This is a genomic window from Rhodococcus sp. 05-2256-B1 (assembly GCF_002258465.1).
Taxonomy (GTDB): Bacteria; Actinomycetota; Actinomycetes; order Mycobacteriales; family Mycobacteriaceae; genus Rhodococcoides; species Rhodococcoides fascians.
This window is the reverse complement of record NZ_NOZA01000013.1, coordinates 115,343-173,013: the sequence shown is the minus strand read 5'-3', so window position 1 is coordinate 173,013 and position 57,671 is coordinate 115,343. Positions and strand designations below refer to the sequence as shown.

Annotated in this window: 42 protein-coding genes and 3 pseudogenes (2 of these 45 running past the window's edge); 16 read left to right on the top strand and 29 right to left on the bottom strand. The window is 61.7% G+C overall.

Annotation, left to right across the window (positions count from 1 at the left end; translation table 11 throughout):
- Window positions 1-907, bottom strand: a pseudogene (locus CH285_RS05750) (vWA domain-containing protein); it reaches 264 nt to the left of the window's first position.
- Entirely contained in the window at window positions 904-2,004 is a 1,101-nt protein-coding gene (locus CH285_RS05745) for an ATP-binding protein (protein WP_015586215.1), read from the bottom strand. The pseudogene CH285_RS05750 and the gene CH285_RS05745 overlap by 4 nt, the downstream one beginning before the upstream one ends.
- On the opposite strand from CH285_RS05745, the gene CH285_RS28630 reads away from it, so the two are divergent.
- Window positions 1,893-2,678: a WhiB family transcriptional regulator gene (locus CH285_RS28630; protein WP_230591640.1), complete on the top strand. Its 786-nt coding sequence runs from the start codon at window positions 1,893-1,895 to the stop codon at window positions 2,676-2,678. The two genes, CH285_RS05745 and CH285_RS28630, sit on opposite strands and share 112 nt — an antisense overlap.
- A gap of 302 nt (window positions 2,679-2,980) precedes the next feature.
- Here CH285_RS28630 and CH285_RS05730 read toward each other — a convergent pair whose 3' ends face one another.
- The 4 genes and pseudogenes from CH285_RS05730 to CH285_RS28265 form a co-directional block, all read right to left on the bottom strand.
- Window positions 2,981-3,697: a hypothetical protein gene (locus CH285_RS05730; RefSeq protein ID WP_015586212.1), complete on the bottom strand. Its 717-nt coding sequence runs from the start codon at window positions 3,695-3,697 to the stop codon at window positions 2,981-2,983.
- Window positions 3,697-4,557 carry an RAMP superfamily CRISPR-associated protein gene (locus CH285_RS05725; protein ID WP_015586211.1) on the bottom strand — a complete coding sequence of 287 codons (861 nt, stop codon included), beginning with the start codon at window positions 4,555-4,557 and terminating at the stop codon, window positions 3,697-3,699. Before CH285_RS05725 ends, CH285_RS05730 begins: the two co-directional genes overlap by 1 nt.
- Entirely contained in the window at window positions 4,554-5,003 is a 450-nt protein-coding gene (locus CH285_RS05720; RefSeq protein WP_015586210.1) for a hypothetical protein, read from the bottom strand. Before CH285_RS05720 ends, CH285_RS05725 begins: the two co-directional genes overlap by 4 nt.
- A gap of 750 nt (window positions 5,004-5,753) precedes the next feature.
- Window positions 5,754-6,746 (bottom strand): annotated as a pseudogene (locus tag CH285_RS28265) (MinD/ParA family ATP-binding protein); the annotation flags it as partial.
- A gap of 827 nt (window positions 6,747-7,573) precedes the next feature.
- Between CH285_RS28265 and CH285_RS05705 the strand changes: the two are divergent.
- The gene (locus CH285_RS05705) at window positions 7,574-8,440 is read left to right on the top strand and encodes a phosphoadenosine phosphosulfate reductase domain-containing protein (protein ID WP_015586207.1); all 867 of its coding nucleotides are present in this window, start codon (window positions 7,574-7,576) and stop codon (window positions 8,438-8,440) included.
- A gap of 136 nt (window positions 8,441-8,576) precedes the next feature.
- Here the strand turns inward: CH285_RS05705 and CH285_RS05700 are convergent, their stop codons facing one another.
- The 4 genes from CH285_RS05700 to CH285_RS05685 all read right to left on the bottom strand — a co-directional run bounded on the left by CH285_RS05700 (window position 8,577) and on the right by CH285_RS05685 (window position 11,760).
- Window positions 8,577-9,584 (bottom strand): DUF6615 family protein, encoded by a 1,008-nt coding sequence (locus CH285_RS05700; protein ID WP_139278550.1) that lies wholly within the window; start codon window positions 9,582-9,584, stop codon window positions 8,577-8,579.
- 52 nt (window positions 9,585-9,636) lie between these two features.
- Window positions 9,637-10,206, bottom strand: coding sequence for a MerR family transcriptional regulator (locus CH285_RS05695; protein ID WP_015586205.1), 570 nt, complete (start codon window positions 10,204-10,206; stop codon window positions 9,637-9,639).
- Window positions 10,207-10,312: 106 nt separating this feature from the next.
- The gene (locus CH285_RS05690; protein ID WP_032375875.1) at window positions 10,313-10,510 is read right to left on the bottom strand and encodes a hypothetical protein; all 198 of its coding nucleotides are present in this window, start codon (window positions 10,508-10,510) and stop codon (window positions 10,313-10,315) included.
- A 374-nt stretch (window positions 10,511-10,884) separates the two neighbouring features.
- On the bottom strand, window positions 10,885-11,760 hold the full coding sequence (locus CH285_RS05685) for a LysR family transcriptional regulator (RefSeq protein ID WP_015586203.1): 876 nt from the start codon (window positions 11,758-11,760) through the stop codon (window positions 10,885-10,887).
- Between the two features lie 74 nt (window positions 11,761-11,834).
- Here CH285_RS05685 and CH285_RS05680 point away from each other — a divergent pair, with 74 nt between their 5' ends.
- The 12 genes and pseudogenes from CH285_RS05680 to CH285_RS05630 all read left to right on the top strand — a co-directional run bounded on the left by CH285_RS05680 (window position 11,835) and on the right by CH285_RS05630 (window position 25,791).
- Entirely contained in the window at window positions 11,835-12,827 is a 993-nt protein-coding gene (locus CH285_RS05680; protein WP_230591638.1) for a DMT family transporter, read from the top strand.
- The gene (locus CH285_RS05675; protein WP_015586201.1) at window positions 12,778-13,614 is read left to right on the top strand and encodes a hypothetical protein; all 837 of its coding nucleotides are present in this window, start codon (window positions 12,778-12,780) and stop codon (window positions 13,612-13,614) included. The genes CH285_RS05680 and CH285_RS05675 overlap by 50 nt, the downstream gene beginning before the upstream one ends.
- Before the next feature lie 22 nt (window positions 13,615-13,636).
- Window positions 13,637-13,948 carry an antibiotic biosynthesis monooxygenase gene (locus CH285_RS05670; RefSeq protein WP_015586200.1) on the top strand — a complete coding sequence of 104 codons (312 nt, stop codon included), beginning with the start codon at window positions 13,637-13,639 and terminating at the stop codon, window positions 13,946-13,948.
- Window positions 13,945-15,423, top strand: a complete 1,479-nt coding sequence (locus tag CH285_RS05665; protein WP_015586199.1) for a pyridoxal phosphate-dependent decarboxylase family protein — start codon at window positions 13,945-13,947, stop codon at window positions 15,421-15,423. The genes CH285_RS05670 and CH285_RS05665 overlap by 4 nt, the downstream gene beginning before the upstream one ends.
- Window positions 15,420-16,427, top strand: coding sequence for a cupin domain-containing protein (locus tag CH285_RS05660; RefSeq protein ID WP_015586198.1), 1,008 nt, complete (start codon window positions 15,420-15,422; stop codon window positions 16,425-16,427). The genes CH285_RS05665 and CH285_RS05660 overlap by 4 nt, the downstream gene beginning before the upstream one ends.
- Entirely contained in the window at window positions 16,424-17,158 is a 735-nt protein-coding gene (locus CH285_RS05655; RefSeq protein ID WP_015586197.1) for a type 1 glutamine amidotransferase domain-containing protein, read from the top strand. The genes CH285_RS05660 and CH285_RS05655 overlap by 4 nt, the downstream gene beginning before the upstream one ends.
- A 752-nt stretch (window positions 17,159-17,910) precedes the next feature.
- A complete protein-coding gene (locus CH285_RS05650) occupies window positions 17,911-19,815 on the top strand; it encodes a hypothetical protein (RefSeq protein WP_015586196.1) in 1,905 nt (634 codons plus the stop codon).
- 130 nt (window positions 19,816-19,945) lie between these two features.
- A pseudogene (locus CH285_RS28625) lies at window positions 19,946-20,377 on the top strand (site-specific integrase); the annotation flags it as partial.
- Window positions 20,378-20,710: 333 nt separating this feature from the next.
- Complete coding sequence (locus tag CH285_RS28260; RefSeq protein WP_230591637.1) at window positions 20,711-21,427, top strand: hypothetical protein; 717 nt, start codon at window positions 20,711-20,713, stop codon at window positions 21,425-21,427.
- Window positions 21,420-23,339: a hypothetical protein gene (locus CH285_RS05640; protein ID WP_015586194.1), complete on the top strand. Its 1,920-nt coding sequence runs from the start codon at window positions 21,420-21,422 to the stop codon at window positions 23,337-23,339. The genes CH285_RS28260 and CH285_RS05640 overlap by 8 nt, the downstream gene beginning before the upstream one ends.
- Window positions 23,336-25,417, top strand: coding sequence for a hypothetical protein (locus CH285_RS05635; protein ID WP_015586193.1), 2,082 nt, complete (start codon window positions 23,336-23,338; stop codon window positions 25,415-25,417). Before CH285_RS05640 ends, CH285_RS05635 begins: the two co-directional genes overlap by 4 nt.
- A complete protein-coding gene (locus tag CH285_RS05630) occupies window positions 25,414-25,791 on the top strand; it encodes a hypothetical protein (RefSeq protein WP_015586192.1) in 378 nt (125 codons plus the stop codon). Before CH285_RS05635 ends, CH285_RS05630 begins: the two co-directional genes overlap by 4 nt.
- A 289-nt stretch (window positions 25,792-26,080) precedes the next feature.
- Here the strand turns inward: CH285_RS05630 and CH285_RS05625 are convergent, their stop codons facing one another.
- The 4 genes from CH285_RS05625 to CH285_RS05610 all read right to left on the bottom strand — a co-directional run bounded on the left by CH285_RS05625 (window position 26,081) and on the right by CH285_RS05610 (window position 30,356).
- Window positions 26,081-27,241 carry a glycosyltransferase family 4 protein gene (locus tag CH285_RS05625; protein ID WP_015586190.1) on the bottom strand — a complete coding sequence of 387 codons (1,161 nt, stop codon included), beginning with the start codon at window positions 27,239-27,241 and terminating at the stop codon, window positions 26,081-26,083.
- Entirely contained in the window at window positions 27,238-28,440 is a 1,203-nt protein-coding gene (locus tag CH285_RS05620) for a glycosyltransferase 87 family protein (RefSeq protein WP_015586189.1), read from the bottom strand. The genes CH285_RS05625 and CH285_RS05620 overlap by 4 nt, the downstream gene beginning before the upstream one ends.
- Window positions 28,441-28,512: 72 nt before the next feature.
- On the bottom strand, window positions 28,513-29,181 hold the full coding sequence (locus tag CH285_RS05615) for a response regulator (RefSeq protein WP_015586188.1): 669 nt from the start codon (window positions 29,179-29,181) through the stop codon (window positions 28,513-28,515).
- On the bottom strand, window positions 29,178-30,356 hold the full coding sequence (locus tag CH285_RS05610; protein ID WP_139278552.1) for a sensor histidine kinase: 1,179 nt from the start codon (window positions 30,354-30,356) through the stop codon (window positions 29,178-29,180). The genes CH285_RS05615 and CH285_RS05610 overlap by 4 nt, the downstream gene beginning before the upstream one ends.
- A 389-nt stretch (window positions 30,357-30,745) precedes the next feature.
- Between CH285_RS05610 and CH285_RS05605 the strand changes: the two genes are divergently transcribed.
- Both CH285_RS05605 and CH285_RS05600 read left to right on the top strand, forming a co-directional pair.
- The gene (locus CH285_RS05605; RefSeq protein WP_032407140.1) at window positions 30,746-31,723 is read left to right on the top strand and encodes a hypothetical protein; all 978 of its coding nucleotides are present in this window, start codon (window positions 30,746-30,748) and stop codon (window positions 31,721-31,723) included.
- 549 nt (window positions 31,724-32,272) lie between these two features.
- The gene (locus CH285_RS05600; protein WP_141215047.1) at window positions 32,273-33,112 is read left to right on the top strand and encodes a hypothetical protein; all 840 of its coding nucleotides are present in this window, start codon (window positions 32,273-32,275) and stop codon (window positions 33,110-33,112) included.
- Between the two features lie 77 nt (window positions 33,113-33,189).
- Here CH285_RS05600 and CH285_RS05595 read toward each other — a convergent pair whose 3' ends face one another.
- From CH285_RS05595 to CH285_RS05520, 15 genes are all read right to left on the bottom strand, one after another.
- Entirely contained in the window at window positions 33,190-33,450 is a 261-nt protein-coding gene (locus CH285_RS05595; RefSeq protein WP_032375870.1) for a hypothetical protein, read from the bottom strand.
- A 94-nt stretch (window positions 33,451-33,544) separates the two neighbouring features.
- Window positions 33,545-34,135 (bottom strand): hypothetical protein, encoded by a 591-nt coding sequence (locus CH285_RS05590; RefSeq protein WP_141215467.1) that lies wholly within the window; start codon window positions 34,133-34,135, stop codon window positions 33,545-33,547.
- A gap of 101 nt (window positions 34,136-34,236) precedes the next feature.
- Entirely contained in the window at window positions 34,237-34,836 is a 600-nt protein-coding gene (locus CH285_RS05585) for a hypothetical protein (RefSeq protein WP_141215048.1), read from the bottom strand.
- A 467-nt stretch (window positions 34,837-35,303) separates the two neighbouring features.
- A complete protein-coding gene (locus CH285_RS05575; protein WP_015586180.1) occupies window positions 35,304-36,140 on the bottom strand; it encodes a hypothetical protein in 837 nt (278 codons plus the stop codon).
- A 390-nt stretch (window positions 36,141-36,530) separates the two neighbouring features.
- Window positions 36,531-36,683 carry a hypothetical protein gene (locus CH285_RS27810; RefSeq protein ID WP_155289037.1) on the bottom strand — a complete coding sequence of 51 codons (153 nt, stop codon included), beginning with the start codon at window positions 36,681-36,683 and terminating at the stop codon, window positions 36,531-36,533.
- A complete protein-coding gene (locus CH285_RS05565; RefSeq protein ID WP_032384406.1) occupies window positions 36,680-37,879 on the bottom strand; it encodes a hypothetical protein in 1,200 nt (399 codons plus the stop codon). Before CH285_RS05565 ends, CH285_RS27810 begins: the two co-directional genes overlap by 4 nt.
- Window positions 37,880-38,087: 208 nt before the next feature.
- Complete coding sequence (gene mce / locus CH285_RS05560; RefSeq protein ID WP_015586177.1) at window positions 38,088-38,522, bottom strand: methylmalonyl-CoA epimerase; 435 nt, start codon at window positions 38,520-38,522, stop codon at window positions 38,088-38,090.
- 312 nt (window positions 38,523-38,834) lie between these two features.
- A complete protein-coding gene (meaB, locus tag CH285_RS05555) occupies window positions 38,835-39,590 on the bottom strand; it encodes a methylmalonyl Co-A mutase-associated GTPase MeaB (RefSeq protein WP_015586176.1) in 756 nt (251 codons plus the stop codon).
- Entirely contained in the window at window positions 39,587-40,042 is a 456-nt protein-coding gene (locus CH285_RS05550; protein ID WP_015586175.1) for a cobalamin B12-binding domain-containing protein, read from the bottom strand. Before CH285_RS05550 ends, meaB begins: the two co-directional genes overlap by 4 nt.
- Window positions 40,039-41,361, bottom strand: coding sequence for a crotonyl-CoA carboxylase/reductase (gene ccrA / locus CH285_RS05545; RefSeq protein WP_015586174.1), 1,323 nt, complete (start codon window positions 41,359-41,361; stop codon window positions 40,039-40,041). The genes CH285_RS05550 and ccrA overlap by 4 nt, the downstream gene beginning before the upstream one ends.
- Entirely contained in the window at window positions 41,345-43,189 is a 1,845-nt protein-coding gene (locus CH285_RS05540; protein ID WP_015586173.1) for a condensation domain-containing protein, read from the bottom strand. Before CH285_RS05540 ends, ccrA begins: the two co-directional genes overlap by 17 nt.
- Window positions 43,186-44,769 carry an AMP-binding protein gene (locus CH285_RS05535; protein ID WP_015586172.1) on the bottom strand — a complete coding sequence of 528 codons (1,584 nt, stop codon included), beginning with the start codon at window positions 44,767-44,769 and terminating at the stop codon, window positions 43,186-43,188. The genes CH285_RS05540 and CH285_RS05535 overlap by 4 nt, the downstream gene beginning before the upstream one ends.
- Window positions 44,766-45,026 (bottom strand): phosphopantetheine-binding protein, encoded by a 261-nt coding sequence (locus CH285_RS05530; RefSeq protein ID WP_032382025.1) that lies wholly within the window; start codon window positions 45,024-45,026, stop codon window positions 44,766-44,768. Before CH285_RS05530 ends, CH285_RS05535 begins: the two co-directional genes overlap by 4 nt.
- Before the next feature lie 98 nt (window positions 45,027-45,124).
- On the bottom strand, window positions 45,125-46,588 hold the full coding sequence (locus CH285_RS05525) for a methylmalonyl-CoA mutase family protein (RefSeq protein ID WP_032364855.1): 1,464 nt from the start codon (window positions 46,586-46,588) through the stop codon (window positions 45,125-45,127).
- Window positions 46,557-57,671: the 3' portion of a non-ribosomal peptide synthetase gene (locus CH285_RS05520; protein ID WP_254923896.1), read on the bottom strand. Its footprint extends 498 nt past the window's final position; the window shows 11,115 of its 11,613 coding nt (coding positions 499-11,613); its start codon lies off the right edge, out of view — the gene reads right to left on this strand; its stop codon occupies window positions 46,557-46,559. The genes CH285_RS05525 and CH285_RS05520 overlap by 32 nt, the downstream gene beginning before the upstream one ends.

Genomic DNA, 57,671 nt, shown 5'->3' with positions numbered 1-57,671 from the left:
CGTAGTGGATTTGGCGTCACACGCCAGAATCCGAACCCGGTCGCGTGCTATGCCACCAGCTTTGAGAACTCCCGCCACTTCGCCCATCGCGGCATCGAGGTCTGCGGCGGGAGGGACGGGAGTACGAATAGTTCGTCCTACCCGCCTGCTCTGCCAACGCACGCCGAATTACGGCCCGTAGCAGACGATCCCACGCTACCGTGGGCGGGGCGAGAACATCAGCTGCCCACCGGACCAGTCCCGCCGGGGCACTACCTCGACCGGTACCAGCTGCTTCGCGAACTGCCTGCGCGATAGATCGGCGCACCAGGTCCGCTTCCGCATTGTCCAGTCCCTCCGTGATCACTTCTCCCGAGCCGATGAGTTCACCGGGGACCGCAGGGCACCCCGATCCTGATCCGCATCCCGGATCGCCCTCAGCGCCAACGAGTTCGGTGACAGTCTGATGCGCAATCGGGTCACGCAGGTAGTCGTAGTACTGCTCGGCTGTGTCTCCGGAAAGGCAGCCGAATGATTGAGGGGTGATCACCCCTTCGGGCAGGCTGACTCCCGCAGCCAACAGGTCGTCGTTGATTTCGGCGTCGGCCGCGAAGTTCCACACCAGATGATCGATGGGCTTCGCCAGAGCGGCGGCACGGTCGGCGTGTGCCCGTAACAAATGCCCGACCTCGTGCAGCAGCACTGCACCGACCATCGGCACCGGCCACGCGCAAGGCCCGACCAACAGATCCGGATCCAGGTACAGCCGCCACCGAGCGTCGACCGCAAACGTACCCAGGCCCGGTGCCGCCACGGGTTGCGCTGCGAACAGAGCGCGCATGAAGTACGGCATCTGCTCAGCCGACACCAGCCGCGCGAGTCGGAACGCTCGCATTTCAACCGGCTCGAGCTCACGCACGCCGCTCATGCCGCAGCCTCGACCAAACCCGCTGCCACCAGCATCGGCGCAAACCGGCGCGCGCTCGCAGGAACAGCGGCCTTCGCCGGTCGCGCTTTCGCCAGAGTGCGTGCCGCAGCCCCGGCCACGTCGGGTGCTCCTGCCTCGGCGGCGGCAATCAGCGGACCCCAGGCGTTGCGCCACGCTTCGACGGTGCCCCGCGAGGCCGCCCACGCCGTCACGCCGGACAGCACGGCCCACACCAGATCAGGACGCGAGCGCCAATCGAACGCCGTCTCGGGGTTTTCGATCACGGCAACGGGGTCTGGGAGGTCGGCCTTGCGACGCCATTCGAGGAATTCGACACCCGCGCCTTCCCCGATCAAGCCGAATACCACCGCGTTGGTCGCCGCATTGTCGTCGTCGCAAAGATGTGGCAACACCCGCGCAAGCATCGACCAGGTGCGCCGAGACGGCCATGCTCCACCTGTCTGCACTCCGACCTTCGGAAACGCATCGAGCGCCTCGGGCGCACGCTGGATGTACCCGATGATGGAACTGCGCACCAACGCCTCCCGCTGCTCGTCGCTGGTCACCGCACGCGAAGAGGCCGTGCTTGCCCAACCCGTGGCCATACCGTCGAGCCATTCATCGACAGACGGCGTGAACTCGATGTGGCAGAAGCGGTTTGCTAAGGGAGCCTCCAACTCGTACCCCCCTGCAGCGCAATCGGGCGGATTCGCACCTGCGATGACCCGAGTCCCCTTCGGCAGTTGCAGATCACCCACCTTCAAATCCAGTGCGACTGCCAGCATCGCCGCCTGAACGGCCGGTGGACTCGTGGTCAGCTCGTCCAGAAAGAGGTAGCCCCCACCCTCTGCATGTAGCCGTCGCGCCCAATCCGGGGCCTCCAATCTCACGCCACTCTCACGGACTACCGGTAGGCCTGCGAAGTCGGCGGGCTCCCGCAAGGACCCCAAGACCGTTTCGCACAACACCCCCTCGGATGCAGCAAGTGCTCGAACCAGGCTCGACTTCCCCATACCCGGACCCGAGATCAACAACGACGGGACACCAGCCCTCCCGCACGCATCCACAACAGTTACCGCAGTCGCCAAATCCGGCATCGCAAAACTCCTCGAAAGATGGGCAAGATGGTCAGTCTCACCAACAACAGGACGCCTCAATCTTACTGCGTCAGAACGCTTTTCACCCAGTCACACCAACCGTCAACGTCCCCGGCGCACTCAGTGCCGGGGACATTGACGGTCCGGGCTCAAAGAGCACCGGACCGCCACGTGTGCTGCGTGAAGTGTCCGGGTCCCTCGATATCGTCGAACCCACTCGAAAAAGGCCGGGTCGCCCGAAAGAAAGGACCCAACACGTGACACCGCTCGAAACAGCCATCGCCGCGCCACTGCCCCCGCCCGCGGCGGCGGACATTTCGTCATGGCGCTCGGACGCATTGTGCGCACAGACAGACCCCGAGGAGTTCTTCCCGCCCCCGGGTGGAGCAACCAGCAGAGCAAAGCGGGTCTGCGCAGAATGCCCCGCCAGAGCCGCTTGCCTCGCCCATGCACTGACGTACAACGAACAACACGGAATTTGGGGCGGAAAGACACCACGAGAGCGCCAAGAGCTTCAGCACACCACAGCCATAGAGAGCCGGCCTACCCGGCATCAACAACAGGCGCTCACGATAGCCACGCTTTCGGCCCAGAACGTCCCAGCCGAGTCCAGTGCAAGCCAGCTCGGAATCACGACCCGGCAGGTGTACCGAATACGCTCCCGCACAGCGTGAATCAACGCGCGATTCGCCGGTCAGACCTGCCTGGTGATGCCTACCCCGTTACAGTCGGCGCGATCAACCGCGGTTGATCGTCGAAGCGTCTCGACTTGCGTCGCTCCTCGCTGAAGGCTTCTCGCCGCAGGTGATGTCTTGGCCGGCGAGAAGGTCCGCAAGAACGACCGCGCGCGCCGCATGGGCCAAGATTTCGGCAGGTAGCGGTGGACCATCGAGGGTTCGGATTCGCATGGTTGTCAGTATGGCGTTCGGCTCCGACAAGTTGCTGTCCCGCAACGTTTCCGGTGCGTGTTCACGGGTCACTGGGGTGTCCATGGCATGCATAGCTCGCGCATTCTCGACCGGTGCATGTGCGGTGGCCGTATCGCGCCTCGGCCCAAACCGCCTGTTTCGACTGTTGGTTTGCCCTGCAGACAGATGCGTGGGCTCAGGCGGCCGAGGTGGCCGTTCGGATGGAGGTGGCCGGCCGACCAGTCATCGATGTCGACGGGCTGCACTTCCCATCTCAGCACCTGCCCCTCGCCCTGGCTGCGCTTCTTCCCGATCGCATCGATCGACGCCAGGGTTGCGCTCACCCGGTCGATGTCGCCGACACCTCTCCAGAGCACAGTCCGCGTGGAGGTCAGTAGGAGCGGCATTTGGCGTGCGCGATATCGGCCCTGCCGGTCGGAGATGACCGATGGTCGGTACCTCGCGAGTTGCTCGAGCGCACGGTGGTCGGGTCGTCCGCTCCAGTGATGGATTTCCGGGGCGTCGGCCAGGTCTTCGGGATAGGCGTATGTCGCGCACCAATGCCAGTCGTCGCCTCCCCCCAGAGTGCACCGAGCGAGTGGTAGATCCAGATCGGCGGGCACCTCGTCGGGGCCGGCGGCTTCGAGGTACTGTCCGCGGTCCCGAGCAGCGGCTTTTTCGTCTTCCCACATCTCGGATGCGAGCAAGCCATCGAGGCTCGTCGCCCACGGAGCTGCATGCGCAAGTCCGACCGCCAGGTGTGCTTTTACCTCGAACGGCCTCATCACGTCAACGCCTCCATGACTTCCAGCGCCTCGTCACGGCGCTCTCGAAGATGGGTTCGCCAGTCGAGCTCTTTCGGCTCGTCGCCGGCGAGAAGGGTCCGCTCGAATCTGGTGCGGACGAGGCCGTGTCCGATAGCTGTACGCCCGCCGATGGTTCCGGACTCGACGAACCTGCCAACGACGTCGGAGAAGAAGGCCACGTCCAGATCGGTTGCGCGATCGAGACGCAAAAAGGACTCGAATCGTGTACCGGCAGGCAGCGTTTCGATCTCATAACGCATCAGAGAGCTACCGTCGACGGTGGCTGCGTCGGTTCGGCCGACTGCGGGGAAGTCATGATCGGTGGAATCGTCGAACCGGCTGTACCGTTCGAGCGCCATGGTGTCGAATTGGCTCAAGACAGCACGGTCCGGTGCGGGACGGCTCATGAGGTGGTCGGTTTCGAGGACGTGCGGGATCACTTTGCCCACGCGGAGACAGCCGTCGATCATTCGACCGCCGCCGCTCCCGCCGAACACGCTGACCTGTGGGTTCAATGTACGGAGCCGGTGTAGCCGTTCGCCGGACAGCGGCTCTCCGGTGACCTTGGTCAGGCTGCCCCCGTTCCGAAGTGTGTGTGCTGCAGACAAGCTGAGAAGCCCTTCGTATGCGAGGACGTCCCGTAATAGCTCCTCCCCGATCCGCCGGAGCGCCCCTCGGAAGGAGTTCCCGGACACAATCGGAACCAAGGCTGCGGAACCGTTGGGCTGCTGTATTTTTTCGCGCCGGAACAAGGTCGTTGTGGTGGCGCTGTGTTCACCGCGGTGCGAGATTGCCGAGACCGCTGTGATGTCGAGCTGCCAGCGCATGGTCGAGGTCACTTCTGCCTCCTGGGCGATGTAGCAGTCGCTGCGGTGGACCGGCGCGCTTGAACAGCTTCGGCCACGATCCGTGTTCGGAGTACGAGGGCGGTGGTGTTTTCCCGTAAGAGGGTCAGGACCGGTATCGATTCCTCGCGTAGAAGGACCGATAGTTCGAGGCGTTGTTCTTTCGTCGACGGCGCTGACTCGAGATCGGTTGCCACGGTGCTCCACCATCGATCGAGGTCGGCTCCGCCGGTGTATGTCGCGACCCGGACTCGGTCTGGCAGGTGGTGGTCCCAGTACAGCTCTCTCCGGCGTCCCACCCACCCGGTGTCCCAGTTGATTCCGTAGTGCAGCAGCAACAACAGTCGTTCAGCTATTGCTGCCGCACCGGTGACGGGCGGCAGAAAGCTCGCTGCGTCCAGCCAGGTTCGGGTCGGTGTCGTAGCTCTGGTCGGGGTCATGCCGTGCCTCTGGTTGACGTTGAAGCCGTCGCTGCGAGGTCGAGGTACACAGGACGCTCTCGCCACGGATCGAGGCTGTCCCAATCCGCGAACACAGACGTCCACGTTCGATGAGGAATGTTCTTGAGCGTGCTGAATGCCGGCGCTGCGCGCGCAAGCGCTGCCAGGGAGAACCCTCGCCGTCGCAATCGCACGACTGCGCTCAGGCGTTCCGCGTCGTGCTCTGTCCATGGAAGCGCGACGTCGTCGACGGCGACCCGACCCCACCGGGCATGAGGAAGAATGTGCTTGCGCCCAGGGCGTAACGGAACCACGACGGCGGACGTCGGAGAGATCGCTTGTCCCAGAACGCGACGTAAGCGGGTCTTCGACAATTTTGTGGCGCACACTGGATCACTGGTGACCAGCAGGAGGTCCGAGCGAAGTGCCGTTGTCGTGTACACCCAGACGCAGACGTGACACATCGTAGGAGCCGCAACGTCTACCCACCCGTCGAACCCGGTGAACGTTCTCGACACAGTCTCACGCACTCGCCGTCCGGAACCTTCTGTCGCGCCACCGCACCGCGCGCACGCGGAGTCACCAGAAACGCCGGCTGGTGGCCACGAAACCGCGCATCCTGTTGCGGCCTTGTAGGCGGTCGTCACAACGTCGAGCGCCGCACTGCCCCTTGATAGTTCGACCATCTCTGCACTCTAACGGCGCGCCCGGACACCACGGACAGGCCAACTTTCACCGGCACGGTCCAACTCACCAAGGACTCGGGCCGGGCGCTGGTGCGTGCCGGCCGACGTTGGCAGGAAAGTCGTCGGCGAGGAGAGCAGCCAGCTCGACGAACGCGCGTTGTGCAGGCTTGCCCAGTAACTCGAGATCGATGGTGTCGCCTTCGGCAAGGTGGTCGTCGTACGGGACGACCTGGACGGCGCGAGTGCGTTCTGCGAAGTAGGACTTGAGTTGCTCGACATCGAGGGCCGTCGAGCCCTTCCGTGATTCGTTGATGACGACAACGGTGCGTTTGACCAGGTCGTCGAAGCCGTGTCGCGACAGCCATTCGAGGGTCGCCCCAGCGCTGCGCGCTCCGTCCTTGGCCGCGGAGGAGACCAGGACCAATGCGTCGGCTTCTTTGAGGACCCCTGCCATGGCCGAGTTCATGAGACCGGTGCCGCAATCGGTCAAGATGATGTTGTAGAACTGTTCGAGGATGCGCAGTGCGGCGGTGTAGTCGTGCTCGTTGAATGCCTCGGAAACGGACGGATCACGCTCGCTTGCAAGAACTTCGAGCCTGCTTCGCGCTTGCGAGGTGTAGCTCCGTACGTCGGAGTAGCTGTGTACTTCTTTGTCCGCGAGCAAGTCCCGCACTGTGCGGTCACTGTCTCGGTGAATGCGGTAGGCGAGCGTCCCGAAATCTGGGTTGGCGTCATAGGCAATGACGCGGTCGCCCCGCAGTGCTGCGAATGTCGATCCAAGCCCTGTTGTCGTGGTTGTTTTTCCGACCCCGCCCTTCATGGACAGGACTGCGATCTTGTAGTTCCCTCGAACCGGTTGCCGTACGCGGCGCAGGAGCTGCTCGTACTCGAGTTCAGCCGGCGACTGTCCGGGATTGGCTGAACCGAACGAGAGTCGGTAGAGCCACCGTCGCCAACCTTTGCTCGGAGGCAGTTGCGCACGGCGGATCAGCTCCAGTTCGTCGATCGACCGCGGAGGGGCAACAGCTGCTGTCGGCCTTGCTGTCGGAATTGCTGTCGGCACTGGTTCTACCAACTGAACGGGCTGCGAGGTGAAGGGGCGATGAGCTGTCACTGCCAGAGAGTCGGAGGCGCTTGTTGGCTCCGGGTGAGACGTCGGTGCTGAACTGTCGACCGACTTGTTGGTGTGCCATTGCTCAACAGCGGGTGCGGAGCCGCCCTGCCCTGGCCAGGCCGAGGGCCGGTCCGGCATTGGTGCCTGACCATCGTTGACGCGCGGCGGCCGTGAGGCCGGCTCCGAGGTGGGTCGATGTGCACCAGAATTGGGCTGGCTCGCCGAGGGGGAGCTGCTGGGTGCGGAGCTGGGCCGGTCTCTCTGCGCGAATTCTGATGCGACTTTGGACCGGGCTTGGGATACGTTTTTCGACACGTTTTCATCAGCGTTGTTGGCTGCGACTTTGGGTGCGTCGTTCGGCACGAATTCGCTGGCTACAGGCTGTTCACGGGCGGGTTCTGGATGGCCTACGCCCGAGTCCTGGACGAGGTCACCGTCCTGCCCATCGTGGCGATCTTCCGACCCCCCTTCCGGCTCGGAATGGTTCGACTGATCGGTCGCATTGTTCGCCGCCGACGGATCGACCACCCACCGGGGCAACGCGCTGCCTGGGTCGGACTCTGTGGGACTCATCGGTCGCCACCTCTTCCTCTTGCTCATTCAACGGACGATATCCGGGCGAACATAACACCGGCACCGGACACCTCGAACACCCCGAAAACTGCTGCCGAGCGGCCCCACGGACCGCCGTTGTGCAACCGGTAATTCCGCCTGTTCGGGTACAGCTTCTGCTTTGTCCAGTCTGAAGTGTCCGTGTCCCGACTATCGTTGTGGCGGTGCGTAGCAACGATTTCGACGGCCTCGATCTCACTCGACTACGGTCCCTTCGATCCTCGCGGCATGACATTTCGACGATCGTCGATCGCGTGGCCGAACACCTCGACGAATTCGATGGGTACGTCGCATTCAGCGGTGGAAAAGATTCCGTCGTTGCTGTCGATCTCGCCCGCCAGGCGGACCCAGATGTCCCGGTAGCCTTTTTCGATTCCGGTCTCGAATACCCCGAGACCTACGCCTACGTCGAGCAGATTGCGACGAAGCTGGGACTGGACCTGCACATCATTCGCGCTGAACCAACGCTGCTGACAGTGATGGCCCGGACCGGGGAATGGGACCACGGCGGTAGCCCGTCGGCTCATGTACCCGCACGAGGCTTCGAGACCTTGATTGCGCAGCCTGCCCGGGCTGCGCACACCAAGTTCGGTGACGGGGAGGTCTGGGGCGTGCGGGCAGACGAATCCAGGAAAGGAACCGGCAGGTGGTCGATGTACTACTCCGCTCTCGCACGTGAGATCAGCGAGCGCTGCCAAGGCGCGAGCTGCTGCAGCAACAAAGCGGAGCAGCGTCGACACCACGGGGGGACGGTTCGCCGCACCGATGGAACTGTGGCCTATGGGCCGGTATGGGACTGGTCCGCGGACGATGTGCTCGCCTATTCGCATCAGCACGACCTTCCGAGCAACCCTGTCTACGCCAAACTGGCCGCGCTGGGCGCACCTGCAGCGAATCTGCGGGTTTCACACATTCTCGACGGAAATTTCCTCGAATCGGGCAGGGTCACTCGTCTGCGTCGAGGTTGGCCGAGCCTGTTCGAGGAGATCGCCGCAGTGCTCCCGCGAATACGCGAGTTCGTGTAGATCGCCATATCGACTGTGCGCGTGTAGCATTCCTGGCACTGAGATTGCACAGGGTGAGTCGGAGGCACACCACACGGTGGCCTCCGACTACTTTTTTTGCATCAGAACCAAACGACCTCTTGTCGGCCGATCGGCGCTAGCTCAGGCGTAGGTTCATGAGGTCTGAACTTTCCGGGTTGAGCTCCAACAACAGGCGATACCCCGGCCCTGTCCGCTCGGTCTCGTCGGGCAGGTTCAGCATTCGACCCACCAGATCGTCTCTGCCGATCTCATGAGCGAATTGTTCGGCGCTCGCGAGGCGCTGAGCGTAACGCGCCTCATCGCGGGGGTCGAGAAATTTCCTCATCGTGTACATGCCGTAGGCGGCCTGCTCGGCTTCGCGAGACGGAATCGGGTAAGTCATTGCTTCGAAGGCATCGTCGGTGAGCGGCGATCTGTTTCCCTCCATGTGGTGCAGGTTCTCGGCCACCTGCCGCACAGTCGGAGCCGCGCCCGAAGGCCCGGAGTGAAGTAGATACGCCCAAGGGGTCGAATGCACGAGATACCGTGGGATATAGCGCTTGTTTCGGCGGGTAGCAGCTGGGATGAGAGCTGGCGGGAAGACTGATGTGGATGGGTTCTCATAAATTTCTTTGACCTTCTGCGCCGCGGAGACTGCGCACCCCCAATCCAACGAGCCCCACATCGGATACGGAACGTGCCCGCCGTGCACCGCCCTGAGGTTGCGTGCGATCGCATCGATGTACTGGCCCTTTACGAGAAATCTATCTTCGGGCCACCCGTTGAAGAAGACATACAACGGAGTTGCACCGTCGAGCCTGCTCTTCAAAATCAGGGTCTCGTACTGCTTGACTTCTTTAACTGAGTGTCCGAGCTGCTCATAGCGGTTGAATTTGTGGCTGGCGCGTTTTGCTTGAATACGAAGCTTGATCCACCGCTCGTCGGCCGAAGAACCGATCCACCACTCCCAATCCGCACCGTTGCCCGCCTCGACCGCCTTGGCGTATTTCGTCACTCTCAGCGCCGGAATACGCTGCTGAAGCTTGATCAAGTTGAGGTCGGTGAGCGTCTCTTCTCCAGGTCCGATGCCGCCTGCAATTCCCGTCTCCATCAGATCCCAGGTATCAGAGGCTGCTTCATTCATCGCGTGGACCATGTAATTGGCACTGAAGTGTGTACTCATCCCGGGGCCGACTTCAGGCGCTCTTGCGGTCGCGTCGCGATCCCAGTTCGTCGATTCGGGTGACCTTGTCGCTTCCCACAGAAACTGCAGGGAGCGCACGGATATCGGCAGCCACGTCCGCGACTGTATGTCCGATCGCGATGCCGAACACGCCCTGACCACCGTGTAGCAAGTCCACTATCTCGTCGTCAGATGTGCACTCGTACACCGAAATACCGTCGCAGAGCAGAGTTACAGACGCCAGCCCCTGGGCGTCACGCGCACGCAGGCACTCGATCGCAATGCGTACATTCTGCAAAGACACTCCGGCCTCGAGGAGACGACGAATCACTTTGACCACCACGATGTCGGAGAAGGCATACATCCTTTGCGATCCCGAACCGGATGCAGGGCGGATCGACGGTGACACAAGCCCTGTACGGGCCCAGTAGTCGAGCTGGCGGTACGTTACCCCAGTCACTTGCTGGACCTGGGGCGATTTGTACCCCAGACACCCGTTCACGGCGTCGGCGGCGGTGCCGTTCGAGGTCTTGAAAAGCCCCGGCACGATGTCCTCGAACGAACCCTGTTCGCTGCAGCTCACAACTCGCACCCACCCTTTAATCGATCGTTCGATGCACGATACCGCTCGACATCGCTCTGCTTTCTCTCCCGGCCAGCGGGCCACCTCTGCACGTCCGCCCCCACCGTTACTCGGCGGACAAACCGAGCAGCCATCCGATGAACGGCGTAAGACGAGGAACACCGAACCTGAAGAGCAGAAACACCGCGAGGAAGACGGCTATCGTGACCCGCTTGGATCGGAACTCCGTGAAGGAACGGATCGCTATAACGGCAGTGACTGCCACTACCAGGGAGCAGAAGTTCAGCACGTCGTCGCCGCTCATCCGAGCAAACCTGCCGATGCAATCGGGCTGAGTGGGGTCATTTCATGGGGCGTGATGCTGTTCATCGCCGCACCGTAACGATTATGGCACCGATGGCGGAGGTCTTGAACGGAACGTAGAATTCCCCGAATAGGGGAATTCTACGAAGCTTGATCCCACGGGCGTGTCGGACAGTGTTCGGCCACCACCGTCGCCCTGCTGACGTTCAGCATTCTCGATCTCCCCGCCTCCGGTGGCCGTGAACCCGGATCTAGCGCATACCTGCGCCCTGACAATCACTGCCATACAACCTGTTTCGCAGATGTCATGTGCCTGCCCGTTACCTTTTGAGCAGTCCTGATAACCGAGCGTTACGGGTGAGATCGGCCGCGGAATCAGCCTGCGAGAATCACGTTCATCGCATTCAGGAGCGCGCCGACTGCCGGGATTCGGGTCGAGCTCGCCGCACGTAGCGAACGTGTCACGGCCGGCTCGGTCGGCAGATACCGCACCCTGGCCGTTCGGACTCGCGCGGTGTCCGGAACCAGCGCGACGGCCAGACCTGCTTCGACGAGGGCCAGTTGGGTCGAGTAGTCGGACACCTCGTAGCGGATCGTCGGTTCGACTCCAGCTTCGCGCAATGCGTGCACGAGCGCGGAGTGCGCATCCGACCCTGATGGGCATACCGTCCAGATCGATTCCGTTTCGCCGGAGAGGGTTGCCATCTCACGGTTGTCCTCGATCGGTACCGCGAGGTGTACATCCTCGGTGTGGAGCGTGTGGACGTCGATACCTGCGGGGACCGTCGCCGGCCGATGGTCCCAGGACTCGAAGACGACGAGATCGAGGGTGCGGTGCTGGAGGCGGTCGAGCAAATCGATTCCTTCTCCGTCGACGACCTCGGGGCGCAGCAGTGGATACGTGCGAGCAAGGTCTGCCAGAGCTGGGACCACCAGCCGACGTAATGCACTTGCGACCGCGCCTACTCTCAGCGCTCCGGCAACGTCGGTGTCGATCGAGGCAAGGTCGTCTTCTGCGGCTTCGGCGAGAGCGGACATGGCGGCCGCACGTGTCGCCAGTGCGCGACCGGCGGGGGTCAGCCGTATCGACCTTCCCTCTCTCTCGACCAGGGTGGTGCCGGCTTCCTTCTCCAACTTGCGGATGTGTTGCGACACTCCGGGTCCGGTGAGGTGTAAAGATTCTGCAGCTCGAGTGACCGAACCTTGTTCGGCTACTGCGGCGAAAACTTTCATCCGATCCCACGACAACATATAAGTGATACTACTGTTTCAGCGGTAGAACTGGCTAGTAGACTTATCGGTTTGTAACTGGTTGCCTTGACCAGGTGACCAGAACCGCGATACCGAGAGCTGACGCCGCCGATCGGGGGGTGGGCGGGAATGCGGCGCTGGTCATCGCCGGTGCCGCGTCGCTGTCACTGTCCGCAACCTTCGTCAAACTCGCCGATGTCACCTCGGGGACGGCGGCATTTCTACGATGTCTGATCGCGCTGGCGGCTCTCGTTCCGATGGCGCTGTGGGAACTTCACCGACGCGGCGCAATGCCGACGAGGTTGTATCCCATGGCCATTGGTGCCGGAGTCTTCCTCGGAGCGGACTACGTGATGTGGACCGCGAGCATCCTCGACGTCGGTGCCTCGATCGCCACCGTCCTTATCAATGTCCAGGTCGTCGTGCTGCCGCTGATCGCGCTCGTCGTCGATCGAACCGCAATCCCCCGACGATTCCTCATGGCGGTGCCTTGCATGCTGCTCGGCGTTGCACTCGCCGGCGGACTCATCGGCGGAACAGGAGCCGACAACGCGCTCCGCGGGTCCATCCTGGGAATCTCCGCCGGTGCCGCGTACGCGGCCTACCTGTTCCTGAACCGCCGCTCCACCCAGCGAAGCCCCAGCCATCTGGTCACCCCGATCTGTGTGGCCACCGCATCGGCAACGGTCACTGCCGGCATTGTCTCGGCAGGCCTCGGAGACCTCGATCTCGACATCTCCGCGGCCGCGTGGGGATGGATGATCGCGCTCGCTTTGCTCGGACAGGTTGCCGCCTGGCTGTTCATCAGTTCGGGATCCCGATCGCTGGCGGCTAATACCGTCGCGGCCCTACTCCTGCTGCAGCCTGTGCTGGCTATCGCGTTCGGATTCGTTGTCCTCAGCGAGCGACCCACCTGGATTCAACTAGCCGGAGCCGCCGTCGTCGTCGGAGCCGTCTGGACCGCAACCCGACACCCCCACCACCCTGACTCCACTTCAAGCCACGGAAGAGGCCTTCATGACCCCATCTCCGACGAGCATCGATCGAGTCGTCCTACCCACCGATAGCACCATCCCTGTCGCCCGCAGCGCCGAATACGACACCTACTTCAGGATCTCCCGCAGCAACGACCCGCACGCGTGGGCGGTCAGCGCACTGACCGTCGTCACCGCCATCACCACAGATCTGCCGCAGTCCACTCTGGACAACGACTCACGACTCCGCCTACTCGACGCCCTGGCCGTAGTCGTCGGCGATGCCTCCGCCGCAGCAGCCGTGTCCGCACGGGAACGAGATCCTTCCCAATTGGCAGCGCCGACGGACCACAGTGCGGACAATCGCACCCCGCAGGCTCCGAACGACTCTGCACGACAAGCGATCACACGCTGGAAGAAGGGCCACCACCTGTTCCACCTGTTCGTCATATCCATGAACAGCCGGCTCGCGGCAGTGCTGGAGTGCCTTGCAAACAAGCAGTGGCCCACTCTCGCCCACCAACTCACCGAACTAGGGACTCTCTACGCCGGGGCGACCGAGAGCATGCGGTACGCGTCCGATTTCTCACCGGAGATCTACCGTGACTTCGTCCGGCCTTCCATGGAACCGCCCTGGCTCGAACCCGGGTTCTCCGCCGTGTTCAACCGGGATCACGACGTGATGCTCACCCGCGCCAAGATCGTCCGTACAACGCTCAAGACGGCTGAACTTCCCGGCGTCGCAGCAGATTCCGCACGACGGCTCTGGAAGAGCCAGGCCGAGAACCGGCGCGCCCACCAACTCATCTGCCAACGATTCGTCCCCGGCGGCGATTCACTGCTGCAAGAGCACTTCGACAGCACCGGTCAGAGCAACTGAAACAGAAAGGCTTCGCCCTCTCATGATCACCGTCATCGAAACCTGGCACCTGACCGCCGAAGCGGCCGAGAACGCCCTCTCGGTCCTGCAAGAAATGGACGAACTCCTCGACGACAACGCACACCACCACCCGGGGTGGGCGGGCCACGCGCGCTTCTTCCAGCACGCATCGGACCCCCAACGCGTAACGATGACCTACCCCTGGGAAAGCGCCGAGCACGCCACGCACCTCCTCGAATCGGAGACGCCACTACTCGAAGATTTCTACCGCCGGTACTGCGAACGCCCCCGCGAGGTCGTCTTCGCCCACGAGCTGCCGGTCGACGTCGAATGACCCCCGACCCAACAAAGCCGACTGGCGACTGGACTCCCGAGCAGCTCAAAGCCTTCGGCACCGACACCCTCGATCGAATATGTCGACACTTCGCCGCGCTCGACGACGTGCCCGTCACGACGCCGGCCGATGCGGCCGATGTCGCCGACGCGATCGACAGCGAGCTGCCGTCCGAGGCAACAGATTTCGCCGACATACTCGACGACACCTGGAACAACGTCGTTCCGCATTTGACGCACTGGAACCATCCACGATTCCACGCCTACTTCAGCAACAGTTCCTCCGGACCGGCCATCCTCGCCGAGATGACCGCTGCGGCATTGAACGTCAACGTCATGTTGTGGAAGAGCGCGCCCTCGGCTGCCGCCGTCGAAGACACCGTCACCAGATGGCTCGCCGAACTGCTCGACTACCCCGCCGCAGACGCACTGCTCGTCGACGGTGCATCACTGGGCACGTTCTACGCGTTGGCCACCGCCCGCCACCGGGCACAGCCCGAGGTTCGACATCACGGAACATCCGGCCAGAAACCCGGCCGGATCTACGCCTCCGACCAGGCCCACTCGTCGGTCGACAAAGCTGCGATCGCTCTCGGCATCGGGCTCGACAATGTCGTACGCCTACCCACCGACGCTAGCGGCCAACTCGATCCTGCTGCTCTGTCGACTCGCATTGGATCGGACGTCGCGGACGGTTACACACCGATCGCTGTTGTCGCCACCGTCGGTACGACCACTTCAGGTGCTCTCGACCCGGTCGAGGCGATTGCGGCCGTGTGCCGCGACCACCGAGTGTGGCTGCACGTCGACGCCGCGTACGGAGGCTTCTGGCGCATAGCCCCGGCCATCGCGCAGGTCCTTCCGTCACTCGCGGCCGCCGATTCTCTCGTCGCCAACCCACACAAAGTGCTCTTCACCCCTATGGAGTGCGGGGCACTGTTCTGCCGTCACCCCGGAGCACTCGAAGCCGCCTTCACACTGGTTCCCGAATACCTGCGTACCGACACCACCGGCGGTATCGACTACATGAATTACACCCTCAACCTTGGGCGACAATTCCGAGCTCTGAAACTGTGGTGGACCCTGCGCGCCTTCGGAATACGAGGCATCCGAACTCGACTCGAACACAGTCTCACCCTGGCGACGAGGCTGCGAGACGCCCTTGCCGCAGACCCGCGGTGGCATCTCGCGAACGATTCGCCGCTCCCCTTGCTCTGCCTCCGGATCTCCTCTGCCGACGGACAGGCGACGCGGAAGATCCTCGAGACCGTCAACAGCACCCACCGGACGCTGCTCTCCCACTCCGAGCTCGACGGCCACTACGTCATCCGAGTGTCCATCGGCAACATCCACACCACTGCCGACCACATCGACCAACTGGTTGCCGAACTTACCGAGGCAGCCGACGCCGTCGTCGGCACACCCCGACCACTCGCTTCAGTGACCGTCACCCAACAGGAGGTACCTGCATCGTGACCACCACCATTTCCACCGAGGCCATGCTGCACGAGAAGGCGGCAGCAATCTCCGCCATCGGGCGGTGGTCCGCGGCCAACGAGAACTTGCCGTGGGCCCCGGCCCCCGACTCCCATGCCGTGCACTGGAGTTATGCCGAGCTTCGACCGCTCGCGATCGCGGCCGCCGACATGGTCAAGGGCGACCGAGCAGCTCTACGGGTACTGACCCTCGCCAATCCGGGCCATGCCCGCGAGGCCGCCGTCGGATATCTCTATTCGGGGCTGCAGATCATCAACCGCGGTGAAGGTATGACCCCGCATCGGCACGCGCCGACGGCCCTGCGCTACATGCACGAGGGTGACGGGGCATGGACGGCCGTCGGTGGAACCAAGATGTATCTCGAGCCTCGCGACGTGGTGATCACCCCCGCCGGCGAATGGCATGAGCACGGCAACGACAGCCCCACCGACTCCCCCGCCATCTGGCAGGATTGCACCAACGACCCCCTCGTCGCCGCCCTCGCCGCGACACAGTTCGAGCTCCACACCGACAACACCCACCTCGAGCCCCACATTTTCGCGCAAGACAGACACCACCGAAACCTGAGCGAGCCGCTGCTCTACAAGTGGGACAACGTACTTCGCGCTCTCGGTGAGCAACAGCGGACCCACGAGGCCGACCCGCACCACGCATACCGACACACCCTGCACGCAGAAGGAACCCACGACCCTGTCACACCGGTCATCGATGCTGCATTCACACTCCTACCTGCAGGGATCCAAACACAACCGATGCGGCGCACCGCTTCCGCCGTCTTGATCGGGGCACAAGGGTTGTCCACCATCCACGTCGACGGAAAGCCGTTCCGGTGCAGCGAAGGAGACAGCCTCGCCGTTCCATCGTGGTCGACTGTCAGCTACGTCAACGACACCGACATTCCAGCCGTGCTGTTCGAGTTCAACGACGCGCCCGCGATGACCGCCCTCGGTCTCTACCGCGAAGAGAAAGACGCACAACGGTGACACCAACGTCGACCATCACGATCCTGCTGTCCGAAGCCCACATTCTGACGCTCAATGACGGCTCCACTCAACCATGCGGCTTCTGGGCCGAAGAGTTCATCACAGCCCATCGAATCTTCACGGCCGCAAACATACGGACGATCATCGCGACACCCGGCGGCGGCGCTGCGCACGTCGAGCCCGACAGCATGCACGCCCCTCACAGCCCAGACCCTGACGGGTACAGAACGTACCTATCCGGTCTGAGCGAAAATTTGCGCGCGCCGGCCGCGCTCGAAACGGTTGACCCCTCTACCGTCGACGGGATCTTTGTGCCCGGCGGCTACGGGCCAGTGGTGGACCTGCACAAGAACTCTCACGTTGGAGAGTTTCTCCGCGCGCTCCGACGGGAGGGGACCCCGATCGCGACGGTCTGCCATGGAACTGCGGCGTTGCTTGCCGACACAGCATCCGGAGCAACGTGGCCGTATGCAGCCCTGACGATGACGAGTTTCTCGGACCAAGAGGAAGCCGATGTAGGACTGCTCGGCACGCTCCCCTTCACCGTCGAGCAGGAAATCCAGCGCCGGGGCGGCACGTACACCGCAGGACACCCGTGGCAGCAGCACATCGAAATCACCGACACGCTCATCACCGGACAGAACCCCGCCTCCACCGAGGCGGTCGCAGAACAGCTGACCCAACGGATCGCAAACTACTCCAGTTCGACTACCCGTTCAGGAACTCGCTAGTTCACCGGCCGGTTGACCTCTCGGCTTTATCCCTGGATGGAACTGCTCGGAACGCTGTAACGTGCGTGGGATTTGGAATTTTAGAGGCCTATTCTGTCTGTCAGGATTGACGTCTTGGCCGAAGTCGCCACGACCAGCATTCTTAACCACTGACCGACCGAAACGAAAACACGACCATGAAAACCGACATTACAGATACAGAAAACCCGCCACCCTAGGTCGAGTGACGGGTCTTTCCATCGATTAAAGCGCCGCAATAATGCAAATCAACATTAATATCGAAGGGATCAATGTAGACGCTGCTACAACCAATCCCGTTGTTGCCTTAATTACTTCTGTCACGGCAACAATGATCGCCGCTAAGGTGTATAATTTATCTATCATGATTCAAATAGATCCTCCATTCAATAGATTTACCGATGCTTTTCCGGCATCCACCAATTATAGCAGGTAATTCACCTTTTCGCTTGAGCAACCCATTCCTCCAAACGATGAGAACGAACTCTGCGAAGAGTAGAAGGCAGATACTTTAAGTAGTCCTATTGTCGCATCAATTCTGCCGCGCCGCTGCCCGGCAGACCTTACGGAATTGACCGCTTCGATACCTGCGATAGCACTTCCCGGATCACCGGCCAAAACGATTCAAGACCTCGCCTCAATCACCCCGGAGGCGTCGTGCATGCTGGGACCACTCTACAGCTGGCTGACTGCATTCGGCGACCTAGCATTGCTCGACCTCGTAGGCTGCACGAATGGACAGAGCAAGCATTCCGTCGCCTGGCGATATGGACCATCTGAGCAGCGCAGAACGCAAAGCGAAGCGCAAAGATGACCGTGGACGGCGAGTCGGCACCAAAGTGCGCGATTACGAGCGCATGTGCGGATCTGGACCCGATCGATTGGCCGAGACTCTGATTGCGCGCCACAACGTCAGGATGAAGAACACGGAGAAGCTGCCGGATGGATTCCGATTCGAAGCAATCCTTTTTCTGGCACCGATAGCAATACTGGATATCGCGCATCGCAAGCTGAACCTCACTTTGGATCGCGCACCGTCAGCCTATTATGGCAAATGGCCTCACGACCTCGGTTGGGGAGTGGACAGCTGCGTCGCGGCCACCCGACTGCTTCTCGCAGGACAAGTGGTGGCCGCTGCCACGATCGCCCGACAACAACTCGAACGATGGACTGCGGTCATGGCACCTGTCGTCGGAGTCGAGCAACATCCGTCTGAAAAAGTGGAGGACTTCATCGCGCGTGCGTGGACCGCATACGCCGAGCGCATGCCAAATCCTGGCGCACCGCCGGAATCATCCAACATCGAGGGCGACGCAGACCCGACTACTGCGCAAGATATCGAGGGCGACGACAGCTCCGCAAGCACAGAGGAGCCAACCGCACCTCATAAGCACGTCGTCCTGGCGAACGGACGTGAAGTATGCCCAGCCGTCGTCTACGGCGTTCTCAGCGAAATAATGCATGCGCGACTCTTCGAGGAAGCCATGTGGTGGGAGTCGGCCGCGCTCCTGAGCAGATTCGATGTACCAAGTGTCGTATACGGCGCGGTGGACTGCATAGCGGACGCGTTGAGCTTGAGCCTTACCCAGATCCAGTACATGACGGCTGCTGGCCTGTATCGGCAGGGCGATCCCGAGGACGCCGTGACGTTGATAGCAAGTATCAACCTTGCCGTACGGCCGTCGGCTGACGTCGCGTGTGAAGAACCACCAGATGATGCCCTCCCTTATTCGGCATCGTTCGTACTGCCGAGATTGCCTACAGTCATGCCATTGTCGCCCGATGAAGGCCTCTTGCCGGTGTTTGTTCGCTACCTAGACGATCAACGATCCACGTACGAGTCGCTGGCCTGGAATCATCGGCCCGCAGGTCGCTTGTATCGGGACGACGAGCTTGCGACTTTAGCCTTCGGCGCTCATCGCCAGGCGAGTGCATCGTTTGCGCTACGAGCCCTCGCCGCCGAGCGAGACGAACTAGGCGACGATTTCAACATTGACTCGGTGGCCTCGCGCGGGACGAACTACATCGTGGTTGCCGAGTTGGCAGCTCTTGCTGCTCTGTGGACACGCAACGGTCCTCTGCTACCAGCAGCATCGACTCCACTGGCTCTGGTGTCGTCGACGTTGCGGTCCGCATACTGGCTGTGGTTGGAAGACGACGACCGGGCGATGGCCTCGCTTCGATGCACGCTCGAACAAATCGCTCGATCAAGAGTCCACCGGACGAAACCGGAGAAAGCGCAGCGCCTTGAAAAATCCGTACACAACAAGCCCCAGCGGTGGATAGAGACCGCCGGGTGGAGTCGACTGTCGGCTTGGAATCGAGTATTGGGCGCATACGCGCACGCCCACAAAAAGCCTAACTGGGAAGGCGCAAGAGAGCTCCTGAAGGACTTGCAGCTCGACGCTCACGAGCCGTACGCCTTGCAACGCGCGCGTGGTGACGCACTGAATGTGGTGACGACTCTGGTGGCGCACGAGTCAATCAGCATTCTGGCTCTATTCTCACAGAAGGTGGCGGCTACCGCCGCTGAACTGCTGGAAAACCACTCAGGCTTGGACATGACACGGGAATGGATGGATGCGTTGATGAGTAACGCACTTGCCCATCGGAAAACACCGATTACAGAACAAGACTGATCGGCCAGCCCGAACACCCCGCTCCGGTAGCTACTCGACGGGCTGGGCGGCGTCGGCGGGGCACCATTGGTGATCGAGGCGTTATGCGGTTCTGAACTTTGTCCGCAGGTATCGGTGATAGCTTGCGGCTGTGCATTCGGGGGGTTCCGGCGTATTGGGCTGGCGACTGTTTTTCACTCGTCAGCAGTTGCCTATACCTCGGTCAGTGAACGACCCGGGGGCTGAATCGGAGGATCTCGACAGATTGCCTCACACCGGCAAAACGCCGGATGGCACTCCGTACCTGATCGATCCGTCCGGACGATACGACGTACGCCTGAACGACTTTTTCACCACGGAGTTGATCAACGCACCGCCGACCACCCAGGCAGCGTATGCGTACGACCTGAAACGGTTCCTGAAATTCCTATGGGACAACCGATCCCAGAGATCATGGACTGATGCAACGCCAGGCGATCGTGATGCGTACAAGCATTGGCGATTGCTCGACCCGGCGGGCGCACGAGTAGAAGCTACGACGTGGGACCGTGAGGTAGCGACGGTGAACCAGTTCTATCGCTGGGCAGTCGTACGCGGGCACGCCGCATGTAACCCGTTCGTGCAGCGCCTATCTCGCAGCCGAGATCCACGGAGACCCCGCGGTCAAACACCGGCAGAGTCATCGCACAGGGGCCGAGTCAATGACGTCGCGTGGCTCCCACCGGCCACGTATCGGCGGTGGCGCGATATAGGTGTCCGAGGTTTCGACATGGCAGGGTTGCCGGATCCGGCGTTCCGCGGACGGTTTGCCTCACGGAACGGGGCTTATTGCGACCTGATGATTCGCACCGGTTTACGGTTGTCCGAGCAGACAAGCTTGAGTGTGTTCGAATTCCCTCACCCAGTAGCGGGCACGTTGAACGTTCGATCGTGGCTTCCGCGGAGTATCGCCAAGGGTGGATCGGCCCGCCACATCTACTTCCCGATGTCGACGTTGACCGAGGTATGGAACTACATCGCGATAGAGCGGGCGGAAGCCATCGAGATGGCCCAGGCGAACGGCGCGTACGAGCAGATTCGGAGTCCGCTGATCGTTGCCAATCGGCTTCGGCCGTTCGTTCGAATCGGCGGCGAACGGGTCGACGCTGCCAAGCTCACCCACGACGAGCGGCGCCGTACTTTCATCGAGTGCCGCGAGGGCTTGGAGCCAATTGCCCTGTGGATCAACGAGGACGGTCTTCCGAGCAAGCCGTCCGCGTGGCAGGAAGTGTTCAAGACAGCAAACCGCCGCTGTGTGCGCCGCGAGGTCCCGATCCGGTGTCATCCGCACATGCTTCGGCATTCGTTTGCCGTGATCACTCTCGAACAACTGTGGCGCGGGCATATCAAGGAGCTGACACCGATGTCGGGACCTCAGCGCGAGACGTACCAACGTGTGTTCGGCGACCCGCTGAACTGGATCCGCATTCGATTGGGGCATCGCTCGATCGAGACGACACAGATCTACCTGCACACCCTCTCGGAATTGGAGATGGAGACGCGCGTGGCGTTGGTCCCCGACGGGTGGGAGCCCACCGTTGTCGAGAAGCGAGTCGACCCCGACTTATCCTGCGCGGACAATTGCGTTGTCTGAGCCGATCAACGGCCAAGTGCGCCGTGCGGGACTGCATCACGTGGCACCGCATCCAGATGGCTACTACCAGCCCGATGTCACCGAGCAATCAGCAGGCGACCCGCCGGTTGTGCGGTTCTACGGCGAGGACAACAGGACAGCGCACTATTCGTTCGCGCGGTTGCCCTGCCCTGAGCTTCACGCCGATCTGGCTGTCGCATGGGCGGCTCGAATCGGGCCGGTGGGTCAGGTGCGCACCCGTTCGGGTGCCGACAACGGGTGGATCACTCTGCAGCGTTTCCTGAGGTTCCTCGGCGATCTCCCACAGCCGCCTGTCTGTTTGGACCGAGTGACGGTGGCGAATCTCGAGCACTATCGCGCACTGCAGCTCAAAAGAACCACTGCGACGCGCGTGACCCAACAGATGGCTGCAGTGAAACTGATACTTCGCCACCTGCCGGTCACCCGATTGCACTGGGAGGTCGCAGAATACGTAGCGCGACCGGGTGACTTCCATGAACCTCACCGACCCGGGGCCGGCGCGGCTCCCGGATACTCGGACCGCGAGTTCATGGCGATCATGGCAGCGGCACGTTCGGACGTCGCTGCCCTTCGCGGGCGGCTGCGGTCGTCGCGGCGATTGCTGTCCGTGTTCGAGCTGCAGCCGCACACGCTTTCAGCGGCAGAACGCGAGCGAGCCGCGCATCTGGCGGAGATGGCGAGCACCGGTGCCGTCACACCACCGCAACGCCCGAGCACTGTCTCCGGATCTGTCACCGACCTGGCCGGATGGCTGACGAAGGCCGGTCAACTATTTCTCACGACCCGCGACGTGCTGCCCCTGCTCGTGCTGGGCGTCGGACTCAGTGGCCGTAACAGCGAAACAATCAAGGAGCTTTCGCCCGAGCACCGCGTTCTGGAGGATCGCGCGGTAGCGGTCAACGTGATCAAGCGCCGGCGAGGAAAGGCTCGTACCTGCGAAACAGTGCACTGGGAGGGCGGCCCGAACGACTCCGGACTGCACACCCCCGGCGGCTTCTTCCTACTGCTCCACGAGTTGACCAGCAGTAGCAGAGCATTCAGCGGTAGCCGACGGGTGTGGTCCATTTGGACACGTGACAACATGCGAGGAACAGCGGACTTCATCCGGACGCGCTCGGCAGCCAACGGTCACATCGACCCTTTCGATCTGCAGGTTGGCCGATGGCTCGAGCATCGCAAGTGGGTTGCGCAGCATGGTCTGACAGCCGACGGCAATGGTCCGGGGGCGGAACCGTTGGTGTTGTCGATGAACCGTCTGAAAACCACGGTGGAAGTGCGTCGAACACGCGCTGTCGGAGGGCATCTCAGGTCTGCGTCGAGAACGAACACGCCGGATGTGTCATTTCTGCACTACCTGCGTAGCGATCCTAGGGTGCGTGACTGGGCCGATGAGGTACTCACCGAAGCACTCCACGAGGCAGAACACAATGCTCATGCCTTCCGTGGGAGAATTCTCGGACCCACTGGGGCGGCTGCATTCGTGTCGGATCCAACTGGCACCGCCGCCGGACTGGGTGTTTCGGTCGATCAGATCCGGCGCGCAGTCGACGGCGAACTGGACACCTTGGTGAGTTCGTGTCTGGACTTCGAGCACAGCCCATTCAGCGGCGGCGGAGTGTGTGGGGTGTCCTTCCTGACCTGCCTGCGCTGCCCGAACGCGTTGGTCACCGAACGCCACCTCCCCCACCTTTTCTCGTTGCTCGACTGGCTTCAACGTGATCTCGACCAACGCGACATCGACGATTGGTGTGGTCGGCACGGCGTCACTTGGCTGATCATCACCCGCCTGATACTTCCCAAATTTACTGATGCGCAACAGGAACAGGCCCGCGCCGCGAAACCTGACGACCTACCCGCCGACCTGCTCGACGGATTGAAGGAACTCGCATGAGCTTGCCAGCACCCCACCCCGGGCCAGCACGGATATCTGCCGAAACGCTGGTGCTCGGGGACCGAACTTTGCGACCGGGCGCGGTACTCGAAGACACGGCACGCTTTTCGGACATGGTGTGGAGGCTGGGACCCGCACAGCGACAACAACACCAGAAGCAGATATCCATCGACTTCACCAATGTTCCTAAGAGTTTTCGCGAGGTCGCGAAACAGGTTACTTACGCATTGCTCCGGGCGGATCGTCCTCGCGGGTGCGAACGCATCAAGGCGATCGACACGGTCGCAAACCTGTCCGGGCAAGTGGGTGCGGTCCTGCGCTGGGTCGACAACCGTGGCCTACGCTCGATCTCCGCGATCACGCGCGACGACCTACGGGCCTTCAAGCAGCATGTGCACGAGCTCCGCCTCACCGACGGAAGCAGAGCGCACCTTCCGCGGGCCTTTCAGCTGCTGTGGCTCTGCCGTGCACACCTCGATGATCCTTTGACCTTCGATCCGGCCGCCGCCCTCGATACACCCCGGTCCGGACACTCCCAGCACGGACACGAGAACGAGACCGCCCGCATACCCGAGCAGGTGCACGCACCGCTACTGGTCTGGGCCATGCGATGGGTCGACGATTTCGCACCCGATGTGCTCCGCGCCGGGGCAGAGTGGCACACGCTGCAAAGACCCCCGGCCGCGCCGGGACAAGATCGCCGAGGGCCGCAGACAGACACACGGGCCAACGTCGCGGCGATCTCCCGGGTAATAGCTCGCTATCGCGGTGAACGACGCGCGCTTCCGGCCTACCAAGGAACGGTGAATTTGAGTCACCTGCGCCGCGAAGCCAATCTCGGCCGCTCGGTCGTCGGCCCGACCCGGCCCGCCGGCGCGGTCATCATCGCTGCCGTCGCCGAGCTCGGGATCGACGACGACACCTACCTGCGGGCACCGATCGACGGACTGTTGGACGGACAACTCTGGCGGGGACGGATCCGATATGCGGAACTCGAAGAACTCACCAGGATGCTGTACATCGCCTGCTACATCGTGATCATCTACCTCTCCGGCATGCGGGACAGCGAGGTCAAACACCTACAGCGAGGATGCGTATCGGTATGGCGGGACGACACCGGAAAGGTCGCAAGGCACCGGATAACCGGAGTGGCGTTCAAAGGTGAACGACAGGCCACCGGGGTCGCCGCCACCTGGGTCGTTACCGCGCCTGCACAACGGGCAGTTGCAGTCCTGGAACGGTTGCAACCCACGACGGAGAAATACCTGTTTGCGCTGCCCCCGACCTCGAGAAGAAGCGGCAGCCCGCGGCCCAACCATGTGAAATCTACCGCTGCCACGAACCGCGACCTGGCCGACTTCGTAAGTTGGATCGACAAATTCAGCAGCAAACTCGGTCACCGCGATCGGATTCCCGAGGTCAATGGCGCGGCATGGAAGCTGAGCAGCCGACAGTTCCGGCGAACCCTGGCCTGGTACATCGCGAGACGCCCCGGCGGGAGCATCGCCGGGGCACTGCAATATCGCCACGTGCGCGTCCAGATGTTCGAGGGCTACGCCGGCACCTCCCAGTCGGGGTTCCGCGACGAAGCCGAAGACGACATCGCCCGCGGCGACAAGCTCGCCGACCTGATCACCAACCCGGATCTGCACCGTCTGACCGGACCCGCCGCCGCCGAGGCAGAACGACGGCTCGCTGAATTCGAGCGTCACGTTCGATTCGACGGCACGGTCATCAACGACCCCAAACGAATGCAACGCCACATGGCACGTCACGACCCCCACATCTACCCAGGCGAATTCGTGACCTGCGTCCACAACCCCGACCGCGCGCTCTGCCGACGAAGCGACGGACGAGACGGACCGTCACTGCCGGACTGCCAACCACTGCGCTGCCGCAACGCAGCACTGACCACCGGCAACCGCGAGCAGATGAAGGAAGCGCTGCAGTCCTACGACCGCGAACTCTCCGACACCGTCCGTCTGGGCCCCTATGTTCGTCACCGCCTCCAACTCAAACGATCCGAAATCGCAGAATTCCTCACCGACGAGCACAACGTTTCACTCACAGCACCGTGAAGAAACCACTCCCCGATGACGCCGCAGTCCAGGCCGCGATGGATGGCGTGCTTACCGAATGCGAAACATCGGGGCGTCGAGCAACCGTCACCTCGGTAGAGGACCGTCTCGGCATTACCCACGCGACGTTCTACCGGAACTATCCCGCCCTCATCACCTGGTTCCAGCAACAAAACAAGAGTCGGGCAGCGACACAGGTCAGCCGAAAAGACAGTGCAGCAGACGATCTCGCTCGACTGCGGCGCGATAACTCCGACCTGAAAAAGCTAGTGGCGATCTACGCGAACGCAATCCGTCAACTCACCCTCGACAACGCAGCGATGACAGCGGAGCTCGATAAGACGTCCGGCGTCACCACACTCAGACCTCGATGAAGCTGGCACCTTCTCCAGCCCAACTCCGATCCGCGTCGGCCGTAGCCGTGACCTCGCTGGTCAGGTTGACATATCGCGTGCCCAAACGCTTCCCGGGCGGATACGCAAGCCAGTGGCCAACGCGAATGGAGCGAAGCCTTGAGCCCAATGCGACAATCTCACCCCACCTCGAAGCTCCGGCGACTCCGGTGTTGCAGCTCTCGTGCCCGGACCGGCTCACACCCGCCCCGAGTTACCGCCACCGCTCTGAGCTGTAGGTCTAGATCGCAGGGTCAGGCGGTTTTGCGAATCACTGTTGTGGCGTACTCGACCGATCCTGGCCGTCTGCCAGGACGTTCGGGAACAGAGCAGTGAGAAGAGTTGAATACGCGGTATTCCAAGTCCATTGCGCCGCAACCCAACTGCGTCCGCGTTCACCCATCGCGCGGGCGCGGACCGGGTTGTCGAGGAGTTCGACGATGGCTTGGGTCAATTGCTCGACGTCTTTGACTACATAGCCAGTTCGGCCTGCCTGCACGGTTTCGGGGGCACCTCCGGAATCACCCGCGATGATCGGCAGTCCCATGGCGGAGGCCTCCAGGTATGCGATACCGAGTCCCTCCTCTTCGAGTCCCAGGCGACGCGTTCGGCACGGCATCGCGAAGATCGTGGCGCCGGCGAGGACTTGCGCAACGAGCTCGTGCGGAAGTCCCCCAACGAAGGTCACCGCGTTCTCCACGCCCTTTGTCCGGGCCAGACGCTGCAGACGTCGACGGTCAGGGCCGTCGCCGACGAGAAGCAACGTGGTGTCGGGATGTCGTTCCAGAACCGCAGGAAGCGCACGAATCAACGAGTCCTGGCCTTTCCGCGGGACGAGACGCGCGGTGCACACGATCACGCCGCTGTTGCCGTCCGGGGATGGATCGGGGCCCGCCACGGAGCCGCGCACGGGGTTGAATTGTTCGACGTCGACGCCCGGGCTCAAACGCACCAACGCTGTATCGGGCGTAACCGCTGGCAGGATTGCGCGGTAGGTATGGCCGGAGATGTACGTCAGCACGTCGACCCAACGGCCAATTGTGTGCAATCCCCACCGCGTCAAAGGAACCTTGGCCCACCATGTTTCATGCCCGTGAGTGGTGGCGACGACCCGCTTCACCCCGCAGGCCCGAAGCGCGGGAGCGATCAGGCCCAGGGGAGCTGCGGCAGCGATCCACGCGGTATCGCAGCCGTGTTCGAGCGCGATTCGACCTGCCCTGCGCATCACCCGTCCCGTCGGAAGCAGGGTTCGGCTGCGGTCCCGTATGACCAAGAATGGAAGCGAAGCGTCGTATGCGGCTGCTCCGCGTTCCGCCGAGGTGTAGACCACGATCGACTCGGACGGAAAGCGGTGAGCCATTTCCGATGCGAACGTTTCGATGCCGCCCTGCCTCGGCGGGAAGTCGTTGGTCACGATCAAGGTCCGGCTCATGCCGCGACCCGCTCGCTTTCACGATTGGGACTCGAGACGGCGGTGTCCGTTCCGGGAACCCTCGCAATCCACGCCATTCCCCAGAACATCAAAGGGTAGGCGAAGTACCCGAACCTGGCCGAAGGGGCAAGAAGGAACAGCACGGTGAGCCCGAGTGCAGCGATCGAGCAGGCCGCCGCGAACGTGCGCGGTGGTTTCACGCACAGTCTGATTCCGATGACGATGGCACCGACGAAAAGTGCGAGCAAAGAAACGATGTGGCCGTACTCGCCCGCTTCCGCCAACGCGCCGCCGATCACCGACGAGCCTGCCGGAGTCGGAACGTCTGCGCGACCGAGTGGGAACAACACCGTGTGCTCCACCAGTGCGCCGCCATCGAGGATCACTGGAGGAACGACTACCGCTCCCGCCAGAGCAACGGACACCGCACTGACCCGCACTGCTGACCATGTACCGGCGCGTTGACGATGTAGTACCAACGCGACGATGGCTACCGGCCATGCGGTCCACTTCAGTGCGCATGCGAACGCCAACACAGCAGCCGCGGCCCATCGGCGGTCTGCCGCCATCAGCGCCAAACCGAGCAGACAAGCACCGATGACCGGCAGATCCACCCCACCTGTGCACAGCGGAATCGCGATGAGAGGGGACGCTGTGAGAAGCCCGAGCTTCCCGAACGACTCCTGATCGATTCGTCCCCGGTCGGATCTCGTCAGCCGAACAACGATGAGCACACAGGCGGCGAAGAACACTCCGAACCAGACTCTGGGGTCCCCGAGCGGACCCTCCAGGACGACGCCAGGCAGCCCGAACAACGCCATCGCCGGAAGGTACGGGTTGTACTGAGTCAGCTCGTGAGGGTCATTGACATATGGACTGCCGGTGTCGAGCAAGTGGCGGGCCGAGTCGATGACTACTGCAACCTCGAGCTGCGCGAGTGCGCCCCCGATCAGCACGATCATCGGAACCAACACAGCGCCCAACACAGCGACACCAGCCGCTCGAGGTCGATTACGTGATCGCAACAGGACCGCACCCGCAGCGAGATAGCCAGTGACAGCGCACACTCCCCACACCCGATGCGTGGTCAATTCGGTGGTCATCACGTACACGGCCGTGTACGCGGCGAGTGCCACGTAGATCCCGACGAGTAGGCGGTCCCGACCGACAATGCTACGAGAATCCCTCTGTAAGAGCATGTTTCGACGCTACAAAGACAGTGGGACTATGTCGTCACGCATCGGAGCCAAACTCGGCATCCCCCGGAGGAGCTAGTCGAGTCGGTGGGAGAGTTCATTTTCGTAGTAGAAAACGACAGCCTGCGTCCGGTCACGAAGGTCGAGCTTGGTGAGAATCCGCCCGACGTGGGTCTTCACTGTCTCCTCCGCCAGCACGAGATCGGACGCGATCTCTCGATTCGACAGACCCGTGGCCAGAGCGTCCAACACGTCGAGCTCTCGGGGAGTCAACGCCGACACTGCGGCGGTGTTCGGGCGACCGCGCCGACGCCGGGCGAACTCCGAGATGAGCCGGGTTGTGACAGTCGGTGCCAGCATCGATTCCCCGGACGCGACTGTGCGGACGCCCCGGACGAAATCCGCTGCGGTGGATTGCTTGAGCAGAAACCCGCTTGCACCGACACTGAGCGCTTCGTACACGTAATCGTCGAGGTCGAACGTCGTGAGCATCAGCACGCGGATCGAGTTCGTCCTCTCGCCCAGTGATGCGAGGATCTGCTCGGTCGCCCGGATTCCATCGAGCACTGGCATTCGGATGTCCATCACGACAACGTCGGGCCGCAGGCTGACAGCAAGATCGACGGCCTCCGCACCGTTCGCGGCCTCACCGACCACGACGATGTCAGGTTCGGCCCTGAGTACGGCTGCGATTCCGTCGCGCACCAATTCCTGGTCGTCCGCCAGCAGAACCCTGATGGTCATCGGCGGCGCTCCACTGCGCTCGGATCATCGCCAATGTTACTGCGTGGTGGGATGTTTCGTCCGCGAACTGGGAAGATTACAGACACCTCGAATCGTCCGTTCTTCGTCATCCCGGCAGTCATGCTTCCGCCGAATGCGGCTGCCCGCTCGGAGATACCGACAAGTCCGTGTCCTCGGCCTCTCGAATCGGCGGACACCTGTTCGGTTTCGTTGCCGACAGTCACCCGAAGCTCGTCGTTCGTGCGGGTCACGCGTATCTCAACCTTCGTGCCGGGTGCGTGACGTGCTGCATTGGCGAGCGATTCCTGGAGGATGCGGTAGACGGTAGTGGACAGCGCTTCCGGCAGCGTGTCGAGCTCCCCGTCCGTATACAACGTGACGTGGGCTCCGGCCGCGCTCCATTGGCTCACAAGGGCGCCGATGTCGGACAGGTTCGGTGCCGGTGAGTGTTCAGTTGCCTCGTCCGGGTCACGAAGGACCTCGATAACCTGGCGCATCTCGGTCAGTGCGGTTGCCGATGCGCGATGTATGTCGTCGAACGTCGCAATCGCCTCGGGTGGGAGGTCGGGGCTCTTGAACCGTGCGGCCTGTGCCTGCACCGCGATCATCGACATGTGGTGCGCCACTACATCGTGCAGTTCCCGTGCGATCCGCGCCCGCTCTTCGATCACCGCCTGACGCCGCTCCTGTCCCATGCGGAGCTGCTGTTCGTCCGCCAGGGCGGTTTCCGCCGACGACAGTCGCATCATGACCACTCCCGCGACGGTGATCGCAGCCAACGTCGCGGCAATGATCAGCAAAGCGAACGGTGGCATCTTCACCGTCAAGACAGTCGGGACCACGACCGCCAGGAAGGACACGAGGGCGACCGCGGCTCCCACGTTCGGCGGATGCACTCGGGCCACTCGATACAGGGCGAGCCCCGCCGCAATGCAACTTGCCGCCGGCCATGGGAAAACCTCTTCCTGAACCAGCCCTGACAGCGTTCCGGCGAACATCCCGAGTGCGATCAACTGCCAGGTCAGCAGAGGTGCCACCCGGATCAGAAGGAGGGGAAGTGTCTGAACAGCGCCGAGGACGTAACTGGCGGCGACCGAGTTGACCATACTCGTCAGTTGACCTATCGCAGTACCGAACAGCACGGCGACAAGCACCGCTCCAGCTGCAAGCGCCATGAATCTCGGCCGACTACCAGGCTCGTCGGTCCGCCCTCTCATTGTGGGCAACGTCGGGCGCAGGGCCGTTTTGATTCCGGCTGTCAGTTCGGCAATCACCGACACGACCCTACTTTGAGAAGATCCGCTTCAAATCGAAGATTGCGCGGCCGCCCACGATGCAGTCGTGGGCGCGCGGCGAAGCTGATCGCAGACAGCTTCTAGATCGACTGTGGACGGTGACACAGGTTGAACGACCTACGGCGAGCCGGACATAGCCCTTGTCGTTGCCCTCAGCCACGTTCGGGTGACATACTCGAATGGTCAGGAGCGACGCCGTGGTGGTGCTACGGGGTTTCCGGCGAATCTTCCACTATTTCGGCTGTCCCTGCTTGGCAACCAGTCTGGCAGTGCCACGTGCACTCCTGGTCGCCCGGCTCGGCCCGGCTCTCAAACGAGAAGGCGGCACCATCATGACCAGCTACAGCGTAATGAAGGCATCACACGACCGGGCAGCGGTAATCGCGACGTGGCCGGGCTTCGACTCAGAAGAACATTCCATCAAGATCACCACCGTCGCCAGCGCCTCGTACGCTCACAGCCTTGCTTTTTACCTCACTCAACTATCGGAATCCGCATGGGACGCAGCTATGTGGCTCGACACCTACCCAGAGATAGCCACGGCCATATCGAAATTGATCGTGCAGCTCCGAACATCCAATAGAATTGGGCCACAAACAGTTTCGACCGACGGCCTGCGCCATGGAGAAACGTGGACGTCCTCGGCACTGGCAGAGCAGCTCGTCGACGACTACTTCATCTCCCTACTCGACGACCTGACCACCACACAACGACTCTCTGTTGCCGATGAACTCGAAACCGACGCTGACGAACGACGCGACCTACTCGACCACACTCGCGACGAATACGAAACCGACAGCAGAGTCAATCAAGCCGGCCTGGTCACCCGCGTTCAAGAATTCGGCTCCATAGGACCTCTACCCGAAGGCGCATCCGGCTACCTACGCACCTGCTACAGCGAAGGACTCGATTTCGGAGACCGATTGAGGGCCGCGAAACAAATCCGACGGATGGAACAACTCGTCGCTGCATGCAACCATCACGGCGGACGCGCACGGGCACATACCGATCCCTGCGAGGCACACTGCGTTGTCGCTGTGCACCCCGGGAAAATCAGCGACGGCGACACACCGTGCTACATCACTCCCGTTCGCTTCGGACCGCACACACATTCCCCGGGCAGACCCAACCCGTACGGCAAGCTGCGCATACGTCGCGGCCACGAGTGGATCGCCGAGGTCGACCCAGATGACACTGCAGGTTTTGTCACCGCCCTTGGTGACTGGGCTGGAACCTTCGCGTCGTAGTGCCTGAGGCCCAAAATCGGCTCTGCGGCCAACTGCCCGAGGGCGGTAAGGGAAGGAGACCTCGTCGACGCCCGCAATCACCTCGCACACGGCGATGAACCCCGCATTTGCAAACGGTCAGAGAACGAATGGTTCGCACTCTACGAATCCACCCTCACGTTGTTGGCATTGGTGGCGATGACGAAGCCGGCGTATTCGAGGCGGTGCAACTTCGTGCACTTCGACGCGGTGCTCTACGACGAGCAGGTGTCGATCGCAGAGAACGCGCGTTGAACCGTCCGTTGGGCAAGGCCCGGCCAGGCTGCCGATCGTGCTGGGGCGGGCTCTAGGGGTGCTGTGTAGCTGTCTGGTGCGCGAGTGCCACGGTGCTTACGGCCTAGCTTCCAGGGCGGCTGGGGTCGTTGTGCGGCCTTGCCCCTGCTGCGCCAGTCTGCCTGTTCGTGGTCAGTTCGGAAGTTCGCAGTCGATGGTTGCACTGCACACCAACCCGGCCAGGCGCGAGGGTGCCTGCAGGCGGCACAGGTGGGCTCACCTCCTTAGGGTGATTGGGTGAAAGCAATGCGTGGAGATCGCCCCTGGAGCCGCATCGCAGGCCTGGTGTGCGGTGCACTCGCCGTCATTTTCGGCACCTTTTCCCTCCACCGGACGGGGTGGACCGTAGATCGGGTCTTCCAGGAGTTCTGGGTAGCCACAGCTCTCATAGGCCTTGTATTGGGCTGTGCCGCGATCGGGTGCCCCATCAGCGATTTCTGGCGTGCCCGTCCACGCAAAAGAGACTGGGCGTGGTCCATGGCCGTAGCGCTCGGCCTGGTCGCCGTCCTTGCTCTGACGAGTACCCACACCAACGTGGATCTGGGCTCGCTGCCGGCATGGGTCTCGGCAGGTGGTGCTCTGTTCACCGCCGCAGGCGTCGTACTCGCCCTCCGGTCGTACCAATCGACGCGGCATTCGGACCTGGAGGACCAGGCGAACCAGGTCCGACTACTGCACATGCTCCCGTGGCCCGACGGCCTCGACGCGAACCGAAAGCAACAGTGGCGCACAGAATTCACCAATCGCAGCAAGGACCCGCTGTACGAGATCGAAATTCACGGCTTCCGCGCCCAGGTCGAAGACGACGCTGACGCGGTGAATATGCGGGCGTTCGCAGAGACAGCCCTGTCGGAGGACACACCGATCAGATCGGGTGGTTGGCGGAGGCAGGCCGTGCTCGAGGCGGGTGAAACGTTCAATATCCGGTGGGAATCAGACGATCCCGCCGAGCAGAACCCGGCTCCCGCATTCGTTAGCATCTGGTACTCGGTAATGGACGCCAACGGCCGCTACTGGAACGTCGTCGACAACAACGAACCCGAGAAAGTGCCCCGCCCGTCCCGTCGCCTCGGATGACACGAGCAAAGGCTCACACCCCCAGCCGCGGAAGCACACTCGACGGTGTCAGCCCTCTGCTTCTCCCCCTGGGCGGCTCAGACACCATCCGAGGTAACCGGAAGAACGTCGAACTCAGCGTCGCGGATCACCGATAGATCGAACGCGTCCGAGCCGTCGACCGGTGCAACGAGAATCGTCTGACCCTCATCTGGGGCTGTGATGATCCGCCCCCACTTCTCAGGCTCGTAGCGGACGAGCCCGAAGCGATAATTCCCGAGGTGACGGCCTCGGGCGGTGACGACACGAGCCGGGTCGATAAGCATGTTCGTAGCCATAATCGCACCGTACCCGAACACGGAAAGCCATAGTGCACAACACCATCAAGCATCAAAGACCTGCCGAACAATGGCAAGTTGCTGGTCGCGTTGTGTTCGCGATGACCCGAGGCTTCTACCGTCGAAATCCCCGCCGAGGGTCACGTGGCTCGTGTCCGTCCATGGCCGTGAACCACGTATCGCATGGAAAGACACGTAGACCGTGTGCCGCTGTCGCCGGGTGATAGAACACCTCGACATCGCGGTCGCCCATCAGAACGTCTGTGACGGCGTCCCAGTCGACGTCCCGCGGATGGGACGCCAGTACGGCAACATCGTCGCCGTACACCTCATCGGCCAGCGCTGCGGCGGCTTGGGCGATGACGATCATGAGCGCGAGCTGTTCGGCGATCGTGTGAGGCCGGGGTAGCCGACCGGCGTCGAGGTCCTGAGCCAAGTCGTCGAAAGATCGGGCCATCTGACGTCGCCACAGAGCGGACTCGGCGAATGTGCATTCGGGAAGTCGGTTCAACAAATACCACCACCGCACCGTGTCGACCGGATCATCACCGCGCTCCTCGACGTCGTCGTACGCCATGTCGGCGCACACCCACGCGTGGATCCGTAACAACTTCCGCTGCCGATCAGTCAGTGAGAACCGCGGCACAAACTCGATGACATCGCCCATGGTCGTCCATGCTGCCCGCCCCAGAACTGATCTGCGCACGGATCGACCACATCCGCACGTCGACCCGTGCATGCAGGAATACGCGCACGTCTGCATGCAGATCGGATACCACGTACCAGCCAGGGTCACTCGGCAGTGAGCTACCAGGACAGCCGGAAGCTCCTCAGATCATTCGATTCGATGGTGTCACCGTCCCACGCGAATCGATCGTCGGGCAGTTCAGCGTGTTCGGTCAGTTTCTCGAGGTGGAGCGCCTTGCTGTGATCGCGGCTGCTTAGGCTCGCGATGAGGCCGGTTCCATCGTCGATGACGATTGTCGTGGTGAGTCCAGTGGGCGATGTCAGCTCGGTCGACCATGCCGGACGGTCAGCGTGGTCGATCGCCGTCGGGCCCTGGGTGACGTGCTGAGGTGGTGTGCGCCGAGTCAGGAGTGAACGCGGGCCGAAGAGATCTCGCGGGGTGAACAGTGCGCCGAGGCGGATCAGGCTGGTGGTGCGTTGGTGGACCATCTGTCCATCGATGCGGGCGACGGGGACCGTATCAGTGGAGCTCGACGATGAGTAGACGATCTCGCCATTGCGTTCGACCCACCAGCGGTCACCCCGGCCGTAGCGGAACTCGAAACGGTCGTCGACGAAGCCTGTGTCGGTCACACCGACAACGTGCAGCGAGCCTGACATGTTGAGGTCGGTCGCCGCGGCATTGCGCGCTGTGAGTTGTTGCCACGTCGGGACATTCACCGTCTCGAATTTACACTTGACCTCGTTCGCTTCGACCTCCCCGAGCAGGGGCGCATCTTCCAGCCGGCGGCACGCTTCTCCCGGGCAGGCGATCGAGTCCGCACACAACCGCCGGAGTCGTTGATCGCAGGCAGCCTCTAAATCAACCTTGGACAATAGACACAAGATGAACGACCGTCATAAGAGCTGAAGGTACCCCTTGCCGTTCCCGATCGGAATTTTGAAACTTAGGCAGCAAATCCACTGTCCCCTTCCAGTTTTCGCCCATGCGTGAAAAAGCCCAGGGGCCTTGACGTCCATCGCGAGACCTTCCGACCGGACTTTGAGCGGCACCCCGTCACGGAAGGATCCTCCAGACGAGCCAGCCACGGTGAGCGCGACGCTGACCAAGACTCTCTGAGGGGGATCGACAACGAGGCGTGTGGGCGGATCGAAAGTGACGGGCCAGTTCTCGTACATCTCGGGGCTCACTGCACGACCGCCAGACCGTGTGGCCGGTGCAGGACGGCCGCGTCGACGCTGCTCGGGATCCACCGCAGGCCCTGTTCGCCGAACGTGGGCGCGGTGAGGGTGTAGCGGCCGGTGCGCTCGGCGATACCGCGCCCGTGCACGGTGGTCTCGAGGGTGATCGACCGGATACGGCCCCTGCCCTGCTCGATTCCGCCGTACGCGACAGGCCGCGAGGAGACTGCCAGGTCGAGACCGGGCATGCGTCCGTTCGTGATCGCGAGAATTCCTGCGTGCGTACGGTTTCGGGCCAACAGGGCACGCGCCCGGGTTGGCGGAACATCGCGTCCGTGCACGGTCGTCACGACCAGATCGAGGCCCTCGATACAGAGGCTCGCAGCGTCGAGGGGGTCTGTTTGGCCTGGGTCGATCAGGTGGATTTTCGACAGGTCGCCGCCCTGCTCGTGGACGGCGAGGAGTCCGAACTTCGACTGCCCGATCAATGCGACGTGGTGGCCGGCCGCGCTGGCTGTAGCGACGAGACCGACGAGGATCGATCCGGCACCAGTAATCGAGATGGCCGTTCCGCGGGCCAGCGCACCGCGTGGGAGGAGTTCCGACAGTGGCGTGGGCACGGGGATGGTGCGCAGGGTCTGTGAACGCACAGGGCCGCTGAGGGTCTGTTCGTCGGCGGGCGGGGCCGTTGGCTGAGATGGGGCGAACAGGGATGCGTCGACGGGCTCGATGGGTGCGTGGACACGTCGTCCGGGGATCGCGGCCATGCTGCGTCGGAGCGCGGCGAGCTGTTCGGCCTTGCCCAAGCCGGTGAGGTCCCCGATTGCGTCGACGGTGGCCATGTGGATCGACCTTTCGCGCGCCGATAGGAACCACCACACCGTATCGAACGCATGTTCGATTGTCGAACGTGCAGGTGGGCGCGTTCAGCGGTGGAGGGTGCGAGTGTCGAGGTCGTCTGCCGTGAAGGTCCAGGCGAGATGCCGGTATAGGTGAAGCGTTCGTTTCACCTGGTCGAGGGCGCTTACGACGGCCGGGTCGCTGGGGTCGCGCCCCTCGTCACGGATGGCTGCGCACTCGTCGTCGTCCATGCTGTGTTGGACGCACAGCGCTGCTTTGTGGTTCCCAGGCAACAATCATTCATGTGAATGACTGGACGAGCTGCGTCGTTCTTTCCGGCATGACGGTGCATCGGTCTTCTCGAGCCTGCGCCGAGGAGTTCCAATCTACGTCTAGTTCGACGCGTCGGCCTCGGGGGCGGTTGCTCCGTCGTAGATCAGGTCGTCCGAGCCGTGGTAGCGGTAAGCACGCTGTCCACTGGGCAGAGTCACCCAGCCCGCCTGGCCGTGATCGGCGTCCGGATCGAAACTACGGTCGTTGGTCATTCAACACTCTCATTCTCCGCAGGCGGGCGCACCACAGTCACCTTGCTCTTGACGACAATCGGGGCATCCGCGGGCCCCTGCAAATGCTCATCGATCCACATGGGTAGATGACGCTTCTGCGATGGATACCAATGCCGACGCCAATGCCCCCGAACGACGTGGCGGTGCGAGAGCTTGCCAGATCCTTCCGACGATGAAGCACTGGATGCAGACCGCGGCTGCCGGTACGACAAATACGTCACCTCACGCATCCGCTTGACTACGCCGTCGTTGTCTCGCATGCGCGCCGACTGCTGGCGGGTGGACTCCACGAACTTGTTGCCTCGCAGCATGTTCACCATCGAGAAGAACGTTCGCGCAACGTAATCCAGGTCATTCATGGCGGTCACGGAATGCGCAGGTTCGTCGGGACCGACGTCCGTGAAACCCGCGCCTCCTGATCGGTTCGGTGCACTGGGCGCAGCATCGGATTCGGCTGGGCTGAGCTGGACCTCGGCGAAAGGAAACACCGGTAGGTAGTCGTTGACGACGCGGTACAACCGGTTTCCGTCAGTAGGAAGTGCCCCGTCGGCCCGCGCCAACCACCACCGCAAAGCAGGAACGGTAAGCATGGCTATCAGGAGAACATCGGTTCCACTTCCACTGTCGCGACCTGTCTCGTTCCACACCAGGACCCGCCCGTGGTCGGGCACTCCATCCGCTGGAGCGAGATAGAGAACTCCTCTGCTCGAGGGAAGATCGGCCACGGTCACAGCAACATCATGGTCTCGATCGGCACTCTGGCCGGCCTCGATCAACGCAGACATCTCCGGCGTCGCATAGTAGGCATACCGGTCCGCCGTCGACGCGCGCAGAAGGAAGTGGCTGTAGTAAAGCATCTGGAACCAACGGAAGGGCTGCAGGCCGACATCGTGCGATTCCGGTTCGTCATCGAGCCAGAAGGGCAAGTGCTTGTGGGGCTCCCGCGCAACAGCTTCGACCGGCAGCTTCGTCATCCGGGACAACCTATGGAGCATCTCGCCCACGTCGGCCGGGTCGGACCGAAACCGGATCACGTCGTAGCCGCCCTTAAGGAATTTTCCCAGGTAGGTCTCCACCGGCCAGGCTGCGGCCTCGATGGCCTCGAGCACAAGGGGCCACCGCGCCGCGGTGACCTTTGCTTCCAGCACCTCGGCGGCCTGACGGCGGATACGCATGTCGACCGAAAATTGTTGCCCTGGAACGAACTCACCGTCGAATCCATCACGGCGAACCCGAGTGCCCTTCGCATTCCGAGGCTTCTGCCCTCTTCTATCCGAACGCCGCGCCAATTTTCCCATCCCGCCCCCTCGTCTACCACTCCATGGCACAAATCCGCATCAACACTCTGACGATATGGACCATCGCAACATTAACTGGCAGTTGTCATTCGGAGTCTGGTGTTGCGGCGGTGACGAGTTCAGTCAAGACCCCGTGGCAATCCTTTGGGTGCAGGAAGTTGATTCGGGACCCCATTGAACCTTGTCTCGGCTCGTCGTAGAGTGCCCGGACGCCCTTACTCCGTATGGCTTCTGTTTCGCCACTCACGTCGTTCGTGCCGAATGCGATGTGGTGGACGCCTTCTCCGTTCTTGGCCAGCCACTTGCCTACTACTGAGTCGTCCCGGGTCGAGCCCAGCAGCTGGAGGTACGAGGCGTAACCGTCCGGGGTCTCGTTGATCTTCAACATCGCTTCACGGATACCCTCCTCCTCGTTCGATTCCAGGTGAGTAACCTCGAATCCATAGGTGGCACTGTAGAATTCGACGGTTTTGTCGAGGTCGAAACAAACAATCCCGATATGGTCAATTCGAGTCAGCATGCCTACAGTCCACCGCATAACTGCTCGCTATGCAACATGCTGACATGACCGAATCCGCTTGTCTGACTGATATTTACAAGATCAGTCAATCTGAACTCTGCCAACAGTCCCTACTTTGCTTGGTTGCCTAGGTCGTCAAATTCAGCCCAACCCTTGACTCGGGCCCAGTTCAAGCCGCTGCGCAGGTGATTTCGTGCCATGCAGGTGTCCCCGTCGATGTCGCAGACTTCGATCACCTAACGGTGGCCCAAAGCTTCGCTGCTTTGCAAAGCGCGGCAGAGGTAATGACTGGAGGAACGATCTGCTCCAGCTCTACGTCATAGGAGATTTTCGCTTGGCCTCAAGGGCTCTAACTACCTCGGCGGCCCCTTCTTGACGGCTGGCGGTAGTCGTCACAATGGGGACGTCGCGTTGACCAAGCTCGATCACGGCCTGGAGTTCGCGAAGTACTGCGTGGACTCCGTTCTGATCTGCCTTGTTTACGACGTAGAGGTCGGCGATTTCCAGAACACCAGCCTTGGCCATTTGGATGCCGTCACCTGCTCCAGGCGCTAGAACAACGATGGTGTCGTCCGCGATTGATGCGATTTCCACCTCTGACTGCCCGGTTCCGACCGTCTCGATCAAGATCCTGTCAAATTCGATCTCAGACAGGATCGCGATCATTGTCCTGGCCGTGGCCGAAAGTCCTCCGAGATGGCCACGACTGGACACTGACCGAATGAAAACTCCGGGATCATCTGAGTGCTCCTGCATACGGATGCGGTCACCGAGGAGCGCACCGCCGGTTATCGGCGATGACGGATCAAAGCAGAGCACTGCCACGCGCTGACCCCGCTTGCGGTACTCGGCGATAAGACATGAAATCAACGTCGACTTTCCGACACCAGGAGGACCTGTCAAGCCAATCACCGTACAGGCGGTTCGGGGGTGGTCCGGTGCAGCCGGAGAGATGACGTCAACCTCAGTGATGGCGTAGTTCTCCGCGCGAGTCATTAGTTGCGCCAGCGCCCTGATATTGCCTTGCCGTGCAGACTCCAAGGTCTGACAGTTCTGGTGCCTCGTCACTCCGTCTCCTTGAGCGGATGTAGGTTCGTTTGTGCCCAACGGGTGATCTCCTGAAGGGAATCCCGAGAGGTAAAGACCCGGAGCACTCCCATTTCAGCGAGCTTGCGTGCGTCTCCAGGTGGAATGACGCCGCCACAGAAGATGGGTATCTCCATCGCGTTATTCTCGGCCAACAGCTCGATTACGCGGGGTACCAGTTCCATGTGAGCGCCCGATAGCAGTGACAGACCGACAGCGTCGGCACCCTCTTCCAAAGTGGTGCGGACGATTTGCTCGGGTGTCTGACGCAATCCGGTGTAGATAACTTCCATGCCGGCATCACGAAGTGCGCGCGCCACAACTTTGGCACCGCGATCGTGGCCATCCAGCCCAGGTTTGGCAACCACCACTCGGACACGATGCACGCGGCCTTCGGCCTTTCCTGCGTCGAAGCTCGGGTTCGGAGCTGTCATGCCGTCACCAGCGGTGTGATCCGCGCCTCGCCGATCCGGGAACGCAGGTCGACGTCGGTGACACCGAGCCCACTCGAGGGTGCTAGGCAAAGTATGCCAACTTTGCCGAGGTGCTCGTTTAGTTGAATCCTGCGTGCGGCTTCTGGTGTCTCTTGAAACGGGTGCACTTCAGACAACATAGGTTGCACTTGGCCGCGCTGGATGAGGCGGTTCGTCTGCCACTGCTCGTACAAATTCGCCCCGTGGCTGCCTACTATTCTTTTCAGGCGCATCCACAAGTAGCGGTTGTCGAACGTGTGTTGGTAACCCGTGCTCGATCCACAGGTGACGATTGTGCCGCCGCGGCGGGCCACGAATACCGAGAGGCCGAAGGTCTCGCGGCCAACGTGCTCGAAGACGATGTTCGGATCCTCTCCGATCTCTCGCCTGATGATCTTGCCCAGCAGTTTTCCTGCCGCGACGGTGGCGTCCGGGTCAGCGGAAATCTCACCGATCTCGCGCCGATCGATGACCAGCTCACAGCCAAGCTTGCGGGCGACCTCGGCTTTTGCGTCCGAGCTGACTATGCCGATTGGTATGCCGCCGCCGTTGCGGACGAATTGCACGGCGTAGCCACCGAGGCCACCCGCCGCGCCCCAAATGAGGACTACATCGCCTTGACGCATGTTGGCACCGCGCTCGCTGACGAGCATCCGGTAGGCCGTTCCCGCGCACAATGGGTTGCTGGCAGCCTCTTCCCAGGTGAGGTGCGCTGCCTTGGGTAGTAATTGACTCGCGCGGACGACCGCATAGTCAGCGAGGCCTCCGAAGTTTGTCTCAAACCCCCATGCTCGCTGCTCGTGGCCGAGCATGCCGTCGTGATGGGTGAGCGGTTCCTGGTCATCGACATGAGCCGTCCCTACGGCGACATGGTCCCCGACCTTCCACTTGCGCACACCGGCCCCGACGCGCACGATCACCCCGGCTGCGTCCGACCCCAGTACGTGGTACGGCTGGTCGTGACGAGAGGCCCAGCCGCCCTGTTTTGCGTAGTGCCGCAGGAAGTTGAAAGTGGGGATCGGCTCGAAGGTAGCGGACCAGATTGTGTTGTAGTTCATCGCCGCTGCCATAACAGCGACCAACACCTCATCAGGAGCAAGTTCCGGCATGGGCACACTGCCGAGGTGAATCGACTTTCGAACGTCTTTGTCCTCGACGCCGGCGAAAATCTGGATGTCTTCTACATCTAGGTAGGCGGCGTTGTATTCAGGTGGGACGGGAAGGCTCTCAAGTACGTCCGGAGAGGCACCCGCGATTACAGCTTCAGAGAGTTCGTTCATTGTCATCCTTGTTCGTCGGTAGGGTGTCGGTACAGGTGATTTTGATACGTCCAGGCAGATCACTGGCGTGCAGAAAAGTCCGCAGATGTGCTCGGATTTCTCGTGCGCTCGGGACATTGCGAGTTGGTCCAGACACACTGAGCACCGCGGTGTCGGTACGGCCCCTCACCAGCTGCACTTCCGCCTCTCGTACCCAAGTGTGGGTTCGGGCGACGCGGGCGACTGCGGAGGCATCAATGAGGCTTCGGGTGCGGATCCACCGACCCTCCCGAGGTCCTAGGTGTCGCATCTCGCCGTCTGCCGCGACGTACCCACAGTCGTCGGTGCAAACCTCGCGGCCGTCGGCGAGATGAACCCAGATCGTGCCCGCTATACAACAGGGCAGTAACTGTTCCGACCGGCCACGCACGGTGAATCTCACACCGTCCGATGGCATCAAGCGCGGAGGGTGGGGAGCGTCGTCGTTACATAGTGTCCCCGCGCGGACGCCAGCACAGATGTACGGGGTCCCCGCGCCGGCTGCTCGGGGCCGGACTTTGCTCGTAGAGCTGACCAAGGATGTTTCTCGGTCTGAAGCGAGATCTGTGACAGCAGTGCGAAAATCGGCAAGAAATATTTCTGCTTCCGCTGCACCCATCAGATCCTGGCGATAGTCGAGCCGCACCCGGCACTGCGGCCAGTGCGCACGGATCTGCAGCGTTCTGGCCAAAGCAGCGTTTGTGTTTGGCGTGAAAAACTCCCACTCCGAACGTAGGCCGGGGATTTCCAGGTCAAGTTGGGCTGGCGGACGGGGAAATGACAGGCCGAGCTCAGTACTGAGCCGAGCGAGGGGTCTGCCGGGCACACCGGACACCAGGTCCACGAACGGGACGCGGCGATAGCGAGCCAAGTGTGTGAGCGCCCGGCGGGCCGAGGCAACGGATTTTTCCGTCGCCATCTGGCGGGAGGTTTCGATGGATACGGGGACCACGTTGGTTTGCAAGCCGGCGACATGTCCGGTGTGTTCGTCACTGACGTCCGAAGCCACAGACAACACCGGATCAATGTTGTCGTAAGCCGTCATTTGTCGAGTGAGCGCTGCGAAAAGCATCGTGAATGTGCTCACCTGCAGGTTTTGAGCGATCGCGCGAAGGGCGGCAACCGCTGAGGGCTCCAGTTCGATTGTCGGCGAGGCAGCAATGGACCGCTGCCCCAGACGGCCGCCCTCGGGAAGTGTCAAGGGCATCCGTTTGTCGATAGCAGTACGCCAAAATTCGATGGCCTCCGCGGTGACTGCCTCCGTGGCAACGGGCGTACTGGGCGCGGCCAGCGGCGTCGGATTCACTTGATGGCCGATTCTCAGTTTCCCCAGATAGTTCGAGAAATCGCGGGCGACAATAAACTTGCTGCGCCCGTCAAAGCCGGCGTGATGAGCCTCGAAGACCATCGAGCAGCGGTTGGGAGCATGGGTTAGAAGTTGGAAACGAATTGGTGCCTCGGTGGCTAGGTCCCAGCGCTTGTCCTGTTCGCGCTGCTTGCACCATTCTCGGACCGCCGCCGACTCGGAGCCGTCTTCGCATGGGATAGTGGCGCGCTCGAAAGAACATGCCTCAAGTGCCGGCAGGACGCACTGGCGCAACTGTCCCCGCACAAGCCGCAGCACCGACCGCAGCGGCTCGTGTCGTTCAAGCACGGCGCGCGCAGCGGCCTCGAGGTGATGCTCGTCAAGTACACCGCGAAAGGTCGCCACGAAATATCCGCCGCCACTAATCGAGGGATCAATCGTGGCTTCGGCCCAGAGTGCGTATTGGCCCGCATCGGCGGGCCTATCGTGCAGGATTGTGGTCATTCGTCACCGCCCTGACTGTGTCGGCGACGCCGCCGGCAGTCATCTGCGATGAGCTCAGCGACTCTCTCACGATTAACCTTCCCGCTGGGGGTCCTGGGCAGTTCGGGCAGTTCCGTCACCGAAACAGGGACCGAAACCTCGGGCAGTACCTTGCGTAGTCGCTTAAGAGCGTTGGCCTCGACTGGGCCGGTGCAGCCCTCACGAAGGACTACTGCGGCGCGCAGGCTGGCATGGCCGGACTTAGTCACCACCATGACCGTCGCCGCTGCAGCGAAGTCGGGAGCTGTTAGCAACTGCGCATCGATTTCTAGGAGATCAACGCGGATTCCCCGCACTTTGATCTGGCTGTCCATTCGGGATAGGAAGCGCAAGCCGCTGTCTGTCAGCTCCACCAGGTCACCGGTACGGAAGGCTCGGGTGTTACCGGCTGGTGAGGGAAGGATGCTGACGTAGCGCTCCACTGTCAGCTCGGGACGCCCCAGATATCCATCCGACAATGGATTTCCGGATACGAGAAGCTCTCCGATGTTCGGAGTTTCTGGAACTTCCGGCGCGATGAGTAGTTCGCATCCCGGCAGGGGTTCGCCGATTGGTGGCAGATTGGGCCAGGCATACGGATCGGGCCCCAGGATGTGCGAGGTCACCATGGCGGATTCGCTTTGTCCGTAGTGGTTGACCAGCCGGCAGCCGGGCATACATGCGAACATTGCGCGAATATCTTCCGAGCACACTACTTGCTCACCGGCGGTATTTACCTCGACCAAGCACAGTTGCGCCAGCATGTCCCGCTGGGCCGTCACTGCCAGCATCTGCAACGCAACGAATGGGACGAACAGCCGCTCGATTCGTTGATCGGAGAGCCATCGAAGCAATTGGGCTGGTTCACGGCGTAGCTTCTCCGGCATGATCGCAAGCGTGCCGCCGCCGCACAGCGTGCCCAATATCTCCTGGAACGAGACGTCGAAATTTAGCGGGGCGAACTGTGCGGTGCGTAGTTCGGGGTGGGGTGAGTGGGATGTTTGCCAATCGACCATTGTGTCGATGCAGAGATGGTTCAGCGCTACGCCCTTCGGCCAGCCGGTCGATCCGGATGTGTAGATGATGTAGACCGGAAGTGCGGCATCGCACGCGACGGCGCGCAGGTCGATCGGTTGGGTTACTCCGGGGGGCAGCCCGATGTCGACCAGCGGGGCGTGGTGGTTCACACGTGATCGCGTGGTGGCGATTAGGGCGCGAGGTGCGCAGTCATCCACCATGAACTGAATCCGTTCCACGGGGTACTCGGGGTCCAACGGGACGTACGTCGCTCCATGCAGCAGCACCCCGAGTAATGCAGCGACTGCACCCGCGCCTCGCGGAAGCGATACCGCAACCCGGTCTCCTACGTTCACGCCGGCCAGCGTCAAGTTGGACGACACCGTTTGCGCCCAAGCTGCCAGTTCTCCGTAGGTGTACGAACGATCGGCGTCGACTACAGCCGTACGCCCCGGATCGTGGGTGACACGGCGAACAAATCCAGTTAAGTGACAATCGGGTGTCGCCGGACCTCCCCACAGTGACTTGAATTTTGGGGCGGTCATGCATCTTCTCCCCGCGGCGCTACCCCTGCTAGTTCTTCATCAACGGCCTCCACGAATTCTTCGATGGTGGGGTTGTTAAAAATTAGATGCAATTCCGCTTGCAGCCCATACTCCCGCTGGATAAGGGCAAGGATTTTCGCGGCCGTGAGCGAATCACCGCCCAAATCGAAGAAATTGTCATCGAGCGTGAGATTTTCTTCGCCGAGAGCCCGTTCCCAGAAACTCGTAATAGTGGTAGCCATCCGTTGTTTGCTCATATTTCTCTGCTCCCCATCCGAGTGGTCAGTTGGCTGCACCCTTGAGTGTGTTTGGGTACGGGATTGACCCGGACTGCTGCTGCTCCGGTTAGATGCGGTCATTTCGATTCGAGCCCTTCTGCCACCGCCCGTTGCATTTGGCCGATGCTGGCCCGAGCCCGTGCTGCTGCGATCATCGAATTCATGACATTGCGGCCCGCGGCCACGTCATCGGTCACAGCACGTAGTTCTGCGCTACAAACCCCGCGCTCGAAGGGACGGCGGCGGCCCGGTACGACACCCGAACGCAGTTGCCTTTCAGTGAGCCACTCCTCTTCTTCGGAACTCTCGGCTTCGACGACGCCGACGACGGGGCCGCGGGTGGCGTAGGCCATGTCGTCAATGCGCGATTCCAGCCAGCCACTGCGCAGACAGTCCAACAAGCCACCATGGGCAGCGATGTCATCTAGCCACCCCGTAGCCTCTGCTTCGATTTCATCGGCGATGCGAGCTATTGCCTCGGACCCGCCGAGGGGGTCGACGTATCTGGCTAGATCGGTTTCCTTCAAGATGATCTGCTGAATCCTCAGCGCAATGCGTGCCGATAGCTGCCCAGGCGTTTGTTCGGCCTCGTCGAAGCCGCACACATGCAGAGACTGCACCCCGCCGAGGACGGCCGCTACGGCCTGAATGGTCGTACGCGCGATGTTGTTGAGCGGTTCGGAGGCGGCGAGAGCGGAGCCGAAAGTATTGACCTGAACACGCATGCGGCTCGACTTCGCGTCAGCAGCGCCGAAGAGGTCCACCATGCGGCGGGCATACATCCTGCGTAGGACACGGAACTTGGCCGCCTCGGCAAGAACCTCCATATGGGTCCCAAAGATGAAGCTGAGCCGGGGTGCGACCTCGTCGACGGTAAACCCCCGCTCCAGCATCCCTTGCAAGTACGTCTCCGCATCAGCGATGCCGAGCGCCACTTCCATTGCTCGGCTCGCACCGGCTTCACGGGCGTGTCCACCCGAGATCGATACCGGATTGACCTTGGGCAAGTTGCGTATGCAGTACTCGATAACGTCTAACGAGAAGCGGAAGCTGTCGTCCAAGTCGAACACGAACGCCTTGCGAGCCGCGTGCTCTTTCAGCATTTCGTTCTGCAAAGTGCCACGTAATAGCGCAGGGTTGACGCCTGATTCTTCGGCAACCACGATCCATAGGGCCAAGATCATCGGTGCGGTCGCATTGATGGTGAAAGAGACTGACACCTGATCCAGCGGTATTCCGTCGAACACTGCGGCCAAGTCGTCGACGGTGGACACCGAGACCCCGGCGCGACCGACCTCACCGGCAGCCGTTGGATCGTCCGGGTCGAGTCCGAGCTGGGTGGGCAGGTCGAAAGCCAACGAAAGACCTGTCTCGCCTTGGTCGAGGAGATAATGGAACCGCCTATTGGTGTCTACGCCGTCGCCAAGCCCAGCCAATTGCCTGATCGTCCATGGCCTAGACACATAGCCCTTGGGATGAATACCTGCCTCATAAGGAAACTCGCCTGGTTTACTCATAATCGTCGCCTTCCAGTTCTGCACGCAGCCGGTCGCCGTAGGCGTCCAACGCATCGGGACTCAACATGTCGTTGTGTTCGCACTCCACTGCGATCTCCGTGACTGGACGAGCGATAAAACGTGTCCAGTCTCTTGAATAACCTGGATCGCGTTCGTGATCGCTTCCCTGGAACACCACAGCGCCGCCCCCGAATAGGTCCGGTGTGTGGCCGTGCCAGAGGTCAGAATTGAATCGGAGATTGCGAACGACGTGGCTGATCATCCAAGCTGGCGGAATAGCTGCGCCGAGTGACGAATGAGTTTCCAGCCATTCCGTGGCCTGCTCGTAAGAGGTCAATTCTTTCAGATCGGGCAGGTCGACGTTCTTGGACACGAAATGCCGCAGGACGTCGGTCTCATTGAAATCCGCGTCTGGCGAGCGTGTCGTACCGGGTTCTACTAGAGCTGCGTCCAACAGTATTAGCCGACGTACGTGCGCCCCTCTCCGTTCCAGCACGGTAGCCATCTGGTGGGCGACGACACCACCGAAGGACCATCCCAGCAGGTCGTAGGGCCCATCGGGCTGGACTGACTGGACGAGGTCGGCATACTCGCCGGCCATTTCGCGGACCGTACGCGGACGTTCGCCGTCGACGGTTTGCTGAATAGCGAATATTGGGCGCTGCACGATGCTTCCCAAGGCGCGGTACGCCCAGCTGACGCCCCCACCAGGGTGTATGCAGAAAAGTGGACGCCCTGGCCCTCGGCACAACTTCACGACCTGAGGTATCTCGTCGGAACTGGACCAGTTGAAGAGTTGTTTGCTCAGGCCCGCTACGGTGGGGGCTTCCATGAGTGCACGGACGCTGATTTCACAGTCGAAGGTTTCCTGCACGGCGGCTACGACACGCATCGCAGAGAGCGAGTTGCCGCCCAGGTCGAAGAAGGAGTCGTCCACGCTGACTCGCGGCAGGTCGAGAACCTTCGTGAAAATGCCGGAGATAATTTCTTCAACCGGAGATGACGGCGCTCTGTGAACGCCGCTGGCGAATTGCGGCTCGGGCAACGCCCATTTGTCCAGCTTGCCGTTGACAGTTAACGGCAACTCGTCGATGACCATCACCACGGCCGGAACCATGTACGCAGGCAATCGCGCGGCAACTCGTTCGCGCAGCGCCCCACCATCGATTCCCGCAGACACCTCGGTAGGTACGACGTAGCCAATCAACTGCTTGCCGGTATCGGTATCACGGGCCACCACTGCCGCACGCTCCACTCCGGTCAAGGCAGCGAGTGTTGCTTCCACTTCACCGATTTCGATGCGGTAACCACGAATCTTCACCTGATCGTCAGAGCGACCCACATACTCCAGCTCGCCGTCGTGATTCCAACGAACCAGATCGCCGGTGCGATACATCCGCGAACCCAAAGGGCCGAGCGGACACGCGACGAATCGCGATGCCGTCAAGCCCGGCCGTCGCACATAACCGCGTGCCACACCCCGCCCCGCGACATACAACTCACCAACCACACCGATCGGAACCCGCCGCAAACCGGAATCCAACACAAACAACGCATCACCCGGCACCGGCGTACCGATAGGAGCTCCATGACCAGGCTTCATGGGCGCACTCATAGAGGCGTAAACGGTGCTTTCGGTAGGACCGTAGGAGTTGATCATTTCTCGGCCTGAAGCCCACCGATCGACAAGTTCGGGCGAGCACGCCTCACCCCCCACAAAAATGGTCCTCAATGCGCTCAGCCGCTGCGGTGACAGCCGGCCGAGGGCGGACGGGGTCTGGGTCAGAACCGAAACACTTTCGTTCACAAGTAGGTCATGAAAGTCGGTGGCAGAGTTGGCCGTGTCCTCAGAGGCTATGACTAAGCGGCCACCGTGCAGCAGAGCGCCCCACATCTCCCACACCGACACATCGAACGAGTACGAATGGAACATCGACCACACCTGTCCTGGCGACAATTCGGACGTCCGTGCGGGTCTGGTGAACAGTTGCGTCACGTTCTGGTGGGTGACCGAGACGCCTTTGGGTGTGCCTGTCGTTCCTGAGGTGTAGATGACATAGGCCGTCAGTTCTGGATGGGGGAATGGAAAGGTGACAGTGGGAGGTTCGACGGTGACCCTGCCCCCGAGGGTCACGACTGCCACTTTGCTCTCATCGACCCGGTGCAATTGCGCTACCGTTGTCACTATTGCTGCTGGTTTGGCGTCTTGTAGAACGAATGCCAGGCGCTCGTCAGGGGTGTTGATGTCGATCGGCAAGTAAGCAGAACCCAGCTTCAGCACCGAAAGTATGGCTATCACAGTGTGTTCCGAACGTGGCAGCAACAGTGCAACAACGTCCTCTACTCCCACCCCACGCCCAGCCAACAAATGAGCCAACTGCGTCGATGTGTCGTCCAACTCCTGATACGTCCACGACCGACCCTCGAACACCACCGCTATGACGTCCGGCCGCACCCTCACCTGCTCGGCGAACAACTCCGGAATCGACACGCCAGCAACGGACTCCGTCACAGCCGACCTGTTACCCAGTACGTCCAGCTGCGTCAGCTCATCCTCACCCAGGATGTCGAACGAAGCCAAAGGACGATCCGGGCCCGCCGCCATCGCAATCAATAGTGTCTGGAGCCATACCAGGATTTGCTTGGCCAACCGCTCGTCGAGGACCGCCATGCGGTATTCCAGCCGCACCCTCAGCTGTGGACCGGGCCAGATCTGTAAGGCGATTGGATAGTGAGTGAACTCGCGACTTGAGGCTATGCGTACGCTCAGTCCGTTTGTCTCGAGCTGCCCGCCGGACATCCTCAGTGGGTAGTTCTCGTAGACGAAGAGGGTGTCGAACAGTTGTTGATGTCCCGCGGCGCGCTGGATATCGGCCAGGGCCACGAACTGGTGGTCTAGCCCATCGTGGTAGTCGTCCCGCAGCATGCCGATCAGTTCAGCCGTGGTCGTCGTCGCGGTCAGGGATGCTCTTACCGGGACGGTGTTGATGAACATGCCCACCGCCGACTCGCTGCCGAACAGTTCTGCTGGCCGCCCCGATACGGTAGTGCCGAAGACGACGTCTCCGCTGCCAGTCAATGCGCCCAGCAGACGGCCCCAGGCGGCCTGTAGCACGATGTTCATGGTCGTGTTTTGCGAGCGAGCCAACTGCTCAACAGAACGCGTGACGTCGATAGGGAGGTCGACTCGCAACAGCGATCGCGCATCAGTGAAGCGATCTCCTGGATCTAACAAGGTCGGCGTTTGAAGTCCCGCCAGCAGCTTCTGCCAATGCCGCCGCGCCGCGCTCCAGTCCTGGGCGGATAGCCACTCGACGTAATTTCGGAAGGTGGGCGCGGGTGCCAGAGTCTCCCGTTCGTAGACGGCGAACATCTCTTTGAGCAGAATCTGGATTGACCAACCGTCCACCACGATGTGATGGACGGATAGCACCAGCGTGTGCTTATTCGTCCCAGTCTGATGAAGGAGAATCCGTAGCGGTGCCTCATCTACGAGGTTGCCGCAGGCGGCGAGCTCTGCATCCAGCAGCCTCTGATCGCACTCGTAGCCGTTAACTACCGTCCACGGTATGTCTGGGCGTGTCGGAATGATCTGCACCGGCTCGGGGAAACCCTCGGAGACGAACCGAGCCATTAGGTTGGGGTGGCGTCCGACGACTGTATGAGCGGCCTCGCGCAAGCGCGGCACGTCGAGTACGCCAGCAATCTCGATACCCAGTTGCACGGTGTACAGCTCTACGGGTTCATTACTGCCGGAACGGCGATGGAAAAGCAGCCCGGTTTGAAGCGGAGTCAGCGGGAGAAGGTCTGCTGGTTCCACGATTTGTGCGAGTTGATCGATCTGCCGCTGATTGACCACCGCCGGCAGGACGTCGGAGGGAGTCAGTCCTCCGCCGCCGTTCTGCACGTACGCCGCAATTCCAGCTAGAACGTCATACCAGCGCGCGTACAGCTCGGTGATATAGGAGCGATCCACCTGTGTGCTCGTCCAACTCCAGGACACGTGTAGTTCTGACTGCGAACCTTCGGCTAGCACGGCTGCATTGATGCCGACTGTGTGCGGCAACAGCATCGAGCGGGAACCAAAGCGTCGAGCATCAGGCGATTCAGTCGGTCCGAGGATCCGCCAATCTTCGAGGGGTGCGTCGAGCTGGCTCACGCTGCGCCGGCCGAGGTAGTTGAAGCCGATGGCGGGATCTACGCCAGACAGATTGTTGGTGCCTAGATACTTGAGAAGACCGTAGGTGATTCCGTCGGGGTGGGCACGCAGCTGTTCCTTGGCGTCCTTTATCCAGATACCCATGTCCGAGCCCCCGGTCAGAACAGTGTCACGGTCCATGGGTACGACGTTCAAAGCGACCGGGTGCTTTGCGGTGAACCATCCGACGGTGTTGGTCAAATCGATCCCACTGCCGATTTCATCGCGACGTCCGTGGCTCTCCACGTCGATGCGGAAAGGGACGTCGAAGTGCTGGTGCTGTTCAGCGAGGGCAGAACCGAGTGCGATGAGCAGCAGATCCTGAACGTTGATGTGCAGAGCCGCAGTCACGTCGGTTACCAGCACTTCGGTTAGCTCCGTGTCGATGCTGACCGACAGATGCTCCACATCGCGCCAGATACCAGGAGTCGGGTGCGGGCTGGGCAGCAGGGTGGCAACGGCTTCAATGCGCTGCCAATGCGGAAGCTGGTCAGTGACTTTCCGCTCGGCAGCGTACTGCGCCAACATCGTTGACCACTCACGGAACGAGGTGCCGCTGGCATCCAGGGTAATTTCTCGCCGCTCGGTGAGGCAGCGCCAACCCGTTGCGAGATCCCTTTGGATGATTCCCCAGGAGACCGCGTCGACCGCGAGGTGGTGGACGATGAGCAACAGCTGGCGGGTGCGCTCAGCCCACAGCCCATGCACCATGGCTCCTCGACGCGGGTCAAGACGGCTCAAGGCATTGGCAAACGTGGTATCGGAGAAGTCCACGACGGGGGTTACACAGTCGGCTGCGCTGATCGAGCCTGTTGGTAGGACGATGCAGTTGTCCGCGTCCTCAGTCGGGGCGTTGTCCACCTGCAACCGGAGCATGGCGTGCCGATCGACCAATGCCTGTAGTAACAACACCACGTCGCTGTACTTCGCCTGCTGCGGCCCCTGGAACAACATGGTTTGGTTGAACTCGTCTGTCGGTGCCGTGAGAGATGCCAGCCACCGCATGATCGGCGTTGCCGTGACGGGCCCAGCCTCAGCCGGCCGAAGGAGAGACTGCTCCGGGACCGAGAGCTGGAGAGCGTGGGCAAGTCGTGCCACGGTTCGCTCCACCAGGATGTCGCGGGGCTTGCAGTACAAACCGACTTGCCGGGCCCGGGACACCACCTGAATGGACGAGATGCTGTCGCCGCCTAGATCGAAGAACGAATCGTCGACTCCAACTTTCTCCACATTCAGTACGCGCGCGTAGATGTCAACCAGGCTCTCCTCGAGTGGAGTAGTCGGTGCTCGGTATTGGTTCGATTGTCCTAGTTGAGGTACCGGAAGCCTCTTTTTGTCAAGCTTGCCGTTACTCGTCATGGGCAATGCATCGAGGACCACGACCGCCGCAAGCGACATATATTCGGGCAGCCACGCGTCGGTCAAGCGGCGCAATTGGTTGCCATCCAACTCGCCCGCCCAGTCTGTGTGGGGAACGACGTAGCCGATCAGCCGTTTGTACCCTGGGTGGTCCTCATGGACGACGACCGCAGCCTGTCCTACTCCGGGGGCCGTCCGGAGCACCGATTCGATCTCACCGATTTCGATGCGGTAACCACGAATCTTCACCTGATCGTCAGAGCGACCCACATACTCCAGCTCGCCGTCGTGATTCCAACGAACCAGATCGCCGGTGCGATACATCCGCGAACCCAAAGGGCCGAGCGGACACGCGACGAATCGCGATGCCGTCAAGCCCGGCCGTCGCACATAACCGCGTGCCACACCCCGCCCCGCGACATACAACTCACCAACCACACCGATCGGAACCCGCCGCAAACCGGAATCCAACACAAACAACGCAGTGCCGGAGCCAGCGGCACCGATCGGCACTGCCCCTGTAGGGACTAGCGGTTCGGTCATCGAAACGTAGACGGTGCACTCGGTCGGGCCATAAGCATTGATCACGGCTCGCTCAGGCGTCACCCATCGCTCGATTAGCTGGGCTGGGCACGTCTCTCCCCCGAGTAGAAGTAGCGCGATCGACGGTAGCCCCTCGGGAGACAGCCGTGCCAACGCCGAGGGTGTCTGGGTCAGCACCGTTACTTCTTCGTTTACGAGCAGGTTATGGAAATCGGAAGGAGAGTAGGCAACCTCTTCGGGAACCACGACCAGCCGTCCCCCGTGCAGAAGCGCGCCGCACATCTCCCAGACCGCGAAGTCGAATGCGTATGAATGGAACAGCGTCCATACGTGGTGGTGGGGTTCCAGAGTGCCGGTGGTCGGGTCCTCGACATTGGCGAGGCGCGCGATGTGGGTAGCGATGAGGTCATTGACGCCGCGGTGGGTGACCGAGACGCCTTTGGGTGTGCCTGTCGTTCCTGAGGTGTAGATGATGTACGCGAGGAGGTCAGCATTCGGCACCGGCAACGTCGTCGTCGGCTGTTCAGCGACCTTGGGATCCTCGACATCTATCAGTGGGACCCCGGACTTACTGACGCGACCAGCGAGGCTCACCGTGGTCAAAATCGCGGCCGGCGCAGCGTCTTGTAGAACGAATGCCAGGCGCTCGTCAGGGGTGTTGATGTCGATCGGCAAGTAAGCAGAACCCAGCTTCAGCACCGAAAGTATGGCTATCACAGTGTGTTCCGAACGTGGCAGCAACAGTGCAACAACGTCCTCTACTCCCACCCCACGCCCAGCCAACAAATGAGCCAACTGCGTCGATGTGTCGTCCAACTCCTGATACGTCCACGACCGACCCTCGAACACCACCGCTATGACGTCCGGCCGCACCCTCACCTGCTCGGCGAACAACTCCGGAATCGACACGCCAGCAACGGACTCCGTCACAGCCGACCTGTTACCCAGTACGTCCAGCTGCGTCAGCTCATCCTCACCCAGGATGTCGAACGAAGCCAAAGGACGATCCGGGCCCGCCGCCATCGCAATCAATAGCTGCTGCCACCGAGCCGCCATGCGCTTTACGGTCTCGGCGTTGAAGATGTCGGTGCGGTACTCGACGATTCCGCTGATCCCATCGGGCTGACCGTCCGCAGTGAACCGCTCGCGCAGGCTGAATGCCAGGTCCATTCGAGCGGCTCCGATGTCGACTGACGCCGTCTCCACGTCGAGACCCGGCACCGAGATGTCGGGGACCGGGTCGTTCTGCCAGGCGAACAGGATTTGGATCAACGGATGGTGAGCCTGCGTACGGACCGGATTGAGGCGCTCGACAAGCGCATCGAACGGCACATCTTGGTTCGCGAACGCGTCCAGGCTCCGCTCCCGTACCTCCTCCAACAAATCACCGAAGTTCATCTCGGCTGAAACCCGCGTACGCAACACCAGCGTGTTGACGAAAAACCCGACCATGCCGTCAAACTCGGTTCGCCCCCGCCCCGCCGTCGGCACCCCGAACGCCACATCCGCGCTCCCGCTCAAACGCGCCAACAGCACCGAAAGCGCCGCCGACATCACCATGAACGTCGTCGCATTGCGTTCCCGCGCGATCCGCTGCGCCAATTCATGGAAATCCGCGGGCAGGTCGACGACGACTCGACCCCCATTCGTGTCGGTCTCCGCCGGGTACGACCGGTCCGTGGGAAGCTCCAACCTGCTGGGTAGATCTTTCAGGGCGTGTTCCCAGAATTTCAACTGCCCGGCGAGCACGCTTTGCGAATCCGCTTCGTCACCCAGCAGAGCGTGTTGCCAAAGCGTGTAGTCGGCGTACTGGACGGGAAGTGGCGACCAGGAAGGCGACTCGCCCGCAGCGCGGACTCCGTAGGCGCTCCATAGGTCACGCAGGAGCGGAGGAAGTGACCCCCCGTCGACTGCAATGTGGTGCATGACCACGACCAGACGATGGTCAGTGGCAGACACGACAAACAGCGCCGCGCGGAAAGGAAGGTCTTCGGCTAGGTCGAAAGCATGCTGACCCCGAACACGCGCTGCGTCGGATATTTGAAGTTCCGTCCAGGTGGTGGCGTCAATGATGTCCCAGTCGAAGTCAGTCTCAGCTGCAAGGACACGCTGCTCCGGCACACCAGCCACCGCTGGAAACACTGTCCGCAGACTCTCGTGCCGCTCCACAACATCAGCGATCGCCGCGCGCAGCGCACAGACATCCAAAGAACCGGTAATCTGAATCAGTAGCGGTATGTTGTACGTCGCCGACTGCCCTTCCATCTGGTGGATGAACCACAGCCGACGCTGAGCGAACGACAACGGCAATCGCTTGGGACGAGCTACTGGGACCCATGCCACGCCGCCACCCGGCGATCCACCCACCAACCGTGCGAACCCCGATACCGTTGAGGCTTCCCAGAGCGCCTTCACGCCGATCGATGAATCAAACGACTCCTGCACGGCCGCGATCACTCGCATCGCCGATAGCGAATTTCCGCCGAGGTCGAAGAACGAGTCGTCCACCCCTACCCGCGGTAGGTCCAGCACACGCGCAAAGATTTCAGCCAAAATTCCCTCAACCAAGGTCGACGGATTTCGGTAGGATCCGCCTGCGAACTCTGGATTCGGCAATGCCTGCTTGTCTAACTTGCCGTTGACCGTAAGCGGTAGGTCATCGACGATCATCACCACTGTGGGGACCATGTACTCCGGTAGGTGCGCGGCCACATCACCACGCACCACAGCACCATTTACTTTTGGACCGGTCTCCGCAGGTACGACGTAGCCGATCAGCTGCTTGCCCGAACTCGAAGACCTCACCACGACCGCGGCGCGCTCCACCCCCGCGACACGGGAAAGAGCAGCCTCGACCTCACCCGGTTCAACACGAAAACCACGGATCTTCACCTGGTCGTCCGAGCGGCCCACATACTCCAGCTCGCCCTCGCGGTTCCACCGCACTACGTCACCCGTCCGGTACATCCGCGAGCCCGGCGGGCCGAGCGGAGAAGCAACAAACCGCGACGCCGTCAGCCCCATGCGTTTCAAGTAGCCCAGGCCGACACCATGACCTGCCACATACAACTCTCCGACTACTCCTACCGGCACGCGGCGGAGACCGGTATTCAATACGAAGAAGGCAAGGTCAGCAAGCGGACCGCCCACGGGACTGACATGGCTGTCGAGGTCAGAAGAAACGATCCTCCGGAACGATGCGTGGACGGTGGTCTCTGTGGTGCCGTACATGTTGATCAGGTGCGGCCAGGAATCCAGCTGATCTAGCCAAGGTCGCAACTTCGACGGTTCGAGAGCTTCGCCTGCGAAGACAATCGCTTCTAGACCGCTCAGCCGAGACTCGCCCGGCCGGCGCATGTCGACTGCCTGCAGAGCATAAAATGCTGACGGTGTCTGACTCAGAACGGATACGTTCTGGTCTCGCAGTAGTTGATGAAAGTCGTTGGCGGACTGGGCAATTTCTCCAGGTACGACAACCAGTCGGCCACCGTGTAGCAGCGCGCCCCACATCTCCCATACCGACACATCGAACGCGTAGGAGTGGAAGAGTGACCACACCTGGTTTGAGGACGGCACGAACCCCGGAGCCGTCGAGCTGAACAATCGCGTGACGCTCGCCTGGGTAACGGCAACCCCTTTGGGGACACCGGTGGTACCGGAGGTGTAGATGATGTACGCGACTTGGCCGGCCTCTGGCGCAGGCAGAGCCGTAACCGGCTGCACGGCAATCGCGTCGTCGTCGACATCCACAACTTCGATACCAAAACAGTCTACCCGGCAAGTCAGTTCGGCAGTGGTCACGAGGGCAGCTGGAGCGGCATCGCCCAAGATGAACGCCACCCGCTCATCGGGGTGCTTGATGTCAATGGGTACATAGGTTGCGCCCAGTTTCAACACTGCCAGGATCGCGATTACTGTCTTGTTGGAACGCGGGAGCATGAGAGCAACAACTTCTCCTCCGCGTACCCCACGAACGGCTAGTAGATGTGCCAGTTGCGTGGAGGCCTCGTCAACTTCCCTGTAAGTCCATACCTGATCCTCGAAAACCATGGCGTGCGCTTCCGGCGCTCGATTCGCCTGTGCTGCAAACAGTTCGGCTATGGATATACTGGCGGCAGTCTGAGAGTGCGCAGAACGATTGCCCAGGCGGTCAAGATGAGTGTGTTCGTTTCTGTCTAGTACGTCGATCGAGATGACTGGCTGGTCGATCACGGCGATCATCTCGGCGATGATTCGCCCAAGCCTGACGATCATGGTCTCGACCGATGCAGCGTCGTAGACATCAGAGCGGTACTCGACCACTCCGTCGATTCCCTGCGGCTCGCCGAACTCGGAGTACCGCTCCCGGAGACTGAAGGTCAAGTCCATCCGGGCCTGTCGAGAAATGGTGGGTACCGCCTCTGCCAGCACCCCCGGCAAGTCCAACTCCGTGGAGATCTGGTTCTGCCATCCGAGCATGACCTGGACCAGTGGGTGATGCGATTGTGACCGAGCAGGTTTGACGAGATCCACCAGCGCGTCGAACGGGACATCCTGGTGGGCCAATGCGTCCAAAACCGCGTCCCGTACTTTTTGCAAGAGGCGACGGAACGTCGAACTGGCAGACACATCAACGCGGAGCACTACTGTGTTGGCGAAGAAACCGACCATCTCCGCAAGATCAGCGTCACGTCGGCCCGTAGTTGGAACACCGAAAGCGACATCGGAGGTGCCGCTTAGTTCGGACAACAGCACCGCCAGCGCCGTCGAAATCACCATGAAGCCGGTAGAACGATGCTCCCGGGCCAACTGTCGCACCTGCTCTTGCATCGACACGGGCCATTCGATGGGGATTCGATTGCCTCGATAGTCGGCCACGACCGGATAAGGGCGGTCGGTTGGGAGCTCAAGCCGCCCCTCGTATCCGGCTAGCGTGTTCTTCCAGTAAAGGAGGTGCCGGCTCAGCGCACTGTCGGGGTCGGACTCGTCGCCGAGCGACTCACGCTGACGGAGCGTGTAATCCCGATA

Excerpts from the sequence above, each read along its gene's own strand:
- CH285_RS05745 (WP_015586215.1), bottom strand. The coding sequence starts at position 2,004 with ATGCCGGATTTGGCGACTGCGGTAACTGTTGTGGATGCGTGCGGGAGG.
- CH285_RS05730 (WP_015586212.1), bottom strand. The coding sequence starts at position 3,697 with ATGAGGCCGTTCGAGGTAAAAGCACACCTGGCGGTCGGACTTGCGCAT.
- CH285_RS05720 (WP_015586210.1), bottom strand. The coding sequence starts at position 5,003 with ATGACCCCGACCAGAGCTACGACACCGACCCGAACCTGGCTGGACGCA.
- CH285_RS05700 (WP_139278550.1), bottom strand. The coding sequence starts at position 9,584 with ATGAATGAAGCAGCCTCTGATACCTGGGATCTGATGGAGACGGGAATT.
- CH285_RS05690 (WP_032375875.1), bottom strand. The coding sequence starts at position 10,510 with ATGAGCGGCGACGACGTGCTGAACTTCTGCTCCCTGGTAGTGGCAGTC.
- CH285_RS05685 (WP_015586203.1), bottom strand. The coding sequence starts at position 11,760 with ATGTTGTCGTGGGATCGGATGAAAGTTTTCGCCGCAGTAGCCGAACAA.
- CH285_RS05675 (WP_015586201.1), top strand. The coding sequence starts at position 12,778 with ATGACCCCATCTCCGACGAGCATCGATCGAGTCGTCCTACCCACCGAT.
- CH285_RS05670 (WP_015586200.1), top strand. The coding sequence starts at position 13,637 with ATGATCACCGTCATCGAAACCTGGCACCTGACCGCCGAAGCGGCCGAG.
- CH285_RS05665 (WP_015586199.1), top strand. The coding sequence starts at position 13,945 with ATGACCCCCGACCCAACAAAGCCGACTGGCGACTGGACTCCCGAGCAG.
- CH285_RS05650 (WP_015586196.1), top strand. The coding sequence starts at position 17,911 with ATGGACAGAGCAAGCATTCCGTCGCCTGGCGATATGGACCATCTGAGC.
- CH285_RS05635 (WP_015586193.1), top strand. The coding sequence starts at position 23,336 with ATGAGCTTGCCAGCACCCCACCCCGGGCCAGCACGGATATCTGCCGAA.
- CH285_RS05625 (WP_015586190.1), bottom strand. The coding sequence starts at position 27,241 with ATGAGCCGGACCTTGATCGTGACCAACGACTTCCCGCCGAGGCAGGGC.
- CH285_RS05620 (WP_015586189.1), bottom strand. The coding sequence starts at position 28,440 with ATGCTCTTACAGAGGGATTCTCGTAGCATTGTCGGTCGGGACCGCCTA.
- CH285_RS05615 (WP_015586188.1), bottom strand. The coding sequence starts at position 29,181 with ATGACCATCAGGGTTCTGCTGGCGGACGACCAGGAATTGGTGCGCGAC.
- CH285_RS05610 (WP_139278552.1), bottom strand. The coding sequence starts at position 30,356 with ATGGCGCTTGCAGCTGGAGCGGTGCTTGTCGCCGTGCTGTTCGGTACT.
- CH285_RS05575 (WP_015586180.1), bottom strand. The coding sequence starts at position 36,140 with ATGGCCACCGTCGACGCAATCGGGGACCTCACCGGCTTGGGCAAGGCC.
- CH285_RS27810 (WP_155289037.1), bottom strand. The coding sequence starts at position 36,683 with ATGACCAACGACCGTAGTTTCGATCCGGACGCCGATCACGGCCAGGCG.
- CH285_RS05565 (WP_032384406.1), bottom strand. The coding sequence starts at position 37,879 with ATGCGTATCCGCCGTCAGGCCGCCGAGGTGCTGGAAGCAAAGGTCACC.
- mce (WP_015586177.1), bottom strand. The coding sequence starts at position 38,522 with ATGCTGACTCGAATTGACCATATCGGGATTGTTTGTTTCGACCTCGAC.
- CH285_RS05550 (WP_015586175.1), bottom strand. The coding sequence starts at position 40,042 with ATGACAGCTCCGAACCCGAGCTTCGACGCAGGAAAGGCCGAAGGCCGC.
- ccrA (WP_015586174.1), bottom strand. The coding sequence starts at position 41,361 with ATGAACGAACTCTCTGAAGCTGTAATCGCGGGTGCCTCTCCGGACGTA.
- CH285_RS05540 (WP_015586173.1), bottom strand. The coding sequence starts at position 43,189 with ATGACCACAATCCTGCACGATAGGCCCGCCGATGCGGGCCAATACGCA.
- CH285_RS05535 (WP_015586172.1), bottom strand. The coding sequence starts at position 44,769 with ATGACCGCCCCAAAATTCAAGTCACTGTGGGGAGGTCCGGCGACACCC.
- CH285_RS05530 (WP_032382025.1), bottom strand. The coding sequence starts at position 45,026 with ATGAGCAAACAACGGATGGCTACCACTATTACGAGTTTCTGGGAACGG.